Origin of the sequence: Halegenticoccus tardaugens, from assembly GCF_004116405.1 — an archaeon.
In the GTDB taxonomy this organism is placed as follows: Archaea; Halobacteriota; Halobacteria; order Halobacteriales; family Haloferacaceae; genus Halegenticoccus; species Halegenticoccus tardaugens.
This window is the reverse complement of the sequence record NZ_SDIC01000009.1, coordinates 165,077-216,313: the sequence shown is the minus strand read 5'-3', so window position 1 is coordinate 216,313 and position 51,237 is coordinate 165,077. Positions and strand designations below refer to the sequence as shown.

57 protein-coding genes and 1 tRNA gene are annotated in these 51,237 nt (G+C 68.4%); 26 read left to right on the top strand and 32 right to left on the bottom strand.

The genetic code is table 11. The features are described 5' to 3' along the window. Positions 1–136, top strand: a 136-nt coding sequence (locus C3L37_RS25920; protein ID WP_146333956.1) for an AMP-binding enzyme, incomplete at its 5' end; no start/stop codon positions are given. 1 nt (position 137) lies between these two features. Beyond that, positions 138–971: an enoyl-CoA hydratase/isomerase family protein gene (locus C3L37_RS21375; protein WP_129116569.1), complete on the top strand. Its 834-nt coding sequence runs from the start codon at positions 138–140 to the stop codon at positions 969–971. 29 nt (positions 972–1,000) lie between these two features. Here the strand turns inward: C3L37_RS21375 and C3L37_RS21370 are convergent, their stop codons facing one another. Further along, positions 1,001–2,062, bottom strand: a complete 1,062-nt coding sequence (locus C3L37_RS21370) for a zinc-dependent alcohol dehydrogenase family protein (RefSeq protein ID WP_129116568.1) — start codon at positions 2,060–2,062, stop codon at positions 1,001–1,003. Between the two features lie 101 nt (positions 2,063–2,163). On the opposite strand from C3L37_RS21370, the gene C3L37_RS21365 reads away from it, so the two are divergent. Together C3L37_RS21365 and C3L37_RS21360 are read left to right on the top strand one after the other, a co-directional pair. Next, positions 2,164–3,303, top strand: a complete 1,140-nt coding sequence (locus C3L37_RS21365; protein WP_129116567.1) for an acyl-CoA dehydrogenase family protein — start codon at positions 2,164–2,166, stop codon at positions 3,301–3,303. A gap of 94 nt (positions 3,304–3,397) precedes the next feature. Continuing rightward, on the top strand, positions 3,398–3,916 hold the full coding sequence (locus tag C3L37_RS21360; RefSeq protein WP_129116566.1) for a winged helix-turn-helix domain-containing protein: 519 nt from the start codon (positions 3,398–3,400) through the stop codon (positions 3,914–3,916). A gap of 81 nt (positions 3,917–3,997) precedes the next feature. Here the strand turns inward: C3L37_RS21360 and C3L37_RS21355 are convergent, their stop codons facing one another. The 4 genes from C3L37_RS21355 to C3L37_RS21340 all read right to left on the bottom strand — a co-directional run bounded on the left by C3L37_RS21355 (position 3,998) and on the right by C3L37_RS21340 (position 8,091). Beyond that, complete coding sequence (locus C3L37_RS21355) at positions 3,998–4,429, bottom strand: MaoC/PaaZ C-terminal domain-containing protein (protein ID WP_129116565.1); 432 nt, start codon at positions 4,427–4,429, stop codon at positions 3,998–4,000. Further along, entirely contained in the window at positions 4,426–4,875 is a 450-nt protein-coding gene (locus C3L37_RS21350) for a PaaI family thioesterase (protein ID WP_129116564.1), read from the bottom strand. The genes C3L37_RS21355 and C3L37_RS21350 overlap by 4 nt, the downstream gene beginning before the upstream one ends. Beyond that, positions 4,875–6,893, bottom strand: a complete 2,019-nt coding sequence (locus tag C3L37_RS21345; RefSeq protein ID WP_129116563.1) for a 3-hydroxyacyl-CoA dehydrogenase/enoyl-CoA hydratase family protein — start codon at positions 6,891–6,893, stop codon at positions 4,875–4,877. The genes C3L37_RS21350 and C3L37_RS21345 overlap by 1 nt, the downstream gene beginning before the upstream one ends. 124 nt (positions 6,894–7,017) lie before the next feature. After that, a complete protein-coding gene (locus tag C3L37_RS21340) occupies positions 7,018–8,091 on the bottom strand; it encodes a phosphotransferase family protein (RefSeq protein WP_129116562.1) in 1,074 nt (357 codons plus the stop codon). An 87-nt stretch (positions 8,092–8,178) separates the two neighbouring features. On the opposite strand from C3L37_RS21340, the gene C3L37_RS21335 reads away from it, so the two are divergent. Together C3L37_RS21335 and C3L37_RS21330 are read left to right on the top strand one after the other, a co-directional pair. Next, positions 8,179–9,393, top strand: a complete 1,215-nt coding sequence (locus C3L37_RS21335) for an acyl-CoA dehydrogenase family protein (RefSeq protein WP_129116561.1) — start codon at positions 8,179–8,181, stop codon at positions 9,391–9,393. Between the two features lie 160 nt (positions 9,394–9,553). Continuing rightward, entirely contained in the window at positions 9,554–10,375 is an 822-nt protein-coding gene (locus C3L37_RS21330) for an SDR family NAD(P)-dependent oxidoreductase (protein ID WP_129116560.1), read from the top strand. A gap of 11 nt (positions 10,376–10,386) precedes the next feature. On the opposite strand, the gene C3L37_RS21325 is transcribed toward C3L37_RS21330, so the two are convergent. Beyond that, the gene (locus C3L37_RS21325; protein WP_129116559.1) at positions 10,387–10,686 is read right to left on the bottom strand and encodes an Htur_1727 family rSAM-partnered candidate RiPP; all 300 of its coding nucleotides are present in this window, start codon (positions 10,684–10,686) and stop codon (positions 10,387–10,389) included. Between the two features lie 156 nt (positions 10,687–10,842). On the opposite strand from C3L37_RS21325, the gene C3L37_RS25460 reads away from it, so the two are divergent. Beyond that, positions 10,843–10,974: a hypothetical protein gene (locus tag C3L37_RS25460; protein WP_267195352.1), complete on the top strand. Its 132-nt coding sequence runs from the start codon at positions 10,843–10,845 to the stop codon at positions 10,972–10,974. After that, on the top strand, positions 10,971–12,161 hold the full coding sequence (locus tag C3L37_RS21320) for a TIGR04347 family pseudo-SAM/SPASM protein (RefSeq protein ID WP_129116558.1): 1,191 nt from the start codon (positions 10,971–10,973) through the stop codon (positions 12,159–12,161). The genes C3L37_RS25460 and C3L37_RS21320 overlap by 4 nt, the downstream gene beginning before the upstream one ends. Before the next feature lie 25 nt (positions 12,162–12,186). Here C3L37_RS21320 and C3L37_RS21315 read toward each other — a convergent pair whose 3' ends face one another. From C3L37_RS21315 to C3L37_RS21305, 3 genes are all read right to left on the bottom strand, one after another. Further along, on the bottom strand, positions 12,187–12,585 hold the full coding sequence (locus tag C3L37_RS21315) for a MoaD/ThiS family protein (RefSeq protein WP_129116557.1): 399 nt from the start codon (positions 12,583–12,585) through the stop codon (positions 12,187–12,189). A gap of 121 nt (positions 12,586–12,706) precedes the next feature. Continuing rightward, complete coding sequence (locus C3L37_RS21310) at positions 12,707–15,004, bottom strand: nitric-oxide reductase large subunit (RefSeq protein ID WP_129116556.1); 2,298 nt, start codon at positions 15,002–15,004, stop codon at positions 12,707–12,709. 7 nt (positions 15,005–15,011) lie between these two features. Continuing rightward, the gene (locus C3L37_RS21305) at positions 15,012–15,200 is read right to left on the bottom strand and encodes a hypothetical protein (protein WP_129116555.1); all 189 of its coding nucleotides are present in this window, start codon (positions 15,198–15,200) and stop codon (positions 15,012–15,014) included. Between the two features lie 227 nt (positions 15,201–15,427). Here C3L37_RS21305 and C3L37_RS21300 point away from each other — a divergent pair, with 227 nt between their 5' ends. Beyond that, a complete protein-coding gene (locus C3L37_RS21300; protein ID WP_129116554.1) occupies positions 15,428–16,087 on the top strand; it encodes a helix-turn-helix domain-containing protein in 660 nt (219 codons plus the stop codon). A gap of 97 nt (positions 16,088–16,184) precedes the next feature. Here the strand turns inward: C3L37_RS21300 and C3L37_RS21295 are convergent. The 5 genes from C3L37_RS21295 to C3L37_RS21275 form a co-directional block, all read right to left on the bottom strand. After that, positions 16,185–16,259: transfer RNA gene (locus C3L37_RS21295), tRNA-Glu, on the bottom strand. A 142-nt stretch (positions 16,260–16,401) separates the two neighbouring features. Next, a complete protein-coding gene (locus C3L37_RS21290; RefSeq protein WP_228546418.1) occupies positions 16,402–16,779 on the bottom strand; it encodes a hypothetical protein in 378 nt (125 codons plus the stop codon). A 65-nt stretch (positions 16,780–16,844) separates the two neighbouring features. Next, positions 16,845–18,035: a helix-turn-helix transcriptional regulator gene (locus C3L37_RS21285; protein ID WP_129116553.1), complete on the bottom strand. Its 1,191-nt coding sequence runs from the start codon at positions 18,033–18,035 to the stop codon at positions 16,845–16,847. A gap of 183 nt (positions 18,036–18,218) precedes the next feature. Further along, entirely contained in the window at positions 18,219–19,157 is a 939-nt protein-coding gene (locus C3L37_RS21280) for an MOSC domain-containing protein (RefSeq protein ID WP_129116552.1), read from the bottom strand. Beyond that, a complete protein-coding gene (locus C3L37_RS21275) occupies positions 19,154–19,897 on the bottom strand; it encodes an archaeal proteasome endopeptidase complex subunit alpha (RefSeq protein ID WP_129116551.1) in 744 nt (247 codons plus the stop codon). The genes C3L37_RS21280 and C3L37_RS21275 overlap by 4 nt, the downstream gene beginning before the upstream one ends. A gap of 171 nt (positions 19,898–20,068) precedes the next feature. Here C3L37_RS21275 and sufB point away from each other — a divergent pair, with 171 nt between their 5' ends. Both sufB and C3L37_RS21265 read left to right on the top strand, forming a co-directional pair. After that, positions 20,069–21,532: a Fe-S cluster assembly protein SufB gene (gene sufB, locus C3L37_RS21270; RefSeq protein WP_129116550.1), complete on the top strand. Its 1,464-nt coding sequence runs from the start codon at positions 20,069–20,071 to the stop codon at positions 21,530–21,532. 87 nt (positions 21,533–21,619) lie between these two features. Next, the gene (locus C3L37_RS21265) at positions 21,620–22,153 is read left to right on the top strand and encodes a hypothetical protein (RefSeq protein WP_129116549.1); all 534 of its coding nucleotides are present in this window, start codon (positions 21,620–21,622) and stop codon (positions 22,151–22,153) included. 45 nt (positions 22,154–22,198) lie between these two features. Here the strand turns inward: C3L37_RS21265 and C3L37_RS21260 are convergent, their stop codons facing one another. Both C3L37_RS21260 and thyA read right to left on the bottom strand, forming a co-directional pair. Then, positions 22,199–22,720, bottom strand: a complete 522-nt coding sequence (locus C3L37_RS21260) for a dihydrofolate reductase (RefSeq protein ID WP_228546417.1) — start codon at positions 22,718–22,720, stop codon at positions 22,199–22,201. Continuing rightward, positions 22,720–23,715 carry a thymidylate synthase gene (thyA, locus tag C3L37_RS21255; protein ID WP_129116548.1) on the bottom strand — a complete coding sequence of 332 codons (996 nt, stop codon included), beginning with the start codon at positions 23,713–23,715 and terminating at the stop codon, positions 22,720–22,722. The genes C3L37_RS21260 and thyA overlap by 1 nt, the downstream gene beginning before the upstream one ends. Before the next feature lie 182 nt (positions 23,716–23,897). On the opposite strand from thyA, the gene C3L37_RS21250 reads away from it, so the two are divergent. Beyond that, positions 23,898–24,476 carry an MBL fold metallo-hydrolase gene (locus tag C3L37_RS21250; RefSeq protein ID WP_129116547.1) on the top strand — a complete coding sequence of 193 codons (579 nt, stop codon included), beginning with the start codon at positions 23,898–23,900 and terminating at the stop codon, positions 24,474–24,476. 1 nt (position 24,477) lies between these two features. Here C3L37_RS21250 and C3L37_RS21245 read toward each other — a convergent pair whose 3' ends face one another. Then, positions 24,478–24,747, bottom strand: a complete 270-nt coding sequence (locus C3L37_RS21245; protein WP_129116546.1) for a DUF5827 family protein — start codon at positions 24,745–24,747, stop codon at positions 24,478–24,480. 203 nt (positions 24,748–24,950) lie between these two features. Here C3L37_RS21245 and C3L37_RS21240 point away from each other — a divergent pair, with 203 nt between their 5' ends. After that, positions 24,951–25,418 carry a DUF7522 family protein gene (locus tag C3L37_RS21240; RefSeq protein WP_228546416.1) on the top strand — a complete coding sequence of 156 codons (468 nt, stop codon included), beginning with the start codon at positions 24,951–24,953 and terminating at the stop codon, positions 25,416–25,418. A gap of 129 nt (positions 25,419–25,547) precedes the next feature. On the opposite strand, the gene sod is transcribed toward C3L37_RS21240, so the two are convergent. From sod to C3L37_RS21225, 3 genes are all read right to left on the bottom strand, one after another. Beyond that, positions 25,548–26,147 carry a superoxide dismutase gene (gene sod / locus C3L37_RS21235; protein ID WP_129116545.1) on the bottom strand — a complete coding sequence of 200 codons (600 nt, stop codon included), beginning with the start codon at positions 26,145–26,147 and terminating at the stop codon, positions 25,548–25,550. Positions 26,148–26,304: 157 nt separating this feature from the next. After that, positions 26,305–26,913 carry a superoxide dismutase gene (locus C3L37_RS21230; RefSeq protein WP_129116544.1) on the bottom strand — a complete coding sequence of 203 codons (609 nt, stop codon included), beginning with the start codon at positions 26,911–26,913 and terminating at the stop codon, positions 26,305–26,307. A gap of 128 nt (positions 26,914–27,041) precedes the next feature. Beyond that, entirely contained in the window at positions 27,042–27,653 is a 612-nt protein-coding gene (locus C3L37_RS21225) for a DJ-1/PfpI family protein (protein ID WP_129116543.1), read from the bottom strand. A 138-nt stretch (positions 27,654–27,791) separates the two neighbouring features. Here C3L37_RS21225 and C3L37_RS21220 point away from each other — a divergent pair, with 138 nt between their 5' ends. Further along, on the top strand, positions 27,792–28,148 hold the full coding sequence (locus C3L37_RS21220; RefSeq protein WP_129116542.1) for a winged helix-turn-helix domain-containing protein: 357 nt from the start codon (positions 27,792–27,794) through the stop codon (positions 28,146–28,148). After that, positions 28,145–28,408, top strand: a complete 264-nt coding sequence (locus tag C3L37_RS21215; protein ID WP_129116541.1) for a DUF7521 family protein — start codon at positions 28,145–28,147, stop codon at positions 28,406–28,408. The genes C3L37_RS21220 and C3L37_RS21215 overlap by 4 nt, the downstream gene beginning before the upstream one ends. A 51-nt stretch (positions 28,409–28,459) precedes the next feature. On the opposite strand, the gene C3L37_RS21210 is transcribed toward C3L37_RS21215, so the two are convergent. The 3 genes from C3L37_RS21210 to folP all read right to left on the bottom strand — a co-directional run bounded on the left by C3L37_RS21210 (position 28,460) and on the right by folP (position 31,941). Continuing rightward, entirely contained in the window at positions 28,460–29,896 is a 1,437-nt protein-coding gene (locus C3L37_RS21210; protein WP_129116540.1) for a cryptochrome/photolyase family protein, read from the bottom strand. A gap of 83 nt (positions 29,897–29,979) precedes the next feature. Further along, positions 29,980–30,657 carry a 6-hydroxymethylpterin diphosphokinase MptE-like protein gene (locus C3L37_RS21205; protein ID WP_129116539.1) on the bottom strand — a complete coding sequence of 226 codons (678 nt, stop codon included), beginning with the start codon at positions 30,655–30,657 and terminating at the stop codon, positions 29,980–29,982. Positions 30,658–30,795: 138 nt separating this feature from the next. Next, a complete protein-coding gene (folP, locus tag C3L37_RS21200; protein WP_129116538.1) occupies positions 30,796–31,941 on the bottom strand; it encodes a dihydropteroate synthase in 1,146 nt (381 codons plus the stop codon). Positions 31,942–32,113: 172 nt separating this feature from the next. Between folP and C3L37_RS21195 the strand changes: the two genes are divergently transcribed. The 3 genes from C3L37_RS21195 to C3L37_RS21185 are packed head-to-tail and all read left to right on the top strand — an operon-like array spanning position 32,114 to position 34,169. After that, positions 32,114–32,749 (top strand): riboflavin synthase, encoded by a 636-nt coding sequence (locus C3L37_RS21195; protein WP_228546415.1) that lies wholly within the window; start codon positions 32,114–32,116, stop codon positions 32,747–32,749. Between the two features lie 59 nt (positions 32,750–32,808). Beyond that, a complete protein-coding gene (locus C3L37_RS21190; protein WP_129116537.1) occupies positions 32,809–33,402 on the top strand; it encodes a hypothetical protein in 594 nt (197 codons plus the stop codon). Then, a complete protein-coding gene (locus C3L37_RS21185; RefSeq protein ID WP_129116536.1) occupies positions 33,399–34,169 on the top strand; it encodes an RNA methyltransferase in 771 nt (256 codons plus the stop codon). The genes C3L37_RS21190 and C3L37_RS21185 overlap by 4 nt, the downstream gene beginning before the upstream one ends. 15 nt (positions 34,170–34,184) lie before the next feature. Here C3L37_RS21185 and C3L37_RS21180 read toward each other — a convergent pair whose 3' ends face one another. The 4 genes from C3L37_RS21180 to C3L37_RS21165 form a co-directional block, all read right to left on the bottom strand. After that, positions 34,185–34,634 carry a MaoC family dehydratase gene (locus C3L37_RS21180; RefSeq protein WP_129116535.1) on the bottom strand — a complete coding sequence of 150 codons (450 nt, stop codon included), beginning with the start codon at positions 34,632–34,634 and terminating at the stop codon, positions 34,185–34,187. Between the two features lie 236 nt (positions 34,635–34,870). Continuing rightward, positions 34,871–36,736, bottom strand: coding sequence for a Glu-tRNA(Gln) amidotransferase subunit GatE (gene gatE, locus C3L37_RS21175; RefSeq protein ID WP_129116534.1), 1,866 nt, complete (start codon positions 36,734–36,736; stop codon positions 34,871–34,873). Between the two features lie 113 nt (positions 36,737–36,849). After that, positions 36,850–37,044, bottom strand: coding sequence for an HVO_2901 family zinc finger protein (locus C3L37_RS21170; RefSeq protein ID WP_129116533.1), 195 nt, complete (start codon positions 37,042–37,044; stop codon positions 36,850–36,852). Between the two features lie 117 nt (positions 37,045–37,161). Then, positions 37,162–38,568, bottom strand: coding sequence for a class II fumarate hydratase (locus tag C3L37_RS21165; protein WP_129116532.1), 1,407 nt, complete (start codon positions 38,566–38,568; stop codon positions 37,162–37,164). Between the two features lie 199 nt (positions 38,569–38,767). Here C3L37_RS21165 and C3L37_RS21160 point away from each other — a divergent pair, with 199 nt between their 5' ends. From C3L37_RS21160 to C3L37_RS21145, 4 genes are read left to right on the top strand one after another with little or no spacing between them, the layout of a single operon-like run. Next, positions 38,768–40,081 (top strand): ABC transporter substrate-binding protein, encoded by a 1,314-nt coding sequence (locus C3L37_RS21160; protein ID WP_129116531.1) that lies wholly within the window; start codon positions 38,768–38,770, stop codon positions 40,079–40,081. Between the two features lie 10 nt (positions 40,082–40,091). Next, positions 40,092–41,135, top strand: coding sequence for a carbohydrate ABC transporter permease (locus C3L37_RS21155; RefSeq protein ID WP_129116530.1), 1,044 nt, complete (start codon positions 40,092–40,094; stop codon positions 41,133–41,135). Beyond that, the gene (locus tag C3L37_RS21150; RefSeq protein ID WP_129116529.1) at positions 41,132–42,043 is read left to right on the top strand and encodes a carbohydrate ABC transporter permease; all 912 of its coding nucleotides are present in this window, start codon (positions 41,132–41,134) and stop codon (positions 42,041–42,043) included. The genes C3L37_RS21155 and C3L37_RS21150 overlap by 4 nt, the downstream gene beginning before the upstream one ends. Before the next feature lie 2 nt (positions 42,044–42,045). Next, on the top strand, positions 42,046–43,215 hold the full coding sequence (locus C3L37_RS21145) for an ABC transporter ATP-binding protein (protein WP_129116528.1): 1,170 nt from the start codon (positions 42,046–42,048) through the stop codon (positions 43,213–43,215). Between the two features lie 30 nt (positions 43,216–43,245). Here C3L37_RS21145 and C3L37_RS21140 read toward each other — a convergent pair whose 3' ends face one another. Then, positions 43,246–44,448 carry an AGE family epimerase/isomerase gene (locus C3L37_RS21140; RefSeq protein WP_129116527.1) on the bottom strand — a complete coding sequence of 401 codons (1,203 nt, stop codon included), beginning with the start codon at positions 44,446–44,448 and terminating at the stop codon, positions 43,246–43,248. 109 nt (positions 44,449–44,557) lie between these two features. Continuing rightward, a complete protein-coding gene (locus C3L37_RS21135; RefSeq protein WP_129116526.1) occupies positions 44,558–44,824 on the bottom strand; it encodes a BolA family protein in 267 nt (88 codons plus the stop codon). A 110-nt stretch (positions 44,825–44,934) separates the two neighbouring features. Between C3L37_RS21135 and C3L37_RS21130 the strand changes: the two genes are divergently transcribed. The 3 genes from C3L37_RS21130 (at position 44,935) to C3L37_RS21120 (ending at position 47,420) form a co-directional block, all read left to right on the top strand. After that, positions 44,935–46,122, top strand: coding sequence for an AI-2E family transporter (locus tag C3L37_RS21130; protein WP_164974834.1), 1,188 nt, complete (start codon positions 44,935–44,937; stop codon positions 46,120–46,122). A 186-nt stretch (positions 46,123–46,308) separates the two neighbouring features. After that, the gene (locus tag C3L37_RS21125; protein ID WP_228546414.1) at positions 46,309–46,914 is read left to right on the top strand and encodes an HdeD family acid-resistance protein; all 606 of its coding nucleotides are present in this window, start codon (positions 46,309–46,311) and stop codon (positions 46,912–46,914) included. An 86-nt stretch (positions 46,915–47,000) separates the two neighbouring features. Continuing rightward, positions 47,001–47,420 carry a hypothetical protein gene (locus C3L37_RS21120; protein WP_129116524.1) on the top strand — a complete coding sequence of 140 codons (420 nt, stop codon included), beginning with the start codon at positions 47,001–47,003 and terminating at the stop codon, positions 47,418–47,420. Between the two features lie 85 nt (positions 47,421–47,505). On the opposite strand, the gene fen is transcribed toward C3L37_RS21120, so the two are convergent. Then, the gene (gene fen / locus C3L37_RS21115) at positions 47,506–48,486 is read right to left on the bottom strand and encodes a flap endonuclease-1 (protein ID WP_129116523.1); all 981 of its coding nucleotides are present in this window, start codon (positions 48,484–48,486) and stop codon (positions 47,506–47,508) included. A gap of 27 nt (positions 48,487–48,513) precedes the next feature. Further along, positions 48,514–49,203: a GNAT family N-acetyltransferase gene (locus C3L37_RS21110; RefSeq protein WP_129116522.1), complete on the bottom strand. Its 690-nt coding sequence runs from the start codon at positions 49,201–49,203 to the stop codon at positions 48,514–48,516. A 115-nt stretch (positions 49,204–49,318) separates the two neighbouring features. Here C3L37_RS21110 and C3L37_RS21105 point away from each other — a divergent pair, with 115 nt between their 5' ends. Beyond that, entirely contained in the window at positions 49,319–49,738 is a 420-nt protein-coding gene (locus C3L37_RS21105) for a DUF3054 domain-containing protein (protein ID WP_129116521.1), read from the top strand. A 65-nt stretch (positions 49,739–49,803) separates the two neighbouring features. Here C3L37_RS21105 and C3L37_RS21100 read toward each other — a convergent pair whose 3' ends face one another. Next, the gene (locus tag C3L37_RS21100; protein ID WP_228546420.1) at positions 49,804–51,087 is read right to left on the bottom strand and encodes an MFS transporter; all 1,284 of its coding nucleotides are present in this window, start codon (positions 51,085–51,087) and stop codon (positions 49,804–49,806) included. Positions 51,088–51,237 lie beyond the last annotated feature (150 nt).

Here is a 51,237-nt window from a genome sequence, read left to right as displayed (position 1 = left end):
CTGCCTCTCGAACCTCGCCGAGTACAAACACCCCCGCGAGATCGAGTTCGTCGACGAACTCCCGCGCACCACCACCGGCAAAGTCCAGAAGTTCGAACTGCAAGAACGCGAGCCGACGACGGGGGCGGGGGACTGAGATGGCGGGCGGATCGGATGGAGCGGACGACGCGAACGGCGCGAACGACGATCCGGTGCTCCTCGCCGTCGACGGCGGCGTGGCGACGATCACGCTGAACCGCCCGGAGCGTCGCAACGCCCTCTCCCGTGAACTCTCGACGGGGCTTCGCGCGGCCCTCGACGGGGCGGAGGACGCGGACGCCCGGTGCGTCGTGATCGAGGGCGCCGGCGAGGCGTTCTCGGCGGGCGGCGACGTCGACCTGATGCGCGAGGCCCTCGCCGACGACACGGACCTCGACGGGCGCGTCCGCGAACTCGAACGGACGACGAGCGAGACGATGGCGCGGCTCGTCGAGTTCCCGCTGCCGACGGTCGCGAAGATCGACGGCCCGGCGGTCGGCGCGGGCGCGAACCTCGCGATCGCGTGCGACCTCCAGCTCGCGAGCGAGCGGGCGTCGATCGGGTTCGTCTTCAGGCAGGTCGGCCTGAGCGTCGACGCCGGGACCTCCGCGCTCCTGCCCCGACTCGTCGGCGAGAACGTCGCGAAGGAGCTCGTGTTCACCGGCGAGATCGTCGACGCCGAGCGCGCCCGCGAACTCGGCCTCGTGAATCGCGTGTACCCGGCGGACGGGTTCGACGCGCGCGCCGACGAACTCGCAGAGCGCGTCGCCTCGGGACCGACGGTCGCGCTCCGGCACGCGAAGCGGCTCCTCCGGGAGGGAACGGAAAAGTCGGTCCGCGCGGCGATGGTCGACGAGGCGACGGCGCAGGGCGTCGTCTTCGACTCGGCGGACCACGAGGAGGGCGTCCGGGCGTTCTTCGAGGGGCGGGAGCCGGCGTTCGAGGGGCGGTGAGAGGCGACGTTCGAGGGCGATAGAACGGTTCAGAACTCGTCGACGACGGGGATGCCGACGGTCTCGTAGTCGCTCATCGCCGCCAGCCGGTCCGGCACGTCGTCGAGCGCCACCGTCTCGGAGACGACGGCGCTCGGATCGAGCCTGCCGCGGTCGACCATCCGAAAGATCTCGTCGTACCGGGTCGGCTGCATCCCGAACGAGCCGAGGAAGTCGATCTCCTGCATCACCATCGCGTCGGTGGGTAGCTCGACCGTCCCCCGTTCGTCCTGCGTCGTCAGGCCGATCTGGACGTGCTGTCCGCGTCGGCGCAGGCTCGACACGGAGTTGCGGCAGGTCTCCGCGATCCCCAGCGCGTCGACGGAGACGTGGGCGCCGCCGTCCGTGAGCGCGCGCACCGCGCCCGGGACGTCCTCCGCATCGGCGGCGTTCACGGTCTCGTCCGCGCCGAGCGCCCGCGCCACCTCGAGCTTTTCGTCGGTGAGGTCGACGGCGACGACGTTGGCCCCGAGCGCGTCGGCGACGTGGACGGCGGAGAGTCCCACCCCGCCGCACCCGTGGACGGCGACCCAGTCGCCGGGGCGGACGTCGGCGCGGTGGGCCAGCCCGTGGAAAGCGGTCATGAACCGACACCCGAGCCCGGCCATGTCGACGGCCGAGACGCCGGACGGCAGCGCGACCGCGTTCTGGTCGGCCGCGGGGACGTGAAGCTCCTCGGCGAACGCGCCCTGCACCGGTTCGGCGAACCCGAGCGGCAGAACGTTCTCGCAGACGTTCGCGTGGCCGTTCCGGCACTCGTGACACGTTCCGTCGCTCAGGTTGAACGGAACGGCGACGCGGTCGCCCGCCGAGACCGTCGTCACCTCGTCGCCGACCTCGACGATCCGCCCGGCCGGCTCGTGGCCGAGGATCTGACCCAGGGGCGGCTTCGCCCCCATCCAGTCCCAGTCGCCCTGCCAGCCGTGCCAGTCGGACCGGCAGATGCCGCACGCCTCCACCTCGACGACGACCCCGTCGTCGTCGGGTTCGGGCGCGTCAACGGTTTCGATCGACAGCGGTTCGCCGTACGCTTCGAGGACTGCCGCGCGCATGGCGCGACAGTTCTTCCCGCGCCGCCATAGGTGTTTCCTCCGGAATTAACGGTTTTAGAAAGTCGGAAAAGATATTTTACAATGGAAGTTAAGATACGGCCATGACGTTCCAGCTCTCAGACGAGCAGCGAGCGATCCGCGACGTCGTCCGCGATTTCGGCGAGAACGAGATCAGGCCGGTCGCCCGCGAGCACGACGAGGAGAAGCGCTATCCGCACGACCTCGTCGAGACGGCCGCGCGGTACGATCTCGTCGCGCCGACGATCGCAGAGGAGTACGGCGGCGCGGGGATGGATCTCCTTTCGAGCATCGTCGTCACGGAGGAGCTGTGGCGCGCCGATCCCGGCATCGGCAGCGCGATCGGCAGCCGCGGCTTCGGGACGAGCATGATCCAGAAGTTCGGCGACGAGTGGATGAAAGAGGAGTGGCTCCCGAAGGTCGCGAGCGGCGAGATCGCCACCTGCTCGTGCATCTCCGAGCCGGCTCACGGTTCGAACGTCGCCGGCATCGAGACGCGGGCGGAGCGGGAGGGAGACGGGTGGGTCCTCGACGGGACGAAGATGTGGATCACGAACGGCACGGTCGCGGAGCTCGCGGTCGTGATGGCGAAGACGGACCGGGGGGCGGGCCACCGCGGGATCACGGCGTTCCTCGTGCCGACCGACGCCGAGGGGTTCGAGGCGACGAAGATCGACAACAAGCTCGGAATCCGCGCGTCGGACCTCGCGGAGATCGTCCTCGACGGCGTCCGCGTCCCCGAGGAGAACGTCATCGGCGAGGTCGACCGCGGCTTCTACCAGCTGATGAACTTCTTCGCCGACGGTCGGACGAGCGTGGCGGCGCAGGCGGTCGGCGTCGCGCAGGCGGCGCTCGACGAGTCGGTCGACTACGCGAACGAGCGCGAGCAGGGCGGCAAGCTCATCCGCGAGTACCAGGCGATCAGCCACAAGATCGCCGAGATGGCGACGAACGTCGAGGCCGCGCGGTCGCTCACCTACCGGGCGGCCTCGCACGTCGAGTCGGGCGACGCCGAACTCGCGGCGAAGTACGCGAGCATGGCGAAGCTGTTCGCCAGCGAGCACGCGGTCGACGTCGCCGACGAGGCGATCCAGGTCCACGGCGGCGCGGGGTTCGTGACGGACCACCCCGTCGAGCGCTTCTACCGCGACGCGCGCATCACGAAGATCTACGAGGGGACGAGCGAGATTCAAAAGAACATCATCGCCGACCGGGTGCTCTGAGGGGTTCGGTCACCGCTCGTCCCGACCGACGCGACGAGAGGACCCGACCGACGCGACCGAAAGGACCACTACGCGGGATCAGACAGATTCACCGATGACCGAACGCGACAAGCCGGACTGGTCGTTCAAGGAGCGCGACGTGATCATCCTCCAGGAGCTGGCGTCGGACCCGCAGCTTTCCTCCCGGGAGCTCACCGCGATCCTCGATTCGGAGTACGACATCGACGTCTCGCACGTCACGGTAAGCGAGACGATCCGAAAGATGCGGGAGGAGGGCGTGTTCCGCGAGGCGATCATCCCGAACGAGGAGTACTACATCTTCGGCCTCTTCGAGTTCAAGTTCGATCCCGAGCACTTCGCCGAGGAGTGGCGCGCCGCGATGGAGTACATCCGCGACGACGAGCACACGCTGTTTTACTTCCTCTCGGACGGCGAGTACCAGTGGAAGTCGGTGATGATGTTCCGGGACAGAGAGCAGGAGTCGAGGTGGATCCACGAGTTCTACAAACGGCACGGGCGCGTCGTCTCGAACCTCCGAAACTCCGTGGTCCACAACGTGCTCAAGTTCCGGACGGATCCGGAGATCTTCCGCCGCCTCCGCGACGAGACCTGACGCGGAGCCTTCGCCCCGCACGATCCGTCACCTGGGGAACGACAGGAGCGTCCGTCACCTGGGGAACGACAGGAGCGTCCGTCACCTGAGGAGCGACAGGAGCGTACAGGAGAGGACGACGGCGTCGTCGGCCGTCTTCACCTCGGCGCGGTAGCTGACGATCCCGGTCGCCTCCGGGTGTTCCGTCGGCCGCTTGTCCGCGACCTCCAGTTCGACGCGCACGGTGTCGCCGACGGTCGTCGGCGCGCGAAAGCGGAGGTCGTCGACGCCGTAGAACGCCACGACCGCGTCGCCGTCCTCGCGGGCCTGCCAGAGCAGCCCCGTCATGATCGAAAAGACGAGCGCGCCGTGTGCGATCCGCTCGCCGAACGCCGACCCGGTCATCGCAGTCGCGTCCGTGTGCAGGCGGTTGAAATCGCCGCTCACGCCCGCGAAGTTGACGAGGTCCGCCTCCGTGACGGTGCGCCCGGCCGTGACCAGCCGATCCCCGACGGTCGTCTCGTCGTAACTCATCGGTCCCGAAAGAGGCGGTATGTCGCCCGGCCGACGGCGACCTGCGCGCGCTCGCCGTCCGGGGTCTCGCTCTCGACGGTCACGTCGGCGACGCCGACGGACCGACCGGCGCGCACCACCGCCGCCTCGACGGAGAGGTCGGCGGTCGCGGGCCGGAGGTACGAGACGTCGAGGTCCGTCGTCGTCAGCCGGGCAGCCGCGGGGTCCTCGAAGGCCGTCCGGAGCGCGAACCCGCTCGCGGTGTCCACGAGCGTCGCGGCGATCCCGCCGTGGATCGATCGCACCTCGGAGCCGGGGTTGGCGAGCTTTTCGTCGTACGCGACCGACAGCCGGACCCGTCCGCGCTCGATCGACTCCACGGCGAGGTCGAGCCACGAGAGGAAGCCGTGGCGCGCGACGAACGATTCGAGGCCCGCGACGTGTTCGTCGGTCAGCGGCTCGTTCATCACTCCCCCCGGAACGTCGGTTCGCGCTCCTCGCGGAACGCGGCCGTCCCCTCGCGAACGTCGTCGGTCCCCACGAGGAGCCCGAAGCCCTGGCTCTCCATCGCGAGCGCGGCGTCGAGGCTCGCGTTCGCGCCCTCGTTCATCACCGTCTTCGCCACCCTCAGCGCCAGCGGCGGCCCCGAGAGGAGGTCCTCGACGAACTCGGCGACGACCGCGTCGAACTCCGCCGCGGGGACCGCCCTGTTGACGAGTCCCCACGCCGCCGCCCGCTCCGCGTCGACGCGGTTGCCCCGGAAGACGAGTTCCTTCGCGCGCGTCTCGCCGAGGAGCCGGAGGAGACGCTGCGTGCCGCCGCCGCCGGGGATCAACCCGAGGCCGATCTCCGGGGCCCCGAACGTCGAGCCCTCGGTGGCGATCCGGAGGTCGCACGCGAGCGCGAGTTCCAGCCCCGCGCCGAGGCAGTAGCCGTCGATCTTCGCAACCGTCGGCCGCGGGAAGTCGTGAACCGTCTCGAACGCCGGGGTGACGTCCATCGCGTCGGTCGGCTCCAGTCCGTCGAACCCGCCGATGTCCGCTCCGGCGGAAAACGCCCGGTCGCCCGCGCCCTCGAAGGTGACACAGCGCACCGCGTCGGCGTCGACGGATCGGAGGAGGTCGTCGATCTCGCCGAGGAGAGCCGAGGAGAGCGCGTTCAACCGCTCGGGTCGGTCGAGTTCGACCGCCAGCAACCCGTCCCCGTCGAGGTCGTAGTTCAGGAAGCGGTAGGGGCCAGGGGCCTCGGACTCGTCGGTCGACGTGCCGACTTCGGCGGTCGAGCCGTCGCACCCGTTAGCGGCGTTCGACGCCCCGTAGTCGTGAAAGCCGGCGCCGGCGTCCTCGCCCGTCCGGCCCGATTCGACGAGTTCGACGAGGTACCCGGCGGGTTCGTGGCGGTCCGCTTCCGTCTCCTCGTACAGCGATCGGATCCGATCGAGCGCCGCGTCGAGGCCGATCCGGTCGGCCCGCCGGCACGGTCCCTCGGGGAAGCCCGCGCCGAGTCGCATTCCGGTGTCGATCGCCTCCGCGGTGGCGACGCCGTCGCCGACGAGCTTCGCGGCCTCGTTGGCCATCAGCGCCTCGACGCGGAGCGCGTCGAACCCGGCCGCGTCCTCGGGTTCGTAGTCGGGGCCGTTGCCGGACTCGTAGTCGTAGTACCCCGCGCCGGTCTTGCGGCCGAGGTCCCCCGCCTCGACCTTCTCCTCGACGATCGGCGCGATCGGCTCGCCGGCCTCCGCGCGGACGTGGTAGCCGACGTCGATCCCCGTGAGGTCGGAGAGTTCGAACGGTCCCATCGGGTAGCCGCGCTCGTGGACCATCGCGGCGTCCGCTTGCCTGATCGTCGCCTCGCCGTTCGACACCATCCACGCCGGCTCGCTCACGAACGGGCCGAGGACGCTGTTGACGACGAATCCCCGAACGTCCTTGCGGACGTAGATCGGCGTCTTACCGAGCGATTCGACGAACCCGCGGGCCCGCTCCGCCGTTCCCTCGGCCGTCCGCTCGCCGTAGATGACCTCGACGAGGTCCATCTTCACCGGCGGGTTGAAAAAGTGCATCCCGACGACTCGATCGGGGCGCGAGGTCGCCGCGGCGATCTCCGTGATGCTGAGGCTCGACGTGTTCGACGCCAGGATCGCATCCCGCGGCGCGATCTCGTCGAGTTCCGCGAATATTTCCCTCTTGAGCGCCAGCCGCTCGGGGGCGGCCTCGACGACGAGATCCGCCCCCTCGACGGCCGCTTCGAGGTCGACGGTCGCGTCGACGCGGTCGAGCACCGCGGACGCCGGCTCGTCGAGCGCGCCCGTCGCTTCGAGCTTCTCCAGGCTCCACCGGACGTTCTCGTACCCCTCGTCGACGCGCTCTCGATCGACGTCGCGCATCGCGACCCCGTAGCCGGCCATCGCCGCCACCTCCGCGATGCCGTGGCCCATGTTTCCGGACCCGAGCACCGCGACGCGGTCGATGTCAACGTGCGTCATGGCCGGTGGTGCGGCGACGATCGGCTTAACTCCACCGGAGAGACCTTACCACCGTAAACCAATTCGGCCCGTTTCGAACCAATGATTCAAAAATGGGAGAAAACAGAAACTTCGTTAACCCCGCTCAGAGCGGTTCGTCCCCGTCGACGATCCGCCGCGCGCGTTCGGCGAGCGCGGGGACGCGCTCTCTCATCTTCGGGTAGGTCGGGTCGTCGCTGTTGCCTTCGAGGTAGCGCCGGTAGAACATCTCCCCGAGCGCGGCGAGCTTGTACACGGCGAGCGCCCGGTAGAACCGCTCGCGCTCGAATGTGATTCCGGTGCGCTCCTCGTAGCGGGCGACGAGTTCCCGGCGCGTCGGGTACGCGTCCGCCTCCATGAACGTCGCCGTCAGCTCCGGCACCGCCGGCTCCGGGTCCTTCGGGTCGCGCCAGTACGAGAGCATCCAGCCAAGGTCCGCCCGCGGGTCGCCGAGCGTGCTCATCTCCCAGTCGAGGACGGCGACGATCTCGGGGGCGTCGGGGGCGAACATCACGTTGTCGAGCTTGTAGTCGCCGTGGACGAGCGCGTGCGGGTGCGACGACGGCACGTCGTCTGCGAGCCACTCGCCGACGGTCTCGAGTTCGGGCACCGCCCGCTCATCGCGCGTCCGCTCGAACGCCCACGCGAGCTGCTTCCGCCAGCGGTCGACCTGTCTTTCGGTGTAGCCGGCCGGCCGCCCGAAGTCGCCGAGGCCGACCGCCCCGTAGTCGATCCCGTGGATCGCCGCCAGCGCGTCGACGAGTTCCTCGCCGATCCGACGCCGTCGCTCCGGGGTCCCGAGCCGCGCCGGCTCCGCGTCGCGCAGCACGTCGCCGTCGACGCGCTCCATGAGGTAGAAGTCGCACCCGAGCACGTCGTGATCGTCGCACCCGAGCACCGTCCGCGGGAGCGGGACGGCCGTCCCCTGCAGCGCGTCCATCACCCGGTACTCGCGGAGCACGTCGTGGGCCGTCTCGGCGACCGCCCCCGGCGGCGGCCGCCGGAGCACCAGTTCGCGCTCACCCCACGTCACGAACAGCGTCTCGTTCGAGTGGCCCGCCTCGTGACGCTCGATCTCGTACGCCGCCGCGTCGCCGAGTTCCGCCGCGAGGTACCCCCGCAGCGCGTCCTCGTCGACGAGTCGGCGGAAGTACTCCCCGTCGGTGGTGTCTTCGCCCATCGGATCCTCCTCCCTCCGACCGTCGGGCTAACGACACTAATTTATATCGGATATCAGTTTTACATTGTTCGAGAGTGTGTGCGGCGTATGAACTACGACGACTCCGAAACCGCGCGGGAGCTCGCGGCGCGGGCGCGCGAATTCGTGGACGACGCGGTGATTCCGGCGGAGCGCGAGGTTCTCGGGGACGGCCCGGTCGACGAGGAGACGGTCGCGTCGCTGCGGGCCGAGGCGCGCGAGCGCGACCTCTACGCGCCGCAGATCGCGACGGAGTACGGCGGGATAGGCGTCGACTTCCGCGACGCGCTGCCGCTCTTCGAGGAGGCGGGCCGGAGCCTGCTCGGGCCGACCGCGATGCGCGTGAACGCGCCCGACGAGGGGAACATGCACACCCTCGAACTGTTCGGCACCGACGGACAGAAGGAGGCGTGGCTCCGTCCGCTCGTCGCGGGCGAGATCACATCCGGATTTTCGATGACGGAACCCATGCAGGGTGGCGGCTCGGACCCGAAGATGCTCCGCACCGAGGCCAGGCGGGAGGGGGACGAGTGGATCATCGACGGCCACAAGTGGTGGACGACGCAGGGGAGCGAGGCCGACGTGCTCATCGTGATGGCGCGGACGGACCCCGACGCGCACCCCTACGCCGGCTGCTCGCTGTTTCTCGTGCCCGCGGACGCGCCGGGGGTCGAGGTCGTCCGCGACATCCCGCACGTCGGCGGCGGCGTCACGGGAACGGGGCACGCCGAGATCAGGTACGAGGGCGTCCGCGTTCCGGCGGAAAACGTGCTCGGCGAGGAGAACGAGGGGTTCGCGCACGCCCAGCGGCGCCTCGGCCCCGCCCGGCTGACCCACTGCATGCGCTACTCCGGGATGGCCGAACGCGCGCTGGAGATCGCCACCGCGTACGTCGCGGAGCGCGAGGCGTTCGGCGGACCGCTCGCCGAGAAGCAGTCGCTCCGCTACGCGGTCGCGGACGCGGAGACGCGCCTGCACGCGGCGCGGACGATGGTGCGCGACGCCGCGGCGCGCGTCGCCGCCGGCGAGGAGGCGCGCGTGCCCGTCTCGATGTGCAAGGTGTTCACCGCGAACGTCGCACAGGAGGCGATCGACGACGCGCTCCAGATGTGCGGCGGCAACGGCATCGGCAAGGACCTCCCGCTCGCCGACTTCTACGAGAACGTCAGAGCGTTCCGCATCGTCGACGGCGCGGACGAGGTCCACAAACGCGTCATCGCGCGCGACGCCTTCGAGCGGGCGGACGAGTCGACGATCGAGGGGATCACGCGGTACGACGGGTGAGCGTCGCCGCGCGGAGGCGCAGCCGTCTGTCGCCCGTGCGGCCCGCGCGCTCTCGGCGCGAGGACCCGGCGGTGGATTGATTAACGATGGACGCGCACGGAGCGAACGAGTTACCGATGGAAACAAAAAACGGCACGTCAGTTGACGGGGAGGGTGATCGATGACGACGACGCAGTTCGGCGTCGGGGGACTGACGGCGATCGTGACGGGCGCGTCGAGCGGGATCGGCGAGGTGATCGCGGAGCGGTTCGCCGCCGACGGCGCGGACGTGGTCGTCTGCTCGCGGGAGCAGGAGAACGTCGATCCGGTCGCCGAGGCGATAAACGCCGCCGACGGCGAGGGGGGAGACGACGGCGACGGGGGGCGAGACGGGAGCGAGGGGGGACGCGCCCTCGCGGTCGAGTGCGACGTGCGCGAGCGCGACGCGGTCGAGGCGCTGGTCGAGGCGACCGTCGAGGAGTTCGGCGGCGTCGACTGCCTCGTCAACAACGCCGGCGCGTCGTTCATGGCCTCCTTCGAGGACATCTCGCCCAACGGCTGGGAGACGATCGTCGACAGCAACCTCACCGGCACGTACCACTGCACGCAGGTCGCCGGCGGGGTGATGCGCGACGACGGCGGGGGCGCGGTGATCAACGTCGCGAGCGTCGCCGGCCAGCGCGGATCGCCGTACATGAGCCACTACGGCGCGGCCAAGGCCGGTATCATCAACCTCACGGCGACGCTCGCCTACGAGTGGGCGAAAGAGGGGATTCGGGTCAACTGCATCGCACCGGGGTTCGTCGCGACGCCGGGCGTCGAATCGCAGATGGGCGTCTCCGCCGACAACGTCGACCGCGACGAGGTGGAACGGCGGATCGGAACGAGCGAGGAGATCGCGGACGTCGCGCAGTTCCTCGCCAGCCCCGCCTCCTCGTACGTCGTCGGCGAGACGATCACCGCGCAGGGCGTCCCGCGCATCGAGGAGTCCCCGGAGGCGTAGCGCCCTCGTCGTCACCCCTCGTACGTCCGCGCTTCGTCGCCGCTCGACAAGGGGACGGGCTCGGCGTTCTCGTCGAGGTCGTGCGTCGAGTACCGGCGCGTCTCGTCCGCCGGACAGATCCACACGTCGGCGGCGTACCAGGCGAACAGCCTCGTCGCGTGCTCGTAGGCCTCGTCCGGAACCGACGCGGTGACGCTTCCGACGTGTCGGAGCGGCTCCTCCGCGGTCTGCCGCACGAACACCTCCCACTCGCGCCCGACGGCCGCGCGCGGCTCGTCGCCGACGCGCGATCGCGTTGGTAGTTCGACCATGCGGTGGGTTCCGAGCGGAGCGAGAAGTGACCTTCTCCGATGATGTTCGGCCCGAGCGGTCGGCGCGAAATTGTTCCCTCGACCCACGCCGGACGGCGATTCCCGCGATCCGGGAATCGTCGGGGGGCGTTTTTCTCCGTCGTTCGAACGTCGGGCATGGATACCGAGCCAGACCGACCGACGCTTTCGGATCGGCCGCGCGGCGCGACCGACCGCGGGCGGGACGCGTTCGTCGGAACGTTCGGCGGAGGGGTGCGACCGGATCGCCGGGAGGGCGACGCCGCGTGATATCCGTCAGCAAACTCCTCTGCGACCTCGACAGCGAGAGCGATGGCCTCCGCTACGACGCGGGCGCGGAGTCGTCGCGCGAGCAGATCACGGAGCGAAAGCAACGCCGCCCGGTCGTCGTCTGGAACCTGACGAAGCAGTGCAACCTCCACTGTTCGCACTGCTACGCGGCGGCGGACACCGAGACGGCACCGGGCGAGCTGACGACGGGAGAGGGGAAGGCGCTGCTCGACGACCTCGCCGCGTACGGCGTCCCGGTCGTCCTCTTTTCCGGCGGCGAGCCGCTCGTCCGCGACGACCTCGCCGACCTCGTCGCGCACGCGGCCGACCGGGGGCTCCGGCCCGTGCTCTCGACGAACGGGACGCTCATCACGCCCGAGCGCGCGGCCCGACTCCGCGACGCCGGCCTCCGGTACGTCGGCGTCTCGGTCGACGGCCTGCCGGAGCGAAACGACGCGTTCCGGGGGAAGGAGGGCGCGTTCGAGGCGGCGGTCCGCGGCATCGAGGCGAGCATGGACGCGGGGCTGAAGACCGGACTCCGGTACACGATCACCCGGGCGAACGCGCCCGACCTCGAGGGGGTGGTCGACCTCCTGTCGGACCTCGGCGTCGACCGGTTCTGTTTTTACCACCTCGATTACGGGGGTCGCGGGGCCGACATCCGCGACGTCGACCTGTCGCCGGCGGAGACCCGCGAGGCGATCCGGCGCGTCTGCGACGTGACCCGCGAGTACCACGCCCGCGGCGAGGAGATCGAAACGCTGCTCGTCGGAAACTACGCCGACGCGGGGTACCTCGTGGAGTACGCCCGCGAGGAACTCGGCGAGAAGGCGGCGGACCGGATCTACCGGGCGCTCGAAGTCAACGGCGGCGACCCCGCGGGCGAACGCATCGCCGACGTCGACTACCAGGGGAACGTCCATCCCACGCAGTTCTGGCAGGGCTACAGCCTCGGCAACGTCCGCGATCGCCCGTTCGGCGCGATCTGGGAGGACGAGACGAATCCGATCTTGCGTGCGCTCCGGGACCGTCCCGACGGCCTCTCCGGCCGGTGCGCGTCGTGTCGCTACCGCTCGATCTGCCGCGGCGGCTCGCGGCTCCGGGCGCTCAGCGTCTGCGGCGACGTGTTCGCGCCCGACCCGAAGTGCTACCTGACCGAAGACGAGATCGGCACGGCAGCGCCGTAGCCGGCGCGGTTCCGTTTCGACGCGCCTAACAACAGAACATGAACGGGTACAGGAGCGCGACGCGATCCCCGTCGGAGAGCCGCGTGTCGAATCCTCCGAGGTGCTCGTTGAAGCGACCGTTCACGCAGACCCGGGCATAGGCGCGCGTCTGCTCGCCCTCGGGATTCTTCGCCCACGTGCCGGGGAGTTCAGCCGGCGGTTTCGCCCATCCGTGGGCCGTCGCGTCGGCCTCGGTCTCCGCGATGAGGAGGTCTCGGACGTCGTACTCCGCGAAGAACGCCTCCAGAAACTCCCGGAGCGTGTCACCCACGAAGGAAAAGGAGAGCCGCGGCGCGCCGACGGCCGACCTGACGTGTCCGGTGCATCGCACGTTCACGGTCGTCCGCCTCTCCGCCCGTCGGTCCGATTCGACGATTTCGCTCATGGCGGAGAGACGGTGCCGAGAGTCGAGAACGCCGCCCCGAACACGTTCGGTAGCGGTGGCGAACGGGAAAACGGCGAGCGGCGAGAAAGCGGATGGAATCGCGAACCGCCCGCGATCCGAATCAGTCGTCGTCCTCCGCGAGCACGCGACTCGCGACCGGCTGCTCCTCGGGGGAGCGAGCCGGCGTCGTCGCCCCCCGCTGGCGGAGGAGTTTGAGCGCGACGTCGTAGCCGAAGACGACCGTCCCGAGGATGAGCATGGTGTCGCCGGGGAAGCGCGCCCAGAACAGCAGCTGGATCAGCTCGCTGTTGTAGAACGCGAGGCTCCGGGCGGCGGCGTAGCTCTCGGTGAACGCCACCTCCAGCTGGAGAAACCCGACCGGGAGCACGGAGACGAACACCATCGTCGCGAGCCCGACGTTCCAGAGCCAAAAGGCCCAGCGCAGGCGTTTTTCGGTCCACGCGGACTGCTCGGTCGAGATGCGGAGCATGTAGGTCGCCATCCCGAGCGCGAGGAAGCCGAACGCGCCGAACATGGCGGCGTGGGCGTGACCGACCGTGAGGTACGTCCCGTGTTCGTAGTAGTTGACGAGCGGGAGGTTGATGAAGAAGCCGAGCACGCCCGCCCCGACGAAGTTCCAGAAGCCGCTGGCGATGATGAACATGAAGGGCAGCGTGTACGGGAACGTCTCGTCGCTCGTCGCGAGCGCGCGGTACTCGTTGAGCGCCTCGAAGAGGATGAACACGAGCGGGATGAGTTCGAGCGTCGAGAAGACGCTCCCGAGCGGAACCCACACGTCCGGCTGGCCGATCCACCAGTAGTGGTGCGAGACGCCGATGACGCCGGAGCCCATCACGAAAAGCGCCTGGAACATGACGGCCTTCTCCGCCGAGCGCTTCCGCAGGAGGTTCATCGAGACGAGCGTCAGGCCGACGATGGCGACGATGAAGAACTCGAACGCGCCCTCGACCCACATGTGGACGACCCACCAGCGCCAAAACTCCGTCATGACGATGTTCGTCTCGGGCGTGTAAAACATCCCCGCCGTGAACAGCAGCGCGATCGAACCCCCGGCGTAGAGGATCATGTGCGCGAGCCCGTACGGCTCCTCGCGGTCGAGAAGCGGCTTGAAGCCGCGCGCGACGAGCGCCGCCCAGCCGACGAAGCCGGCGAGCAGTCCGACCTGCCAGACGCGGCCGACCTCGAGGTATTCGAGTCCCTCGTTGCCGAGGAGCCACCAGAGGTCGCCGTCGAAGTAGCCGTTCGCGCCGAGCCAGATCCCGCCGAGACCGCCGACGGTGACGACGACGAGCGCACAGAGCAGGAGGTTCACGAACGTCTTCTGTCGCCGCGGTTCGCGGCCGGTCAACAGCGCGGGGAGGAACAGCCCCGTCCCCAGCCAGAGCGTGGCGATCCAGAGGATCCCGAGGTCGAGGTGCCACGTCTTCGCGATCGCGAACGGGAACAGTCCGACGAAGTCGATGCCGAGCAGCTCGCCGACGCCGAAGAAACCGTCGCGCTCGACGTAGTAGTGCGCGAGCAGCGCGCCGAGGAACACCTGCGCGATGAACAGGCCCGCGGCGACGGGAATGAACCACACGGCGGCGCGCTGGCTCGGCGTGATGTCTATCCCCTCCGGCTTCGGAACCGTGATCCCCTCGGTGTCCGGCTCGGGGAGTTCGATCGACTTGTACAGCCAGACGGCGATCCCCGCCCCCGCGATGAGCAACACCATCGCGATGACGCTCCACGTCATCGACGAGGCGGGCGGGACGTTCCCGGCGTCGGGCTGGTACGGCCAGTCGTTCGTGTACGTGTGGTCGGTGCCGGGCCGCTCCGTGTGGGAGATCCAGGCGGTCCAGAGCGCGAAGTCGGCGAAAGCGCGCGCGTCGGACTCCGAGTCGATCATGCCCGCCGGGACGCCGCGTTCGAGGTCCCCCTCGTGGTACCGGTCGACGTACTCCTCGCGAACCTGTTCGTGGGCGTACACCTCGGCCGCGGAGTACTCGACGCGGTCGTCCGCCCGCCCTTCTTCGAGGTCACGTTGGGTGGTCGCCTCCACGACGGCCCGTTGGTCCTCGTCGAGCGCGGCGTACTCCCGGTCGTACCGCTCCTGGGCGTAGTGGTCGCGCATGTGCTCGACCTTCAGATCGAGGGCGTCGGCGGTGTAGTCGACGCCGAAGTACGCCCCGTTACCCAGGATCGACCCGTGGTTCATCAGGCCGTTCACCTGAAACGCCGCCTTCCCGTCCCGAACCTGCTCGGCCGTGACGACGGTGTCGCCGTCGGGGCCGACGACCGTCTGCGGAATCGCCGGCGACTGCTGGTACGAGTACCACGCGCCGGCTCCCATCACGACGAGGTTGAAGACGAACACCGTGAGGAGGAGCTTCGCCAGCGTTTTGCGCGTTACTTCCATGTCGAGATCACCTCCCGTGCCGCGTCGGGGCGTCGCCGCGCGTTACCGAGGACGGCGGCTCCTCGGGATCGGGGCGGTGATGTGGCGCGATTCGTTCCGCCTCCGGGAGAGCGGATCGAATCGAAGGCGATTCGGCGTCGCGAAGGGTCGCGTGTGAAGTGCCGTCGGGGTCGGTGAGCTGTGTTGCTGTCGTCATGGTTCCAGTGTGTCGTCGGGGCGTCGTGCGTCGACGCCCCGGCTGCCGGGGCCGCTCTGCGGGATCCGAACGGTCGAGTCGCCCCCGCACGGACGGGGCCGTCGTTCCCGCGGAGTTTAGGATGGCCTAACTGCACACGGTGAACACCACCCGTGGGCCGCCGATCAGCCTTCCCCCGAACACGTTCGGGGATACTGACTGGGTGGAGTCCCGAATATGTTCACCCGATGCCACGGGCACGACTCACGCTCACGATCCCCGACGGGGTCTGGATCGGCGACGTTTCGCGCGCCTACCCGGACGCTCGCTTTCGAGTCCTCGCCGCGCTCGCCGACGAGCGGGCGGGCGTCGGTCTCGCGGAGATCACCGAGACCGACATCGGGTCGCTCCTGGCGGACGTGTACTCGAACGAGGCCGTCACCGAACTCGAACCGCTCCAGCGGCGGGGCGACACGGTCCTCGTCCAGTTCGAAACGACGACGCCCCTGCTGTTGTCGCCCGTCCAGAGCTCCGGCATCCCGCTGGAGATGCCCTTCGCCATCCAAGCGGGCGAGGCGGTCTGGGAGATCACCGCGCCGCGCGATCGGCTCTCGGCGCTCGCGGAACAGCTCGACGCGTTCGGCATCCCGTTCACCGTCGACTGGGTCCAACAGCGGATCGAATCCGATCGGCTTCTCACGGACAGACAGCTCCGGCTCGTTCGGGAGGCGACGGAGCGCGGGTACTACGACACGCCGCGAACGTGTTCTCTGACCGAGCTGGCGACGGCCGTCGGAATCGCGAAGTCGACGTGCAGCGAGACGCTGCACCGCGCCGAAGAGCGGATCGTGAAACGGTTCCTGGAGGAGTACGACGACGCCGTCGAGTCGACCGAGCGCGACGAGTGAGGGCGACGCCGTTTCGGTGTTCGCCGGCGAGCCGTTCCGACGCGGGCGGCGACGAGACTCGCGGCCCGCTCGCTGCTCGCAGATTAGGTGTGAAAAATGCTCCGGCAGGGATTTGAACCCTGGTCATTGCCGTGAGAGGGCAATATGATTGGCCGGACTACACCACCGGAGCGCCTGCTGCGTTTCGAGGTATCGCCGAGATACGTAAAACAGTTCCGTTTTCGATCGTGAGCCGGGAGAACGTTGCACGTAGCGGGGGCGAGAGCGTCGGTAGAGCGGGGCGCGTTTGTCTCCCGTTCGCCCGCGACGACGGCTCACGTGTCGTCCGCTTCGACGCGAGTCGTCTCGTCGCCGGTCGCGTGACGGATCTCCAGCGCGTGTCGCGTGTGCCGCGCGTGCGTCTTCGCCCACCGGGAGACGGCGCGTTCGGAGAGTCGCTCGATCTCCTCCGGGCAGTGCAGACAGATCGCCCGCCACGTCGCGATTCCGTCGGGGTAGTGGCCCGTGTGCCGTTTGTGGTCCAGCGCGAACTGTTCCAGCGCCTGATTTCCGACCCCGAGTTCGTCGAGTTCGTAGGAGACGTCCCACTCACGCCCGCACGTCGAACACGACACGGTCGGCGTGTCGTCGATCGCGCCGTTCGCGGGCGAAAGGGGATCGGAACCGTCCTCGTCGTCGTTGTGCTCGGACACGCGTTTCGCTAATCCCTCCACGCGTTTCAACGTGACCCCGCCGGGACGATCGGCGGAAAAAGCGCTCATTCGTCGTCGAACGGCGATCCGGCCGCCTCGGGCTCGTGTCCCCGAAGGCTGATCACGTTCTCGCGGCCGACGCGGAGCTTCGAGATGAGCCCCTCTTCTTCCATGTCGGACAGCAGCATGCTCACCTTGGACTTCGACCAGCCCGTTTCTTCGACGATCTTCACCTGCTTCATCCGGCCGCCGCGCTCGCGGAGCATCGAGATCACGCGATCCTCGTCGGAGAGCAGTTCGGAGTCCGACACCGCCGGTTGGGCGGGCGGCGTCGGCTCCGATCGCCGTTCGGACGGTCCCGCGACCGTCGGCGCGGTCCCCTCGCCGTTCGAGCTGCGGCCGTACCAGAAGGCCGCGGCGACGCCCCCGAGAACTACCACGAGCGCGCCGAGGAGCCACATACCGGCGTCGCCGCCCGGCATCGACCTACCCTGATCCGGCCCGAGCCCGTCGGTCCTCGTCTCGTTGGGTGCGGGTTCCGAGCCGACCCCCGACTCGTTGGGCGCGAACACGACCTGCGGACGGTTGTCGGTGAACTCCCGCTCGCCCTGCCACGTCACCGAGTCGCTCTCGCCGAGCGACGTGGTGTTCGACTGCGTCCCGTTCGGGTTGACCGACTCGAACACCAGATTCGGCCCGGGCTCGACGACGAGCGACTGGTTCGGGCTGATGTACAGCCCGCCTTCGAACACGTCGCCGACGACGATCCGATCGTCGTCCGTCTCGGCGAAGTTCGTCCACGTGAACGACATCTCGACGACGCCGATGTCGTTTCCGAGGCTGCTCGTCACGTAGGCCTGTCGGGAGAAGTCGGTCGCCTCCATCTCTCGCCCGGTGACGTTGCTCCCGTCGCGCACGAGCGTCTGCGAGTCGTTCTGGAATCCGGTGTACAGTTCCGTCTCCTGGTTGTTGAACTCCCTGGCGAACGCCCGGAAGTCCCGCTCGTCGCTGTCGTTTTCGAGCGTCCGTTCGTACTGGAACGTCCATCGCGCCGACTGGTTGTCGTGAACGACGAGGATGACGCGGTCGCGATCGAAGGAGTCCTGTACGTCCGTCGCCTCCGCGTCCCCCTGGGTCGTATTCGTGGTTTGATGGATGCGGCTGTCTGCGGGGTCGCCGTCCGCCGCGATGACGGGCGAAGCGACGCACAGCACCGCGAGGAGCAAAACCACAGCGAACGCACCCGGTTTTTCCATCGCCCTGATAGACTTCGGGCGGAGCAAAAGAGTTTTTGACACGGCACGGAATGTGAAACGTTAACTTTCACCGCTGTCAGAGTGGTCGGGACGGTTCCGACGGCCGACGTATCACGCCGACTCGGAATCGGCGGTTCGCACCGACGCGATCCCGAACCGGACGCCCCTTCGTCCGGCTGCGGGCTACGAATCGTCCGCCGAGCGAGGGCCGACGATCCGAACCTCGTCGCCGACGGACACCGACTTCCCCCGCTCGGAGTCGGGAACGACGGTGTTGACCATCAGCCGGTAGTAGTGATCGAACCACTCCCCTCCGCTCCACTCGGGGAGCGTCTCGCGCCGCCGCGCGACGAACGTCTCGGTGAACTCCTCGTACACCTCGCCCGTCTCCGGGTCGCGCGAGGGAACCACGCACCGCTGGCACGGGTTGACGCCCTCGAACCGGACGCCCGAGCCGTCTCGTTCGGATTCGTCGGCTCCGGATTCGTCGACTTCGGATTCGGAGCGGCTCGTACTCCCTACCTCGCCGGTGTTCGACCGGCTCGTACTTCCTACCTCGAAGGTGACGCGTTCGGATCGACCGGCGAACAGCCGATCCTCCCAGAACGCGGGCACGCCGCCGATTTCGAGGTTCGCACGGAGCCGTCGACGCATCCCGCCCTCGTCGATTCCGGGGAACCACGACGCGACCTCGCGGATCGTCGCCGTGCTGACGACCGTCGGACCGGACGCGTCGGTGTCGTCCGGAAACCCACCCGCTCGATTTCGACGCAGTTCGACCGGCTCGCCGAAGTACGCCGACAGCCACTCCGTCAGCGCCTCCCGATCCCCTTCGAGCGAAAACGTCCGCTTCGTGCGTCCGGGCGCGTCGACCGTCACCGTCCCCGCGCCCGGATCGAACGCGGAGCGAAGTCGGTGGACGTCCGCATTGCGCTTGCCGTTGACGTAGTTCCCCGCTCCGTCGAACAGCGCGTACTCGCGATCCCCCGCGAGTCCGCCGTTCTCGACGATCCGCGCGGAATCCCTCTCGTGCGGGTCGAGCGATTTCACCGGAAACGTGGTGATCCGTCGGAGCGTCGGCGTCGGTTCCGATCCGTCCGACACCTCGTCCCCTCGACTCATTCCCCGGCGTCGCCGGCGTCGTCTTCAGCGGCCCCCTCGTCGGCGAGCAGGTCGGCGATCGCGTCGGCGTCGATCGTCCGATATCCGTCGTCGGAGATCGCGCTGGCCGTCAGCCCGTCGGCGCTGCGCTCGTCGTCGTCGACCGTGATCGCCCCCAGCGCGAGACGCAAGCCGGCGTCGAGATCGAGGTCCGTCGAGTACCCCGATTCGAGGGCCTCCTGGATCGACTCGCGCCCGCCGCCGATGGCGACCGCCTTCCACTCGCTCCCGGTCCCCGACGGGTCGACCGAAAACAGCCGCGGGCCGCTCGCGTCGACGCCGCCGAGGAGGAGCGCCGCGCCGTACGGGCGGGTACCGCCCCGCTGGGTGTTCTCCTGAACCCGGTCGGTCACGGTCGTCGTCAGCGCCTCGACGCCGATCGGCTCGCCGTACCGGAGGCGTTCGACCTGCGACTCGCGGCGGGCCGCGTCGACGAGCTTTCGCGCGTCGGCGACGTGACCCGCGCTCGCGGCACCGACGTGGTCGTCGATCTTGTACAGCTTCTCGACGCTCTCTCCGACCATCAGCGACGATCGCGTGCGGCGCTTGGCGGCGAACGCGACGCCGTCGGTCGTCCGGACGCCGACGACTGGCGCGCCGCGCTCGACCGCCTCGCGCGCGTACTCGACCTGGTAGATGCGCCCGTCGGGCGAGTACAGCGACGTCCCGCGGTCGTACGCCTGCTGGTTGCTTCGGTTCATCGTCCGCCGACCCCCTCGCGATCCGTCACCGCGGCGACGCTGTCGGTCATCGCCTCCGCGTACGACGCCCCGCCGGAAAAAGCCTGCCTAAGCGGTCGACCTGATGTGATCCGGAAGGAACACGCGGGGCCAGACAGCGTGATATAGCTGCGACACCCCTAGTCTACCGTCATGAGTACGAAGGAGGAACCGGCCGACAAAGAACTCACGGCGGACGAGGAGCACTTCCGAACGGCGGACGCGCAGTCCCGCTTCGACTTCAAGAAGGTCCAGAAGGCCGCGTTCAAGGCCGACAAGGGTCTCACCGAGGAGACGATTCGAGTCATCTCGGAGGACAAGGGCGAACCGGAGTGGATGCTGAAGCGCCGCCTCCGCGCGCTTCGGATGTTCGACGCGATGCCGATGCCGACCGGGTGGCCGGGGCAGCCCGACCTCTCGGAGGTCGACGTGAACCAGATCGTCCCGTACATCCGCCCGGACATCGAGACGCGCGGCGGCGCGGAGTCGTGGGACGACCTGCCGGAGGAGATCCGCGACACGTTCGACAAGCTGGGCATCCCCGAAGCCGAGCGCAACGCGCTCTCGGGCGTCGGCGCCCAGTACGAGTCCGAGATCGTCTACCAGAACATGCAAGAACAGTGGCAGGAAAAGGGCGTGATCTTCTGTAACATGGACGAAGCCGTGCGGAAGTACCCCGAACTGGTCGAGGAGTACTTCATGACGAAGTGCGTGCCGCCGTCGGACAACAAGTTCGCGGCGCTGCACGGCGCGATCTGGTCCGGCGGTTCCTTCGTCTACGTGCCGGAGGGGATCACGGTCGAGATGCCGGTCCAGGCGTACTTCCGGATGAACTCCGAGGGCATGGGCCAGTTCGAACACACCCTCATCGTCGCCGAGAAAGGATCGGAGGTCCACTACATCGAGGGCTGCTCCGCACCCAAGTACGGCGTGTTCAACCTGCACTCGGGTGCCGTCGAGGTGTTCGTCGGCGAGGACGCGCACGTGCAGTACTCGACGGTGCAAAACTGGTCGAAGAACACGTACAACCTCAACACGAAGCGCGCGATCGTCGAGAAGGGCGGCCGCATGGAGTGGATCTCCGGCTCCATGGGCTCGAAATCGACCATGCTGTATCCCGCGACGATCCTCAACGGTCGCGGCGCGTCGGACAACCACATCACCATCGCCTTCGCCACCGCCGGGCAGAACATCGACACGGGCGCGAAGGTGTACCACAACGCCCCCGAGACCAAGTCGACGATCGTCTCGAAGTCGATCTCGAAGGGCGGCGGCCGCACCAACTACCGCGGGCTGGTCCGCATCGCCCGCGGCGCGAAGGACGCCGCCTGCTCCGTCGAGTGCGACGCGCTCATGTTCGACAACGAGAGCCAGAGCGACACGATGCCGCACATCGAGATCCACGAGAGCGACGTCGACGTGGCGCACGAGGCGACGGTGGGGAAGATCGGCGACGAGGACGTGTTCTACCTGCAGTCGCGCGGCCTCGACGACGACGACGCAAAGCAACTCATCGTCTCCGGGTTCATCGAGCCGATCACGAACGAGCTGCCGATCGAGTACGCGGTCGAACTCAACCGCCTCGTCGAACTCGAAATGGAGGGAAGCCTCGGGTAAGTCCGACGGGTCAGCGGTCCGTTTCATCTCCTCTTCCGCCGGGGCCGACGCCCCTATCCGCGCTCGATTCCTCCCTTCTCACGCCCAATGGTCAACGCCTTCTGGCTCGATCGGGATCTTCGGCGGGCGGTCGAGTGGCTCGTCGACCGGCACGTCCTGAGCAGCGTCTTCGAGGGGTCGATGGTGCTGACGACCGCCGCGCGGCTGAACGGGTACCCCGACCCGGCGGACGACCGCTACTTCACCCACTCGGGCCATCCGCTCACCCGGTGGGCCGCCTCCTCGCGCGAGAACTGGGAGCGCACGCACGACTACGTCGACCGCGCCCACGACGAGTGGCGCTACCGCTGGGATCACGACGACGAGCGGGTTCACGGGTCGTGGGCCACGGTGGGAACGCTGGACGACGCTCTCCTCTCCGATCTCGCGTGGCCGGAGACGGGGCGGACGGACCCGCCGCAGGTGACCGGCGGCTGGACGGCCGAAGACTACGTCGACGCCTACCGGCTCTACTACGCGAACGAGAAGCGCCACCTGTTCGAGTGGGCAAAGGACCGAACCGAGCCGCCGTGGATCGACGAGTACACGGTCCCGGAGGGTCCCGACGCTCGCCGGTTCTGAGAACCCGAGAATCCCGCCGACTGACGACGGCGGCACAGCGCCCCGTCAGCCGTCCGCGCGGCGCCGGTACTCGACGAACGCGAACGCCTCGCGCTCGTCGCGGCTCACCTCCTCCCACTCGCTCTCGTCCCACTCGGGGAATCGCGTGTCCCCGTCGAACGCCGCGTCGATCTCGGTGAGGACGAGACGATCGGCCCGCGGGAGGAACTGCTCGTACACGGTCGCCCCGCCGATCACGAAGACGGTGCCGCCCTCGCCGGCGATTTCCCGGGCGACGGCGATCGCTTCGTCGATCGATCCCGCGAGAACCGCGCCCTCCGGCAAGTCCGGGTCGCGCGTGCTCAGGACGACGTTCGTCCGGCCGGGGAGCGGCCCGCCGATCCGAGCCGCGATGCTCTCGTACGTCCGCCTGCCCGCGATCACCGGGTGGCCGGTCGTCGTCTCCTTGAAGTGCCGGAGGTCCTCGGGGTAGTGCCACGGCATGTCGCCGTCGGCGCCGATGACGCCATTCGACGCGACGGCGGCGACGAGCGCGATCTCCATCTCGGGCTCCGTCTCGGGCGCCATCACTCGGCGACCGAGAAGCGGATTCCCTCGGCGGCGTCGTAGTCGCGCAGCCGAACGTCCTCGAACGCGAGTTCGTCGAGCGGTTTGTCCGCGATCTCCAGTCGCGGCCGCGGACGCGGCTCGCGCGACAGTTGCAACAGGAGCCCGGGAACGTGGTCGTATCCCTCCGTCTCCTCCGCAGGGGCGCTCTCCTCGACCCACTCGCGCACGCCGAGGAAGTCAGCCCGCTCCTCGACGGCGGCCAGCCGCCCCTGCAGCGCCGGGAGGTTCTCCGCGTACCACTCCCCACGGGAGTCCTCGCCGCAGTAAACGTGCGCGTCGACGACGGTGTGTGCGAACGAGCCGAGTTCGAACCCGGTCCGTCCCGCGACGGCCTGCGCCAGGAGCGAGTAGGCGGCGACGTTGAACGGAACGCCGAGGGCGACGTCGCCGGAACGCTGCGTCAGGTGCAGGTTCAGCCGGTCGCCCTGGACGTTGAAGACGAACGTGTAGTGACACGGCGGAAGGGTGCTGACGGCGGCGTTCGCGGGGTGCCAGGCGTTGACGACGAGCCGGCGAGATTGCGGATTCTCGCGAAGCTGGTCGAGCACGTAGGCGATCTGGTCGAACGTCCGCTCGTCGTCGTTGACCCACCGGTGGCCCTCCTCGGGCCACGCTTCCCCCGACAGCCCCGAGTCGGGGATCGGATACCGCCGCCAGAATCGGCCGTAGGCGGTGTCGAGGCGTCCCTGATCGTCCGCCCAGGCGTTCCAGATCTTCGTCTGTTCGCGAAGGTTTCGGACGTGCTCCTCGCCCGAGAGGTACCACAGGAGCTCGTGAATCAGCGAGTTCCAGCGATACCCGGACAGATCCTTCGTCGTGAGCAGCGGAAATCCCTCTGAGAGGTCCACCTCGTAGTGTCGACTGAACGCCGAAATGGTGTCGACGCCCGTCCGGTTCGGCTTGTACGCGCCCTCGCGGAGGACTCCCTCGACCAGGTCGAGATACTGCTTCACGGGTCCGCCTCCTCCGCGTCGATGCCGTCGGGGTGTCTGTCGGTTCGCGCCACGGTGTCTCACCGACCATCGGGCGTGGCGGGTACTAAACCCACTGAAAACGCGGCAGGTGCTGCATCCACCGAACCCGATCGTCCGACGCGAGAGGAACACCGAAGTCGACCCGTGTCGTAGCCGGGGTCATGATCCACAACGTCGCGCAGGGCGTCCGCGCGTTCACGAGCAACGCCTTCCTCGTCGAGGGCGAGCGCGGGGTCCTCGTCGACGCGGGCGCGAACTTCGACGCGGTCGAGCGGGTACGCGAGCGCACGGACTCCCTCGACGCGATCGTGCTGACGCACACCCACCCGGACCACGTCGGCAACGTGGACGCCGTCCGCGACGCGTTCGGCGTCGAGGTCTGGGGGTTCGATCCCGGAAACCCCCTCGTCGACCGCCGAATCGACGACGGGGAGACGGTTCGGCTCGGCGATCACGACTACGTCGCCCTCCACACGCCCGGGCACAAGGACGACCACCTCTGCTTCTACTCGCCGGACGCGAGCGTCCTCTTCGCGGGGGACCTCGTCTTCCAGAACGGGAGCTTCGGACGGACCGACCTCGAAGAGGGCGACCGCGAGACGCTGATCGCGAGCATCGACCGGATGCGCGAGACGGTCGACGAGTCGCTCGGGGAGATGCACGTCGGCCACGGTCCGAGCGTCGTCACGAACCCGTACCACGACGTCGAACTCGCGAGCAGAGCCGCCCGACTGGGGTAGCTCACTCGGTTTTCAGCCCGTAGTACCCCGGCTCCTCCTCGCTCGGCGGCTCGGCGACCACGAGGTCGTCGGCGTTCCGCATGATCCACGGGATGGCCCAGTCGAGCAGGATCTCCTCCGTCTCCACGTCGATCTCGGCGTCGGCGTCCAGCCCCTGGAGGAGGCGCGCGATCTCGTAGACCGTGTACATCTGATCCGCTTCGAGGAGGTCCTCGGGCGTGTAGAAGTCGCACGGGTACAGCGCCTCGAACTCGTCTTTCGGTTTCGGCATGCGAAGCGGTACGACCGGTCGGCGGTAAATCCTGGCGGTCTCTCGTTTCGCGGGGTGAAGCGAGGACGGCCGGAGCGAAAAGGGGGCGAGAGGGCGGCCGGAGCGAGCCGTCGGCGGTCGGTTCGGGCGGGGCGGGTTCACCTTCATCTGACCTCTCAACCGAGCACAAAAATGGTTATCTGCCGGCGGCATCTGGCGGACGTATGAGCGATGCGACGGACCGCCTCGTGGCACTCTTCGAAGAGCTCGGCGGCGAGTCACTGCGCGACGTCTGGCTGTTCGATCAGTGGACCCACGAGCGGCTGTACGTCAGACCGGACGTCGAGCGCCGGATCGAAGACCTCGACGTGGCGGCCTTCGTCGACAACGAACGGTACGGCTACGTGACGCGCGACACGTACGAGAAGCTGTACTACGCCGATTACCAGTACACGGTCCGCGGCTTCTCCTCGTTCGAACTGTTCCGCACGTTCCTCGAAAGCGGGGACGCGCGGATCGGCGTGTTCGCGAGCTTCGACCGGCGCGACGAGTACTACGACTTCTCGAAGCTCGACGCGAAGATCGGCGATCTGGTGGGCGAGTACTCGACCGACGAGTTCAGGCCGTCCGGCGGTTCGGACGGGTCGAGGTCCGCCGAACCGGGGTCGCGGGGCGGATGCGACTCCGACTGAGGGACACCGATTGACGGTTTCGACGCGCCGCTCGCCCGGCTCGAACGCGTCGCTCGGGGCGCAGGTTCGAACGTTTCACTCTACGGTGCGGTTCGGCGAAAAAATCGGGATTGACGGATTCTGCGCGACCTACTCGAACAGCTCGACCGCCTGCTCGTAGCGGCGGTTCGGCTCGTCCCAGTCGACGACCTCGAAGAACGCGTCGATGAAGTCGCCGCGCGCCGGACCGTAGTCGTAGTAGTACGAGTGTTCCCACACGTCGAGCGCGAGGATCGGGTGGGAGCCCCACAGCGCGCCCTGGTCGTGCTTGTCGACGACTACGTTGCGAAGCTGGTTCGAGAAGCTGTCGTAGACGAGGAGCGCCCAGCCGCTCGCGTTCTTCGCGGCGGCTTCGAACTCGCCCTTCCACGCCTCGTAGGAGCCGAAGTCCTGCTCGATCCGGTCCGCGAGCGCGCCGGTGGCGTCGTCGCCACCCTCCGGCGACATGTTCTGCCAGAACAGGTCGTGGAGGATGTGCCCGCAGCCGTTGTGGGTCACGTTCCGGAGCGCGCTCCCGGAGGAGCCGAAGTCGCCGCTCTCGCGGTTCTCCGCCAGCGTCTCCTCGGCCGAGTTCCAGCCGTTGACGTAGCCCTGGTGGTGCGTGTCGTGGTGCCACGTCAGCACCTGCTCGGAGATGTGCGGTTCGAGTGCGTCGTAGTCGTACGGAAGCGGCGGGAGTTCGTGACTCATGGTGATTCCTCCGCCGGTTGGTTATTCAGGAACGCTGTTAAAGTTTGAGGAGAGGTACGATAGCACGCGTCACGATTCGTGAGCGCGACCGGGACCCGTTCGCAGCGACGACGACAAAAACGGGGCGCGAGGGAGTCGGAACCGGCGGACGGTCGGTCTACTGGATCGTCCGACCCTGACAGTCGTCGTAGCGCTGCGCGACGTCGTCCCAGTCGACGACGTCCCAGAAGTTGTCGATGTACTCGCCGCGGTTGTTCTCGTACTGGAGGTAGTACGCGTGCTCCCACACGTCGAGCACGAGCAGCGGCGTCGTCCCCTGCGGCGTCTGATTCTGGTGGTTCTCGGCCGCCGCGACGATCATCCCGTCGCCGACGTGGTCGTAGAGCAACATCCCCCAGCCGGAGCCCTCGGCGTTCATCGCGGCCGCGGAGAAGTGCGATTTGAACCCGTCGAACGAGCCGAAGTCCGCCTCGATCGCGTCGGCGAACTCGCCGCCGGGTTCGCCGCCGCCGTCGGGGCTCATGTTCCGCCAGAACACGGTGTGGTTTACGTGTCCCGAGAGGTTGAACGCGAGGTTGCGTTCGACGCCCTTCACGTCGCCGAAGTCGCCGCTCTCGCGCATGGATTCGAGCTGCTCCAGCGCGCTGTTCGCGCCGTCGACGTAGCTCTGGTGGTGCTTGTCGTGGTGCAGTTCCATGATGCGCGCGTCGATGGACGGTTCGAGCGCGTCGTAATCGTACGGAAGGTCGGGGAGTTCGTAAGTCATCTCTGTCTCCACTCTCCGTATCGACCGAGAGCGGATTAAATGTAAGCCAAGTTATCTTTCCCGGGGAGTTTCCGCTTCGAGTGACGCTTCAATCCGCGACCCGCCCTTCCCCGATCGGCGACGGCGGGCTACGAGGCGACGACGCCGCGGCGCTCGTATTCGAGCGCGGTCGCGACGTCCTCCGCGATCCGCGCGCCCGCCTCGCGTTCGACGAGGTGGAGCGCGAGATCGATCCCCGAGGTGACGCCGCCGGCGGAGAGGAGGTCGCCGTCGTCCACGACGCGCGCGTCGACCACCTCGGCCCCCGACGCCCGGAGGTCGGAGAGCGCGCTCGCGTGCGTCACCGCCGGACGATCGTCCGTCAGCCCCGCCGTCGCGAGCAGCATCCCGCCGGTGCAGACCGACGCGACGGTCGCGCCGACTGCGTGGTGGGCGGCGACGGCCTCCGGAACTTCGCCCTTCTCCGCTTCGGTCCACGCGCCCGCCTCGCTCCGATCGCTCCAGCCCCCGCCGGGAACGACGACGACGTCCGGGCGGTCGGGAGCGTCGGGACCCGGGAGCGTCCCGTCCGCTTCGACGCGGAGGCCGTGGCTCGCCGTCACCCGGTCGCGTCCGTCGACGGTTACGAGGCGCGGTTCGAGGTCCGCCCCGCGCTTCGCCGCGTTCGAAAACACCTCGTAGGGGCCGACGGCGTCGAGTTCGTCGAAGCCCTCGTACAGGACGATGTCGATTCGAGTCATGGTCTCTCTGGACGGGGCGTCGACAAAGCGGTTTCTCCCGGTTCGGCGCGATCGGGTTTCTCGTGCGCGCCGGTGGCGGATTTTCCGAGCCGGAACACGCTCGATAGAGTTTACATTCATGCGCGAATCGATGAGGACGTGAATGAGGTCCCGGATCCGGCGGACGTCTTCCGGCTCTTGGACGACGAGTACGCCCGTTCGATCCTCGTCGAGACGCACGGGGAACCGTTGTCCGCGAAGGCGCTCAGCGAGGCGTGCGACGCGTCGCTGCCGACGATCTACCGCCGGGTCGACGACCTCAAACGACTGGATCTGCTGGTCGAACACACGCAGCTCGATCCGTCGGGCAACCACTACACGCTGTACGAATCGACGGTCGAACACATCGACATCGACATCACAAACGGGGAGATAGACGTGACGCTCACACACCACGAAGACGCCGCAGACCGGTTCACCCGCGTCTGGGAGGACATACGGGGGACCGATCGATGAGCTTCTGGATCATCGCGGGGAACCTCCTGGCCATCGCGCTCGGGTTCCTCATCGCCTATCAAGCGTACCGCGGCTACCGCCGCAACCGGAGCGAGCCGATGCTCTTCATCTCGATCGGCTTCGTGCTCATCAGCGTCGGCGGCGTCCTCGACTGCTCGCTCTTCGACGTCGTCCACGTCGCGCTCCCGTTCTCCGCCCTCGTCCGAACCGCGTTCGTTCTCACGGGGATGGGATTCATCTCCTACTCGCTGTACATGTGATCGTCCGTCGGTCCCGGTCGTCTCCGCCCGCTTCCCGCCGCCGACCGGGATTCAGTCCTCGCCGCCGCGCGCCCGTTCGAAGGTTTCGAGCGCCCGCTCGCGCCGCTCGCCGTGGTCGACGATCGGGGCCGGGTAGTCGGGGCCGGCGGCCGCGCGCTCCTCGTCGGAGCGTTCGTGCCACGAGTGGATGACGTCGGCGTCGACGCCAGCCAGTTCGGGCACGTACTCGCGGACGTACTCCCCGTCGGGATCGTACCGTTCGCCCTGCGTCATCGGGTTGAAGATGCGAAAGTACGGCTGCGCGTCCGTGCCGGTCGACGCGGCCCACTGCCACCCGCCGTTGTCGTTGGCGGTGTCGTGGTCCGCGAGGTACTCGCGGAAGTGCGCGTACCCCTCGCGCCAGTCGACGAGCAGGTCCTTCGTGAGAAAGGAGGCGACGATCATCCTGACGCGGTTGTGCATGTACGCCTCCCGCGTCAACTGCCGCATCCCGGCGTCGACGATGGGATACCCCGTCTTTCCCTCCTTCCACGCCCGCAGCTCCTCGGCCCCGTCGCTCCCCCCGTCGACCGCGCGCCAGTCGATTTCGTGTTCGTACTCCTTGTAGTTCTCGTCGACAACGCCCGGATTGAAAAAGAGGACGTGGGCGTAGAACTCCCGCCACGCCAGCTGCGACTGGAACTCCTCGACCGAGTCGTACTCGTCGCCGGCGGCGTCGGCCTTCGCGTCCGCCGTGGCCGCGTAAACCTCCCGGATCCCGACGGTCCCCCACTTGAGATCGGCCGACAGGCGGGAGGTCGCGCCTCGCGCCGGGTAGTCTCGATCCGCGTCGTACCGGTACACCGCGTCCGAACAGAACCGTTCGAGCCGGTCGCGGGCGGCCGCAGCACCGGCGGACTGTACGTCCGTCTCCGGCTCCTCGAAACCAAGATCGTCGATCGTCGGCAGGGCGTCGCCCGACACGTCGGCCAGTCGGTCGGCGTCGGGGGCGTCGCGCGACTCCGCCTTCTCGCGGTCCCGCCACTTCTTCCAGAAGTAGCTGAACACGGAATACGGCTCGCCCTGATTGGTCGTGATCGACCCCGATTCGTGGAGGATCGCGTCGTGGTACGACTCGCGCTCGATCCCGACCCCGTCGAGCGCGCGGCGCACGGCGGCGTCCCGTTCGCGCGCCAGCCCGGAGTAGTCCCCGTTCCAGACGACTCGATCCGCGCCGTGCGCCTCCGCGAGCGCCGGAATCTCCTCGCGAGGATCGCCGCGGGCGACGACGAGGTCGCTCCCCCGGTCGCGGTACCACGCACGAAGCGAATCGAGCGCGTCGAGCATGAACCGAACCCGCGGCGGGCCGGCGTGCGCGAGCACGTCGGGATCGAAGACGAACGCGGGGACGACCCCGTCGTCGGCGTCGGGATCGAGCGCGCCGGCCGCCGCGCTGAGCGCGGTGTTGTCCGCGGCTCGCAGGTCGCGTCGGTGCCAGTGGAGCTGCATATTCGGGTGTGCGACCGACGCGGCGTCAACCTATCGCCCGCGACGTTCTCGTCGCACCGCGTCTCTCTCGTCGATCGCGCCGCCTACGGCGGCTCGACCGCGTCGCGCCGACCGTCGAGGATCGAGAACCGCTCTCCCCGCCGCACTTCGAGCCAGCGGAGCAGCCGCTCCGCCCACCGGAGTTTCTTCGCCTTCGTCGCCCCGACGGTCGGATCGTCGAGGTCCCAGCCGACGAACGCGAGCGTCGCCGCGCCGAACTCGTCGGCGAGGAAGGCGGCCCGGTCGCCGTCCGTGAACCCGCCGTAGTTGACGACCGGCCCGGCCGGCTCGGCTTGCGTCGTCGCGAGCGTGAAATCGAGGTCGAACCGAGGAACCCACTCGCGGATCGCCGGGCGGTTGTCGCCGTGAGCGTGCGCCGCGACCGGCACGCCGGCGCGCGTCAACTCGCGCGCGGTCTCGACGTTCTTGTCGAGGTCGGTCACCATCAGATCGACGTCGATCCCCGCCGCGAGCAGCGCGTCCGCCGCGGTGGATGCGGCGAAGACGTACTCGGCGTCGACAGCGCGGTCGATCTCGTCGGAGAGCGACGGTCCCGCGCCGACGACGGCGACGATCGACCCGTCGATTCCCGCGAACCGGTCGCGATCGAATCGCCTCGCGAGCGCGGCGAGTTCGTCCCGCGCCGTCTCGTCGGCCGCGCGGCTGTATCCGAAGTCAGCGAGGATCGACTCGTAGACGGGCTCCCACTCGGCGAACTTCATGCGCGACGCTCGGCGGATATGATACCGCATGGGCCGGTGTGGCACCAAGTACCCCTACCCGCGTGCCGTCCCGGCTTCCACACTCCGAGTTCTGACCGATCTGTCATAAGTTTTCTCGTAGGTGAACGACCGTCTTCGTCAGTGATCTGTTTCGGCGATTCGTTCGAGCGCGTCGTCGAGCGCGGCAGAAACGCCGGATGCGGCTGCAGCGAGGTTCGAGAGCGAGCGGGGCGTTCCCGCGAGGAGCGCGCCGCTCCTGTCGGCCGAGTCGACTAAAACCGCGCCGGCTTCGGCCGCGCCCGCGCGGAGCGCGCCCCGCTCCGCGGCGTCGAGGCCGGAGAGTTCGTACACGCGCGTGACGCACTCGGCGGCGGTCGCCTCGTCGCCGCCGAGTCGGTCGAGGTGTCGAGCGGCCTCCCGCGCGGTCGTCACGTCGAGTTCCTCGACGCGAACCGCCTCTCCGCCGCGGATCCGATCGCGGGCGAACGCCGCGCCGACGAGCGCCGCGTCGCGCGTCTCGGCCACGTCGTGCGTTCGGATCACGTGCGCGCCCCGCTCGACCGCCATCGACGTCGCCGCGAGGCTGACGGGCAGCGCCTCCTCGGTCGAGCGGCCGGCGATCTCGCGGAGGAAGTTCTTCCGGTTGATCGAGACGAGGATCGGCCGATCGAGCCCCCTGAACTCCCGGAGGCGACGGAACGTCTCGCGGTCGTCCTCCAGGGTCTTCTCCTCGCTCCAGCCCCCGAACGCCGGGTCGACGATGGTCTTGTCGGTGAAGCCGTTCCGCCGCAGCGCCTCGTAGATGTCGTCGACCTCCTCGACCGCGCCCGGCCGCGAGAGGTCCGGCGGGCTCGCCATCTTCACGACGGCGGCGTCGTGCTCCTCGCAGACGCGCGGCATCTCCGGGTCGGCGAAGCCGCACACGTCGTTGACCAGGTCGAACCCCGCCGACAGCGCCGCGTCGGCCACCTCGTGATAGCGCGTCTCGATGGAGTAGGCCGCGTCGCCGGAGACGCTCTCCATCGTCTCGACGGCGCGGTCCAACCGCTCCAGCTCCTCCTCGGCCGAGAGGACCTCGAACCGCTTGTTCGCCGATTCGAGCCCCACGTCTACGATGTCTGCACCCTCCCCGATCAGTTCCGCGTCGACGTACTCGGCCGCCTCCCCCGCGTCGTCGAACACGCTCGGCTCGTACGGCGACTCCTCGCTCACGTTCAGCACCCCCATGATACGCGGCGGATAGTCGTCGCCGATGCCGAGCCCGCCCGCGTCCACGTTTCGCATGGTCCGAGAGTGGGACCGGATCGACATAGGCGGTCCGATACGACGCGCGGCGAGATTTCGTCGTCCGCCCCGACACGGACGACCGCCAGAGAAAATTAATACCGGGGATCGAGCAAGGCGCTCTCTCCGCGATCGTGGGTCCCTCTATCACAAATATGTTACGCATAACGAAATGGGAACAAACTTGTACGTCCCGCCGGTGGACCGATCCGTGTACACTGGAATCATCACGAAAACCGGAACGGTGCGCAGGTGTACTGCCGTCGGCAGCGGGGTGCGGCTGCAAATCGACGCTCCGGGCGTCGGGAACCTCTCCCGCGGCGACAGCGTCGCGGTCAGCGGCGTCTGTCTCACCGCGACCCGAGTGGACGATCGCGCCGATAGGTTCGAGGCGTTCGCCTCCCCGGAAACGCTCTCGCGGACGTACCTCGGCGAGTTGGACGCCGGCGATCGAGTGAATCTCGAACATCCCCTGAGCGTCGGCGACGGCATCCACGGCCACTTCGTGAGAGGAACCGTCGACGCGACGACGAGAGTGACCGCGATTCGGCGAGACGGCGACGGTCGGACGTTCGAGTTCGCACTCCCCGAAGCGTGTGAGTCGCACTTCGCCGAAAAGGGGGCGGTGGGGCTCGACGGCATCAGCCTGACGGTCGCTGCCTTGGGGGACGAAACGTTCTCCGTCGCGGTCATCCCCGCGACGTACGAGATCACGACCCTATCCGGAACGTCTGTCGGTGACCCGGTGCACATCGAGACGGACCCGCTGGCGAAGTACGTCGAGCGACACATGGCCACAGCGGGATAGTCGCCGAGCGCGGCCGGGAGTCACGCTCTTTTTATCGGCGCGCCCGTTAGTCTCGACGCATGGCGAAGGTCAGCATCGGACTTCGCGGGTGGCGGTTCGACGAGTCCGAAATCTTCACCGACGAGGGCGAGTTCAAGCCGCTCGCGGAGATCCCCGACGATCCGAAGCGGCGGCTCCTCCGGCTGAGCTACCTCATCGGGAAGCCCTGCGACGCTTGCTATCTGATCCACGGCGAGGCGGAGATCCGCCGGTGCAACGAGTCGGCGGTCGTCTACGGCGAACCCTTCGAGGAGATCCTGCTCTGCGAGCGCCACGAACCGGACTTCGACTACTGGTTCCGCGAGGCCGGCGGCCGCGACCTCGTCGGCGAGAACGACTTCCGCGACGCGTTCCACGAGTGGTTCGCCGACGGCGGCCGCGCGCCCGAGGGCTACGCCGGCATCGAGCACGTCGACACCGACCCCGACGGCCTCCCGAACCCGCCGGATCCGCAGGAACTGCACGACCGACTGACCGAGGGATTCGAGGGCCGGCGGATCGAACTCAGGGACGAATCGGGCGCGGACGAATCGGACGCGGACGGAGAGGACGAGGCGGACGACGATCTCTCCTTCGAGGACGTCGACTTCGGCGTTCGCTACCCGAAGAAATGAGCCGCGAGAAGCCCGTCGTCGTCGTCGTCGAGCCCGAGACGCCAGGCAACGTCGGGACGATCGCCCGGGCGATGAAGAACTTCGGCCTCTCGGAGCTGAAACTCGTGAATCCGCCGGAGATCACCCGCAACAGCGAGGCGTACGGCTTCGCCGGCCACGCCCGCGAGGACGTGCTCCCGAGCGCCGAGACCGTCACGCTGGAGTCGGTGATCGAGAACTACCACACCGTCGGCTGTACGGCCATCACGAACGAGGACAGCCGCCGGCACACCCGGTACCCGTTCACGACGCCGCGCCGACTGGCCGAGAGCCTGAAAACCGTCGAAACGCGGACCGCGATCGTTTTCGGTCGCGAAGGTACCGGGCTGAACAACGAGGAACTCGAACGGCTCGACGAGGTGTGTTCGATCCCCGCGAGCGAATCGTACCCGGTGCTCAACCTCGGGCAGGCCGCGACGGTCGTCCTCTACGAACTGCGCGGTCTCACCGTCGACGAGACGCAACTCCCCGACGTCGAACGGACCCGAGCCGAGGAGCGCGAGATCGAACGCCTCTACGACTTTTTCGACGCCTTCCTCGACGCGTCGGGGTACAACGAGCGAAAGCGGGCGAAGACGAACCGCCTGATCCGTCGCCTCGTCGGCCGGGCGCACCCCACGGATCGCGAAGTAAACACGTTACTGGGCGTCTTCCGCCGCGCGAACGAACGGTTGCGCGACGGACGAGAATCCGCCGACGAGGTCGCGAACGACGGCGGCCGTCGGTGAAGCCGAACCGCCAGCTCAGTCCTCGTCGCTCCGTCTCGCGTACATCACGAGCGACACCATCGACAGCACGACCTCGCCGTCGTCCCTGCGCGTCTCCGTCCGATTTCTGACGAGACCCCGATCGGGCCGTTCGGGTTCTTTGTCGAGGACCTCCGCTCGAACCGAGAGGACGTCCCCCGGGCGGACGGGTCGCCGCCAGCGGATCTCTTCGATCCCCTTCGCGCCGAGCGAGGCGGCCTCGGCGAAGTGGTGGTCGACGAGCATCCGCATCGTCATGGCCGTCGTGTGCCACCCGCTGGCGATGAGCCCGCCGTACATCGACTCCTCGGCGGCCCGCTCCGGATCGACGTGGAACCACTGCGGGTCGTACCGCTCCGCGAAGTCGACGATCTCCGCCTCCGTCACCTCGTACTCGCCGAACTCGGCGACGTCGCCGGGTTCGATGTCCTCGTAAAAGATCGACATTGGCGGATGGTTGACGGCGGACCGTAAGTACGTTCGGCCGCAGGCAACGCGTATCCTGGTTTTGACGGGGGCGCTCGTCCCCGAACCCGGACCCCGCCGTCGGACGAACGTTGAAATACGAAAACGGGACCATCGCGACCGTGGCATGACTGTCGCCGCGGGACGGCTCGCGATCGTACGGCACTCCGTCCCGCGGGCTTCGCGTCCGTGCCGTCTGACAGCCCCCGGTCGACGAGCTACGCCCGCTTTTGGATCTCCTCTCGGAGCGCGTCGCTCACGACCTCGCCGTCGGCCTTCCCGCGCAGCGCGCCCATCGCCTCGCCCATGAGCGCCGAGAACGCGCCCATCCCCTGCGCTTCGACCTGCGCCTCGTTGCGCTCGACCACCTCGGCGACGGCGTCGCGAACCGCATCGTCGTCGACGCCGGCGAGTCCCGCCTCCTCGACGGCTTCCGTGGCCGAGAGCGTCGGTTCCTCCGCCAGCACCGCGAGCACCTCGTCGACGCCTTCCTTCGCGAGGTCGCCGTCGTCGACGAGCGTCAGCACGTCGAGGAAGTGCTCGTTGGTGAGGCGCTCGACCGGCACGTCGTCGCGGCGAAGCTCCGTCACTGTGCTTTCGAGGGTTCCGGCCGCGAGCGTCGCGTCGACGCCGCGCTCGACCGCCCGCTCGAAGGCGGGCATCCGACGGCCGTAGGCGACCTGTTCCGCGAGGCCGGCGTCGAGACCGTACTCCCGTCGGTACCGTTCGACCTTCTCGGTGAGTAGTTCGGGAACCTCTACCTCGCTCGGGTCGGGTTCGACGGGCGGGACGTCCGTCTCGGGGTACATCCGCGCCGCGCCCGGGAGCGGACGGAGGTACCGGGAGGTGCCGTCGTCGTTCGCTCCACGGGTCTCCTCGGGGATTTCCTCGATCGCGACCCGCGCCCGCTCCGCGACCGCGTCGATGGCGAGGTCCGCCGTCTCCGAGTCGGCGGCGACGATGACGACCGCGTCGTCCTCGCCGGCGTCGACGGCTTCGCGGAGCGCGTCGACCTCCTCCTGCTCGACGCCGTAAGCGGGCAGTTCGTCGGTGTGGAAAACGCCACCCGCGCCGTGGCGCTTGGCGTGGTCGGAGAACTCGGTGCCGAGCCGCCGATCCGGCTGGATCTCGCGGCCGACGAGTCCGTCGAAGCCGAAAAGCGGCACCGCGGCGACTTTCCCCCCGTCGAGGACGCTCGCGATGACGCCGCTTTCGGTATCTTCGAAGACGCGCGTCACGTCGCGCGTCTCGCCGACGTTCGCGCCCCGTTCCCGCAGCTCGTCGCGGATGGCGAGCAGTTCGACCTGCCGACCGACCTCCCGACGGACGAGTTCGTCGATGTCGTCGAGGCTCTGGACGCCCTTCATCTCGACGCGCGCGCCATCCGCTATGGAGACGTTCACGTCCTGCCGGATGGTTCCGAGCCCTCGCTTCACCGCGCCCGTCGATCGAAGGAGCATCCCGATGGTTTCGGCCGCCTCGCGGGCTTGCTGCGGAGAGCGGATGTCCGGCCCCGTTCCGATCTCCACGAGCGGGATGCCGAGCCGATCGAGGCTGTAGCGGACGCCGTGATCGGTCTCTTCGACCCGACCGGCGCTCTCCTCTTCGAGGAGGAGGTCCTCGATGCCGACCGGTCCGTCGCTGGTTTCGATCTCGCCGTCCTGCCCGACGAGCGTCGTCCGCTGGAAGCCGGAGGTGTTCGAGCCGTCGACCACGATCTTTCGCATCACGTGCGCCTCGTCGACGACGCTCATGTCGAGAAGCACCGCGATCTGCATCGCCACGTCGAGCGCCTCCTCGTCGAGGAGCCCCGGCGGTTCGTCGTCCTCTTCGACGAGACAGGTCGTGTCGTACGCGAGGTACTCGAACTCCCTGTCGACGCGGCTCTCTTCGAGCGCGGCCTCGTCGAGTTCGCCGAGTTCGCTCTTCGTCGGGTGAAGAAACCGCGCGAACGTCCGAGTCGCCTCGTCGGGTTCGCGGCGCTCCGTCGGACAGCCGCAAAAGAGCTTCGTCGCGGTGTCGAGCTGCTGGTGGATCTCCAGGCCCGCGACGAGGCTGAGGTCCTCGTAGTCGTACTCGCTCATTAGCGGGTTGTGGGGTCGGGGGAGGTAAAAAGGATTCAGTCTCCGCCGCCGTCCGCTATCCGTTCCGGGGCGACCGCAGGAGCGTTCGAGGGGACGGCGTCAGCGCGTTCGGTTCAACTGCTCCGTTCGCGTCGGCGGTTGATTCGACGGAGTCCCTCGCCGAGTCCCTGCGAGTCGCAGCCGTCCTCGGGGCACTGATAGTACCACCCGTCTCGGGTGGCGCGTCCCTCCGGAAACTCAGAACCGCACTTTCGGCATACGAGCACGTCCCGCCCCTCGATCTCCCGATGTAAGTTCACCCCAGGCATGCCTAAAAGATCACCGGGGTTCGTCTTGAAAATGTCGTTTTTTCCCGGGCGCGCCACTGGGAGACGAAAATCGGCGTCGTCTCCCGATTCGCGGAGAGTGACTATCTCCTGTGACGGTCACTCGCTGCCGAGAATCCCGCGGTGAGTCATCCGCTCGGGGTCGAGCACCTCGTCGGCCTCCGCTTCGGTGAGGTAGCCCTTCTCGACGACGACCTCACGGACGGATTTGTCGCGCTTGAGCGCCTCCTTCGCGACTTCGGCCGCCTTGTCGTAGCCGATCGTCGGGTTGAGCGCCGTCGCCAGCGCCATGCTTCGCTCGACCTGCTCCGCGCAGTGCTCCTCGTTCGCTTCGAGCTTCGCGACGAACCGCTCCGCGAACACCTCCGAGGCGTTCGTCAGGAGTTCCGCCGACTGGAGGAAGTTGTGGGCGAGCACCGGCTTGTAGAGGTTGAGATCGAGCTGCCCCTCGGCCGCCCCGGCGGCGACCGCGGCGTCGTTGCCGACGACCTGCTTGTGGACCTGATTGACGGCCTCGGCGACGACCGGGTTGATCTTCCCGGGCATGATCGAACTGCCGGGCTGGTTCTCGGGCTGTTCGATCTCGCCGAGGCCGTTTCGCGGTCCGGACGCGAGGAGGCGGAGGTCGTTCGCGATCTTGTTGAGCGACCCGGCGACGGTCCGAAGCGCGCCGTGCGCCTCCGCCATCGCGTCGTGGGCCGCCTGCGCCTCGAAGTGGTCGTCTGCCTCGCGGAACTCGACGCCGGTGTCCTCGCTGATGTACGTCGCCGCCAGCTCGGGGAAGTCCGGGTGGGTGTTCAGCCCGGTGCCGACGGCGGTGCCGCCGAGGGCGAGTTCGCCGAGGCGACCCCGCACGGCGTCGACCCGTTCGATCCCTTTCTCGATCTGCGATCGATACCCGCCGAACTCCTGACCGAGCCGCACCGGCGTCGCGTCCTGCAGGTGCGTCCGTCCCGTCTTGACGACGTGGTCGAACGCTCGCTCCTTGTCGGCGAGGGCCTCGCGGAGCGTCTCCAGCGCCGGAACGAGGTCCTTTTCGACGGCCTCCGAGGCGGAGACGTGCATCGCGGTGGGGATCACGTCGTTCGAGGACTGGCCGAAGTTGACGTGGTCGTTGGGGTGGACGATCCGCGAGCCGATCTCCTCGCCCATGAGTTCCGCCGCGCGGTTGGCGATGACCTCGTTGGCGTTCATGTTCGAGGAGGTGCCGGAACCTGTCTGGAACACGTCGACCGGGAACTGGTCGTCGTGTTCGCCGGCCATGACCTCGTCGGCCGCCTCGACGATCGCGTCCGCGACGTCCTCGGGGATCATGCCGAGGTCCCGGTTCGCCTGGGCGGCGGCCTTCTTCACCGCACCGAGCGCGCGGACGAACCGTCGACCGAAGGTGACGTCGCTTATGGGGAAGTTCTCCACGGCGCGCTGGGTCTGCGCGCCCCAGTACGCGTCCGCCGGCACCCGCATCTCCCCGAGGCTGTCCCGCTCCGTTCGGTAGTCCTCGCTCATGCGTGCGTGGACGCGTACCGCGGTGGTAAAACCCACCGATACGGTCGAAGGGCCACGATCGTCGGACGGGATCGACCGCGGGACGGCGGGGACACGGCCGCCAGGACGCTGAATCATTCACTCACAATCGTGAGAAAATAGGAAACACTTAACTTCGGGGATGGCGGAGTCGCTCACGACCTTTCGTGGTGGATTTCGAATGACAGGACGCACATCGAACGGCCTCTCGCGTCGATCGTACATGAAGCTCGCCGGGCTCGCGAGCGCCGGCATGGCCGGACTCGCGGGGTGCACCGGCGGCGATGGGAACGGCGGCGGGGGCGACGGCGGAAACGGCGGCGGCAGCAACCAGCTCGAAATCGTCCACTGGTGGACCGCCGGCGGCGAAAAGGAGGCGCTCGACGCGCTGCTCGAAGGGTTCCAGCAGCGACACGGCGACGTCGAAATAAACAACAATCCCGCGCCGGGCGGCGCGGGAAGCGCGCTCGACACGGTGATCAAAAACCGCGTGCTCAACGAGAATCCGCCGAGCACGTTCCAGATCTGGCCGGGGAAGGCGCTCGCGCCGTACACGAGCAGCGACGTACTGGAGGACGTGAGCGACGTCTGGAACGACGACATGCGCAACGCGTACCGCGAGAGCGTCCAGAACGCCGCACAACCGGCCGGAACGCTCGTCTCGGTGCCGATCAACATCCACCGGCTCAACAACGTCTTCTACAACGTCTCGGTGCTCGAACAGGCGGGTGTTGATCCCTCCGGGTTGAACGACCCGCAGGCGATGGCCGACGCCCTCGACGCCGTCGCGACCGAGACGGACGCGGCCCCGCTGGCGCACTCGACGCAGGACCCGTGGCCGACGCTCCAGCTCTGGGAGACCGAGTTCATCGCCCGCAACGGCGTCGGCGCGTTCGACGACTTCGCCGCCGGGAACGTCCAGCAGCACGAGGGCGCGATCAGGGAGTCGCTCCAGGCGGTCGCCGGATACAGGGAGTACTTCAACGGCGACGCCGGATCGATCTCGTGGGATCAGGCGAACACGAAGATCGTCGAGGGCGACGCCGCGTTCATCCACCAGGGCGACTGGGCCGCCGGCCAGTACGAGGCGTCGGAGGGGTTCGAGTTCGAAAGCGACTGGAACTACGCCCCGTACCCCGGAACCGACGGCGTGTACTCGATGGTGATGGACTCGTTCGTCTTCCCGAAGAACAACCCGTCGCCGGACGCGACCCGGAAGTTCCTCAGCTACTGTGGGACGGCGGACGCGCAGCGGCGATTCAACCCCGTCAAAGGGTCGATCCCGCCGCGAACCGACGTCTCGGGCGAGGAGTTCGGGCCGTTCCTCACCCGACAGATCGAGCAGTTCAAGGCGTCGGACAGCCAGCCGCTGACGATCGCCCACGGGAGCGCCGTGACGCCCGAAGTGAAGAGCAACATGGAGGAGGCGTTCGCCGGCTTCAACGAGAACTGGAACGTCGACCGGGCGTACGAGGGCATCAACAGCGCCTTCTGAGGCGTCGACCATGCGAGGATCCATCGCGCGGCGGCTCCGTCGTCGAACGACGGCGGGGGGCGATTCCGAGTCGGCGAGCACCGACTCGACGACCGACGAGCCCGGACGCCCGATCGCGGACGGCGGGACCGCGAGCGAAGCGGCCGACGTCGGCCGGTCGAGGGGACGCGGCGTGCTCTCGGGCGAGTTCGTTCGATCGCTGCCGTTCTGGTTGCCGCCGGCGCTCTTCATGGGCCTCTTCGTCTACGGCGCGATCGGCTGGAACGCGCTCATCTCGCTGACCGACTGGGGCGGCCTCCAGCCGAACCCCGACTACGGATCGCTCAGCTTCGAGATGTACGCCCAGATGCTCGGCGATCCGACGTTCGTCGCGGCGGCGCGCAACACGCTCGTGCTGCTCGTCGCCTTCACCGTCGTCTCGCTGCTTCTCGGGCTGGGGCTCGCGATCCTCGTGGATCAAAACATCAGGTTCGAGAACACCTTCCGGACGATCTACCTGCTCCCGATGAGCCTCTCGTTCGTCGTGACGGCCATCTTCTGGTCGTGGATGTACAACCCCGAGATCGGGATGGTGAACGAACTGCTCCGGCTCGTCGGACTGGGCGCGCTCACGCGGGCGTGGATCAGCGACCCGAACTTCAAGCTCGGCGCGGTCATCTTCGCGCTGATGTGGCAGTTCAGCGGCTACTGCATGGTCGTCTACCTCGCGGGGTTGCGGGCGATACCGACCGCGCAGTACGAGGCCGCGAAGGCCGACGGCGCGAGCACGCTCCGGATGTACCGGCGCGTCATCGTCCCCCAGCTTCGGGCGTCGACCACGAGCGCGGCGGTCGTGCTCATGGTGTTCGCGCTGAAGGCGTTCGACTTCCTGTTCGTCATGTTCGGCGCGACGCCCGGCCCCTCCGCGGACATCCTCTCCGTGATGATGTTCCGCGAGGCGTTCCGCTCGACCAACTGGGCCTACGGCGCCGCCATCGCGACCGTGCTGTTCCTGCTCGCGCTCGGCGTCATCGGGCCGTACCTCTACGTGCAGTACAAGCGAGGCGATCTATGAGCTCCGAAACCGACACCGCACGAACCGAACCGCGCGGCGCGACCGCCGACGAGCGCTCGCTCGACCTCCGGCGGATCGGCCTGTACGCCGCGCTCGCGGCGATGGTCGCGTTCTACCTCGCGCCGCTCGAAACCGGCCTCACGACGGCGTTCAAGACGCAGGACGCGTTCTCCGGAACCACGCCGTTCGTCCCGCCGCCGCCGTCGGGGTTCACCGTCGAACCGTGGGTCGACGCGTTCTCGCGGCTCCGAGTCGGGCTGTTCAACAGCCTCCTCTTCGCCCTGCCGGCGACGATCCTCTCGGCCGCGCTCGGGTCGATCGCCGCCTACGGGCTGACGAACGTCAGCTGGCGCGGGCAGGTCGGGGTGGTGGTCCTGTTCGTCGCCGGCATCTTCGTCCCGTACCAGTCGGTGCTGGTGCCGCTGACGCAGTTCTGGACGATGGTCGACCTCCCCGGCCTGCTCTCGGCGGTGCCGCCGCTCGCGAACCGGGCGAGCCTGATCGAACTCGCGCTCACCCACACGGCGTACGGGATCCCAATCTGTACGATCCTGTTCCGCTCGTACTACGCCACCATCGACCCGGAGATGCTGGAGGCGGCGCGGCTCGACGGGGCGACCGTCGGGCGGATCTACCGGAAGATCATCCTCCCGCTGTCGGTTCCGATCTTCGCGGTCACGCTCATCTACCAGTTCACGCAGATCTGGAACGACCTGCTGTTCGCGCTGGTGCTCGTCTCGGAGCCGAGCAATCAGGTCGTGACGCTCTCGTTGAACGAGCTGCAGGGCTCTCTGGTCCAGCAGTACAACCTCCAGATGGCCGGCGCGTTCATCGCCGCGCTGCCGACCCTGCTCGTCTACGTGCTCTTCGGCGAGCAGTTCGCGAAAGGCGTCGCAGGAGAATCCTGATCATGGCACGACTCACCCTCGATCACGTCACGAAAATCTTCGACGACAACGGCTCGGAGATCGTCGCCGTCGACGACGTCTCCGTCGACATCGACGACGGCGAGTTCCTCGTCCTCGTCGGACCCTCCGGCTGCGGCAAATCGACGACGCTCCGGATGATCGCCGGGCTGGAGACGGTCTCGCGCGGCGAGATCCGACTCGACGACGAACCGATCGACGGAAAGCAGCCGAAGGACCGCGACATCGCGATGGTGTTCCAGTCGTACGCGCTGTACCCCCACATGACCGTCCGGGGGAACATGCGCTTCGGGCTGGAGGAGTCGACGGACCTCCCGGACGGCGAGATCGAAGAGAAGGTCCGGGCGACGGCGGAGATGCTCGACATCGCGAACCTGCTCGACAGAAAGCCCGCCGAGCTCTCGGGCGGGCAGCGCCAGCGGGTGGCGCTCGGCCGGGCCATCGTCCGCGATCCGGCGGCTTTTTTGATGGACGAACCGCTGTCGAACCTCGACGCGAAGCTCCGCTCGGAGATGCGAACCGAGCTCCAGCGCCTCCAGGAGGACCTGGGGGTGACGACGGTGTACGTCACGCACGACCAGACCGAGGCGATGACGATGGGCGATCGAATCGCCATCCTCAACGCCGGGAAGCTGATGCAGGTTGCGACGCCGCTCGAAGCGTACCACCGCCCGGCCAACCGGTTCGTCGCCGGCTTCATCGGCGATCCCTCGATGAACTTCTTCGAGATGGAGGTGCGCGGCGACCGGCTGGTGGGCTCCGAGTTCGCGTATCCCATCTCGGAGGAGGTTCGCGACGCGATCGGCGGTGCCGAGGCGGTGAGCGCCGACGAGGTGAACGCCGAAACCGTCACCCTCGGCGTGCGCCCCGAGGACGTGGAGATCGTCGCCGAGGCGACGGGGCCGCACGACTTCGAGACGGTCGTTGACGTGGTCGAGCCGAAGGGAAGCGAGAACAACGTCTACCTCTCCTTCTCCGCGGACGGCGACTCGTCGTTCGTGGCGACGATCGGCGGCATGCGGACCGTCGAGGCCGGTCAGCCGGCGATCGCGCGCATCCCCGAGGCCGCGATCCACGTCTTCGACGGCGAGACCGGCGAGGCGCTGCGAAACCGCTCGATCGACGAGCAAGCGGAGACGGAGCCGCAGCTCTAAGTCGTCATCCACCAGCGCCGCTGCAGCCGCTCACCAGCCCTCGGCGGCTCGGATCCCTTCGAGGCACGCGCCGATCGGGTGGTACCCCGGTTCGACCGCCGGCCCGTCGCCCGGCTCGATCCGCTCGTTCTCGCGCGTGAGCTTCCCGTACCAGTTCGCGCGGGGCCGGTTGATCAGGTTCACCTCGGCGTACGCCCAGAGCCGGTCGTACCAGTCGCGGTAGCGATCCTCGCCCGTCAGCTCGGCGAGGATCGCCGACGCGCCGATCGCCTCCGCGACCGGCCAGCCGTGCTTGTCGGTCACGATCGGCTCGCCGTCCCGACCGAACGTGTAGTAGAAGCCGCCGAACTCGTCGTCCCAGCCGTTCTCGACGGCGGCGTCGAACAGTTCGACCGCGCGGTCGACGAGCCAGTCGTCGTCGCGGTGGCGCGCGAGCCCCCCGAGCAGCTTCGCCCACTCGGCGTGGTGGCCTGGCTGGTAGCCCCACGGACGGAACAGGTGGTCCGGCTCGTCGCGGTTGTACGCGAAGTCGTGTTCCCAGTCGGCGGTGTAGTGCTCCCAGAGCAGGCCGTCGGTCGCCGCCGCGAGATCGACGGTCAGGCGGCGGGCGATGGCGACCGCGCGGTCGAGGTGCTCCCCGTCGTCGGTCGCCTCGTAGGCGGCGAGCATGGCTTCGCACGCGTGCATGTTCTCGTTCTGGCCGCGGTAGTCCGACTCGTCCTCCCAGCCGGGCCCGAACTCGCTCGCGCAGAGGCGGTGCAGCGGCTCCCAGAACCGATCGACGAGCAGATCGGCCGCGTCGTCCACGGCGCCCTCCGATCCGGGCACCGAGGCCGCCTCCGCGCAGGCGGCGGCGAGCAGAACGAACGCGTGGCCGTAACACGACAGGGTGCGATCCGCCGGTTCCCGCCCGTCGAGGAGCCAGCGGTAGCCGCCGCTCTCGGGATCGCGGTGGCCCCCGTCGAGAAACGCGAGGCCGTGCGCGGCCGCGTCGAGCCACCGGTCGTCGTTTTCGCCGACTCCGAGCGTCGCGGCGACGCCGAAGTTGGCGACGAACCGGCACGTCGCCACGAGGTGTTTCGGATCGGGGTCGTAGATCGAGCCGTCCACCTCGTCCAGTTGCGCGACGTACCCGCCGCGCTCCTGGTCGATGCAGGTCGGGTAGTAAAAGGACAGTATCCCCGCGATTTCGTCGCGGAGTCGAGACGGGTCGCGGTGCGGGTCGGAACGCATATGGCGGACGTTCGCACGGCGCGGCACAAAAGGGTGCGGACGGTGGAGCGTGCCGTCGCGTTCGTATCGCCGGCGTGCTCCGGCGCGCGCGTCGGCCGGCGGTGCCGCCTCACGCCGCGCCGCGCTCCTCGTACTCCTCCGGCGTGTAGGTCTTGATCTCCATCGCGTGGATGTCGGTCGTCATGCGCTCGCCGAGGGCGTCGTACACCATCTGGTGTTGTTGAACGAGCGTCTTCCCCTCGAACGCGGGGGCGACGACGACCGCCGCGAAGTGGGCGTCCTCGTGGTTCTCGTCGGGGCTGCGCGGCCGCGAGACGGTCGCCTCGGCCCCGTCGATCTCCGCCTCGATGAGCGCTTCGATCTCTGCGAGGTCCATGTCGGGACCACCGTCTCGACGGATAAAAACCGCGAGGGTCCGTCCGCGGGGAACGTCGTACAGGGCGGCATCCGGCTCAGTTTATGCCCGCTCCCGGCGTATCTCGACGGATGAGCGAAAACCCGAGTCTGACCGACAGAATCGGCCGCGGCGTCGACGGACCGACGGTCGGGTGGTGGGCGTTCGCGTTCCTTCTCGCCGGCGTCGTCGGGTTCGTCCTGTACTCGTTCGTCGGGACGGCGGTGTTCGGGCTGTTCGTCTACTACGTGGCGCGTCCGGTCGCCCGCCGGATCGAACGCTACGTCGGCTCCTCGGGGGTGGCGGCGCTGATCACGATCCTCGTGATCGTCCTCCCGTTCGTCGTCGTCCTGATCGCGGTTCTCGCGGTCGGGCTGGGGCAGCTCGGATCGGTCCGGATCGCCGACCTCGAGCGGTACGTCGACCCGTTCCTGCCGAACGTCGACGTGACCGCCCTGCCGAGCGATCCGCGCGAGCTGTTCGCGTCGTTCCAGGCGCTCTCCGGCGAACCGACCGTCCAACTGGGGATACAGAAGGCGCTGGAAGCCGGCGGGACGTTCGCCAACGGCCTCTTCCACGGCTTTCTCGTGCTGACGTTCGTCTTCTTCGCGCTCCGAGACGACGGGCGGCTCGCCGACTGGTTCCGCGGGACGATCGCCGACGAGGGGACGACCCTCCACGGGTACCTCGCCGCGGTCGATCGCCAGCTTTCGACCGTCTACTTCGGCAACATGCTCACGGTGTTCGTGGTCATGATCGTCGCCGCGCTCCTGTACAACGGGCTGAACCTCGTCGCGCCGCCGGGCGTCTCGATTCCGATCGCGACGCTGCTCGCGGTGATCACCGGCCTCGCGACGTTCGTCCCGCTCGTCGGCAGATCCGCGGTGTACGCCGTCGTCGGCATCTACCTCGTCTTCGTCGCGATCCGGACCGATCCGACGACGCTCTGGTTCCCCGCGGTCTTTCTCGCGGTCACGATCGGCGGGCTCGACACCCTGATCAGGTACTTCGTCCGACCGTACCTCTCCGGGCGGTCGCTCCACACGGGGCTCGTGTTATTCGCGTACCTACTCGGGGCCGCGCTCTTCGGCTGGTACGGCGTGTTTCTGGGCCCCCTGATTTTGGTCGTCGTCGTCGAGTTCCTCCGCTCCGTGTTTCCGCGGCTGCTCCGCGGTGAACTCCGCGACGAACCCGCCCGAACCGCCCCGCCCGCAACGACGAACGACCGAGACGCGTCGACCGATCCGGGCGCGGGCTTCGACGGGGCTTCCGAAACGTGACGCCTTCCCCGACCGCCAGCGTCGCGCATCGTCGCGCATCGTCGCGCACCGTCGCGACGCGGGATCTCTGCCGGCGGGATTCGGATTACGGTATCGGAGGTTTCAGGGCCGCAAAAACGAATATAATGATAAATTTGATAGATATTTATCCTCCCCGGGCGCGTACACCGATTCGGTGAAGATCAAATGAGTACAGAAACCCGGAGCGACGCGACGGCGGAGCGGACGAACGCGGTACCCGACAGCTGGCGGACGCTCATGATCGGCGGCGCGGTCATCGCCGCCCTCGGCGTGCTCGCAATCGCGTTCCCGTTCGTGACCGGCATCTCGCTGTCGCTCCTGCTCGGTGCGGTTCTGATCGTCGGCGGCGCGGTCCACGTCGCGCACGCCTTCGCCGCGAAGGGGTGGAAAGGCGTCGCCGTGCAGGTGCTCCTCGCGGTGGTCTACCTCGTCGCCGGCATCGGACTCATGGCGAACCCACTCCTCGGCCTCACGACCCTGACGATCCTCCTCATCGGCTACTTCCTCGCCGACGGGGTCGTCGAGATCGTCATGGGCCTGCAGCTCCGACCGGAGGCGAAGTGGGGCTGGGTCGTCGCCAGCGGCGCCCTCTCGTTCGTCGTCGCCGGGCTGCTCCTCGCGAGTTTCCCGAGCGCGGCGCAGTGGGCGGTCGGCCTCCTCTTCGGGGTGAACCTGCTCGTCAGCGGGCTCTCGATGATCATGGTCGCGATGAACGGACGTGACGTGGCGCGGAGCGGCACCGCCCCCATGGCCGGCGCGCGGGGTGCGTAGCACCGAAACGCGCCTGTTTTCGAACGCACGCCCCGACGAACCGCGGCCGCGGTACGCTTTTCTCCCCGAACGGCGACGCTCTCCTCATGACGGACGTTTCGGAGGTCGTCGCCTCCCACCTGCTCGACGAACGATCGGCGACGATCCGCGCCGTCGTCGCGTGCGCGGACACCGTCGCCGACGACTGGGACGGGGGCGCGACGACCGACCGCGACCTCGTCGTCCCGCCGTTCGAGACGACCCTCCGGGAGGCGGGACTCCCGTCCGCGCTCGCCGACGCCCTCGCCGGCGCGGTCGACGCGTCGGGCGCGGAGTTGCGGGCCCCGCCGGTCCCCGCGTCGCCGTACGTCGTCGTCGCCAGCACCGGCCCCGTGCTGCGCGCGACGCTACCGGAGGGACGTCTCGTCGTCCGGTTGGACGTGTTCGCCGTCGAGCGCGACGGGGGCGTTCGATACGTCCGAACCGGTTCCGAGCCGAGGGACGTCCTCGACGCGACGCTCCGGTAAGTTCGACGCGACACTTCGATGATCTCGACGCGACGCTCCGATGTGCGTCTCGCTCTGCGGCCGAATCGACGGGTGCCGACGCCCCCTACGTCCAGCGATCCAGACCGGTCTGCACGAGCGACTCCTCGATCCGGTCGAAGCCGCGCTCGACCTCGTCGAGGTCGACCTCCCAGGTCTCCGTCACGTACCGGCGCGCCGCGTCGACGTCGGGGTCGATGTCGGCGTCGTAGTCGTAGTCGTCCGTGACGGGCGGGTCGAGAAAGAGGTCGCGGATGCGATCCGCGAAGTCGACGTGGAGGCCGCGGGCGTCGAGCACCCCCCAGAGGTCGCCGTGCTCTTTGACCGCCTCGAGCGCCGTCTTCGGTCCGATTCCCGAGACCCCCGGGTTGAAATCCGTGCCGCAGAGGATGGCGACGTCGACGAGCTGTTCCCACGTGATGTCGTGCGCGGCGAGCGTCGCGTCGAGGTCCATGAGCTCCGGGTCCCCCTTACTCGTGAGGCCCCGAAGCGTCAGGGGCGCGCCGAAGAGCAGCGCGTCGTAGTCCTCGCTGCCGACGTAGTCGGCGTCGCCCGTGCGAGCCATGTAGGACGCCTGCGCCTCGCCCTCCGCGGGGGCTTCGATGTACGGCACGTCGAGGAGGTCGAGGAGCCCGCGGCTCGTCTCGTGGATCGTCGACGTGAGGCGCTGGGTCTGCGATTCGAGCCGCGCGGCCTCGATCTTGTCGCCGCGTTCGAGCGCCTCCTCCAGTTTCTCCTTCGCCTTCCGCTTTCGTTCCCGGCGGGACTCGATCTCGTCGTCCTTTAGCTCCGTGACGCCGCCGTCGAAGACGAAGACGGGCGCGATGTCGTGTTCGAAAAACCGCGGGAGGCCCTGCACCAGCCCGACGAGGTTCGCCACCTCCTCGCCGTCGGCCGTCGTGTACACCTCCTCTCTGGTCCACTTGACCGTCGTCGTCAGGTAGCGGTAGAGCCAGTTGTGCGCGTCGACGGCGACGACGCTCCCGCGGACGTCGCCGAGGGAGACCTCCGACAGCGCCGCGAGTTCGCGCAGGTCTGCGTTTCCCATCGTGATCGTCTTCGCGCGCGAGGGGTTTCAAGCTCCCGAGTCGGGGCGGCGAGCCGCGTTCGCGTTCCCTCCGTCGGGCACCTCAACGAGATCCGGCGGGTCCGCGCCCTCCTTCGCGTCGAGAAAGTCCCGTTCGACCCCGCCGAGGTCGCGGTCGCGGAACACGTCGAAGCCGCACTGGTAGGTCGGCCGATCGCGCTCGCCGGGGCGTTCGAGCACGAGTTCGGCGAGACCGGTCCGCCTGCCGGTGTAAGCGAACCCCGCCTTGTACAGCGCCTGGTAGGAGAACGGGTTGTTGACGGCGATTCGGAGCCGCCTGTAGCCGCGCTCGGCCGCACGATCGGCGACGAACGCGGCGAGCCTCGCGCCGAGGCCCTCGCCGCGGCGATCCGCGCGAACGGTGACGTACCGGAGCCACAGGACGCCGGGATCCGTCCGGTCCTCGTTGAACGCGGCGGCGGCGAGGACGCCGTCGTCGAATTCGGCCGGATCCGGCACCGCGGACGCGCGCGACGCATCGACCGCTCCGTCGCAGGATATCGGCGCGTCGCCCGCGGGGTCGTCGTCCGCCGAATCACCGCCCGATCGATCGTCGGAGCGGCGGATCACGGCCTTCCCGGTGGTCGACATCACGAACTTCCCGGCGTAGCTGAACCGGCGGTAATCGAGTTTGAGCGTGGGTTCGTCCTCCTGCCAGCCGACCAGGGCGAACTCCATGCTCCCGCTATGCGGCGGAGCCCTAAGAGCCCAAGGCTTCGTTCCCGCCGGTCGAACCCGGCGCGTCGTCGCCGCAAAACCGGATAGTAATTAGGCCCCCGAGAAAACGTCCGGTATGGCGAACCCAGTCGCGTCAGCGTTGGAAAAGCGCGTGGATCGCGGGACGCTCCCGTTCGCGGTGGGCGACGTGCTCGTGATTTCGGGGCTTTTGACGTTCGGAACGATCAACCACAGCAGCGTCGAGTTCGTCGCCGACAACCCCCTGTACCTGCTCGGGGTGCTCGCGCCCTTTCTCATCGCGTGGGTGCTCGTCGCCCCGCTCGTCGGGGCGTACTCCGCCGGCGCCGGCGAGTCGGCGAAGGCGTCGGTTCCGCTCGTGGTCCGGTCGTGGATTCCGGCGGACATCCTCGGCGTCGGTCTGCGCGCGACGCCGTTCTTCGAGGGGGGCGCGGCGCTCACCTTCGTCGCGGTCACCCTCGTCACCGGCGTCGTCGGCCTGGCCGCGTGGCGATACCTGATCTTCCTCTTCCGGTGAGGCTCGGTTTCGTTCGGTTTCGTTCCGTTCCGTCTCGTTTTTCGGCCGTCCGATCGCTCGTCGAATCAGGCGCGCGTCCGAGCCAACAACGTTCCGAGCGCCGACGCCGTCGCCGCGAAGCCGGCGAGCGTGGCGAACAGGACGGCCGGCGTCGCGTACGTGAGGATCGCGCCCGCGACGACGCCGCCGAGCGCGCCGATGCCGAAGACGCCGAGGTAGGTGTACCCGTACGACAGCCCGCGCGTGCCCGACGGCGTGTACTCCGCGACGGCCGCCTGGTACATCGGCTGGACGAGAAAGAGGGAGAAGCCGAGGAGCGCACCGATCGCCAAGAGGGGCGCGGTGCCGAGGTTCGCCACGGGGAGGAACGCGAGCGCGAGGACGGCGAGGCAGGCGAACGCGGCCGTGATCCCCCGCTCGACCGGGATTCGGTCCGTGAGCTTCCCGCCGACGTACTGCCCCGCGACGCCGACCATCAGCAGGCCGGAGTAGAAGTACCGCTCGGGGTTGATCTGCCGCCCTCCAGTCGCCTCGACGCCGAGCGCGTCGAGCGCCCCGCCCGGGAGGACGGCCGCGATCGACACCGGTTCGAAGCCGGGGAGGTCGGACAGGACGACCGGCATGAACGTCAACACGCCGCGATAGAACAGCCCGGAGCACAGCACGATCGCGAACACGACGACGAAGCTCCCGACGAACAGCGCCCGCGACTCCGCGAGGAACTCGGGGAGCGTGTCCACGCCCGTCGAAGCCTTCGATCCGGACGCCGTTCCCGTCTCGCCCCCGTCGGCCGCGACGGCGGCGGTCTCGTCGAACCGCGCGCGCGCCGCATACACCGCGGCACCGAGCGCCGGAACGGCGAGCACCCCGGCGACGACGTGCCAATCGAGAAAGAGGAGCAGGATCGCCGTCAGGAGCGGACCCAGACCGATGCCGACGTTGCCCGCCATCCCGTGGTACGCGAAGCCCGTGCCGCGCTCCTCGACGCCCTTGCTGATGAGCGACAGGCCGGCGGGGTGGTAGACGCTCGCCGCCGCGCCCCAGACGAGCAGCGCGAGCGTGATCACCACGAGGTTCGGCGCGAGACCGAGCAGGAGGAACGACGCCGACATCCCGAGGAGACAGAGGGCGATCAGTCGGCGGGAGCCGACGCGGTCGACGAGCACCCCGCCGGGGAGCGCCCCGACGCCGAAGAGGCCGTACCCGACCGTGACGACCACGCTGAGGGTCGCCGCCGTCACGTCGAACTGCGCCACGCCGAGATCGATGATCTCGTACTGCGAGAGCCAGATCGTGACGAAGATCGGGATGGCCAGCTCGTAGGTGTGGACCATCCCGTGGGCGAGCATCACGAGGGCGACGATGGCGCGATCGTTCCGGTTCACCGTGCCCCACTCCGAGGAGCCGGAGGTTTAAGCCTCCGATCCGGGCAAGGTGACTCGCACGCTTGGCGCCGTGGGGGATTCGCCCGCGAACTACCGAGTTAGCGCCTCTCTAGC

What these genes read in the sequence shown, in the direction of transcription:
- C3L37_RS21375 (WP_129116569.1), top strand. Translation starts at nt 138, where the DNA reads ATGGCGGGCGGATCGGATGGAGCGGACGACGCGAACGGCGCGAACGAC.
- C3L37_RS21370 (WP_129116568.1), bottom strand. Translation starts at nt 2,062, where the DNA reads ATGCGCGCGGCAGTCCTCGAAGCGTACGGCGAACCGCTGTCGATCGAA.
- C3L37_RS21365 (WP_129116567.1), top strand. Translation starts at nt 2,164, where the DNA reads ATGACGTTCCAGCTCTCAGACGAGCAGCGAGCGATCCGCGACGTCGTC.
- C3L37_RS21360 (WP_129116566.1), top strand. Translation starts at nt 3,398, where the DNA reads ATGACCGAACGCGACAAGCCGGACTGGTCGTTCAAGGAGCGCGACGTG.
- C3L37_RS21355 (WP_129116565.1), bottom strand. Translation starts at nt 4,429, where the DNA reads ATGAGTTACGACGAGACGACCGTCGGGGATCGGCTGGTCACGGCCGGG.
- C3L37_RS21350 (WP_129116564.1), bottom strand. Translation starts at nt 4,875, where the DNA reads ATGAACGAGCCGCTGACCGACGAACACGTCGCGGGCCTCGAATCGTTC.
- C3L37_RS21345 (WP_129116563.1), bottom strand. Translation starts at nt 6,893, where the DNA reads ATGACGCACGTTGACATCGACCGCGTCGCGGTGCTCGGGTCCGGAAAC.
- C3L37_RS21340 (WP_129116562.1), bottom strand. Translation starts at nt 8,091, where the DNA reads ATGGGCGAAGACACCACCGACGGGGAGTACTTCCGCCGACTCGTCGAC.
- C3L37_RS21335 (WP_129116561.1), top strand. Translation starts at nt 8,179, where the DNA reads ATGAACTACGACGACTCCGAAACCGCGCGGGAGCTCGCGGCGCGGGCG.
- C3L37_RS21330 (WP_129116560.1), top strand. Translation starts at nt 9,554, where the DNA reads ATGACGACGACGCAGTTCGGCGTCGGGGGACTGACGGCGATCGTGACG.
- C3L37_RS21325 (WP_129116559.1), bottom strand. Translation starts at nt 10,686, where the DNA reads ATGGTCGAACTACCAACGCGATCGCGCGTCGGCGACGAGCCGCGCGCG.
- C3L37_RS25460 (WP_267195352.1), top strand. Translation starts at nt 10,843, where the DNA reads ATGGATACCGAGCCAGACCGACCGACGCTTTCGGATCGGCCGCGCGGC.
- C3L37_RS21315 (WP_129116557.1), bottom strand. Translation starts at nt 12,585, where the DNA reads ATGAGCGAAATCGTCGAATCGGACCGACGGGCGGAGAGGCGGACGACC.
- C3L37_RS21310 (WP_129116556.1), bottom strand. Translation starts at nt 15,004, where the DNA reads ATGGAAGTAACGCGCAAAACGCTGGCGAAGCTCCTCCTCACGGTGTTC.
- C3L37_RS21305 (WP_129116555.1), bottom strand. Translation starts at nt 15,200, where the DNA reads ATGACGACAGCAACACAGCTCACCGACCCCGACGGCACTTCACACGCG.
- C3L37_RS21300 (WP_129116554.1), top strand. Translation starts at nt 15,428, where the DNA reads ATGCCACGGGCACGACTCACGCTCACGATCCCCGACGGGGTCTGGATC.
- C3L37_RS21285 (WP_129116553.1), bottom strand. Translation starts at nt 18,035, where the DNA reads ATGGAAAAACCGGGTGCGTTCGCTGTGGTTTTGCTCCTCGCGGTGCTG.
- C3L37_RS21280 (WP_129116552.1), bottom strand. Translation starts at nt 19,157, where the DNA reads ATGAGTCGAGGGGACGAGGTGTCGGACGGATCGGAACCGACGCCGACG.
- C3L37_RS21275 (WP_129116551.1), bottom strand. Translation starts at nt 19,897, where the DNA reads ATGAACCGAAGCAACCAGCAGGCGTACGACCGCGGGACGTCGCTGTAC.
- sufB (WP_129116550.1), top strand. Translation starts at nt 20,069, where the DNA reads ATGAGTACGAAGGAGGAACCGGCCGACAAAGAACTCACGGCGGACGAG.
- C3L37_RS21265 (WP_129116549.1), top strand. Translation starts at nt 21,620, where the DNA reads ATGGTCAACGCCTTCTGGCTCGATCGGGATCTTCGGCGGGCGGTCGAG.
- C3L37_RS21260 (WP_228546417.1), bottom strand. Translation starts at nt 22,720, where the DNA reads ATGGCGCCCGAGACGGAGCCCGAGATGGAGATCGCGCTCGTCGCCGCC.
- C3L37_RS21250 (WP_129116547.1), top strand. Translation starts at nt 23,898, where the DNA reads ATGATCCACAACGTCGCGCAGGGCGTCCGCGCGTTCACGAGCAACGCC.
- C3L37_RS21245 (WP_129116546.1), bottom strand. Translation starts at nt 24,747, where the DNA reads ATGCCGAAACCGAAAGACGAGTTCGAGGCGCTGTACCCGTGCGACTTC.
- C3L37_RS21240 (WP_228546416.1), top strand. Translation starts at nt 24,951, where the DNA reads ATGAGCGATGCGACGGACCGCCTCGTGGCACTCTTCGAAGAGCTCGGC.
- sod (WP_129116545.1), bottom strand. Translation starts at nt 26,147, where the DNA reads ATGAGTCACGAACTCCCGCCGCTTCCGTACGACTACGACGCACTCGAA.
- C3L37_RS21230 (WP_129116544.1), bottom strand. Translation starts at nt 26,913, where the DNA reads ATGACTTACGAACTCCCCGACCTTCCGTACGATTACGACGCGCTCGAA.
- C3L37_RS21225 (WP_129116543.1), bottom strand. Translation starts at nt 27,653, where the DNA reads ATGACTCGAATCGACATCGTCCTGTACGAGGGCTTCGACGAACTCGAC.
- C3L37_RS21215 (WP_129116541.1), top strand. Translation starts at nt 28,145, where the DNA reads ATGAGCTTCTGGATCATCGCGGGGAACCTCCTGGCCATCGCGCTCGGG.
- C3L37_RS21210 (WP_129116540.1), bottom strand. Translation starts at nt 29,896, where the DNA reads ATGCAGCTCCACTGGCACCGACGCGACCTGCGAGCCGCGGACAACACC.
- C3L37_RS21205 (WP_129116539.1), bottom strand. Translation starts at nt 30,657, where the DNA reads ATGAAGTTCGCCGAGTGGGAGCCCGTCTACGAGTCGATCCTCGCTGAC.
- folP (WP_129116538.1), bottom strand. Translation starts at nt 31,941, where the DNA reads ATGCGAAACGTGGACGCGGGCGGGCTCGGCATCGGCGACGACTATCCG.
- C3L37_RS21195 (WP_228546415.1), top strand. Translation starts at nt 32,114, where the DNA reads ATGGGAACAAACTTGTACGTCCCGCCGGTGGACCGATCCGTGTACACT.
- C3L37_RS21190 (WP_129116537.1), top strand. Translation starts at nt 32,809, where the DNA reads ATGGCGAAGGTCAGCATCGGACTTCGCGGGTGGCGGTTCGACGAGTCC.
- C3L37_RS21185 (WP_129116536.1), top strand. Translation starts at nt 33,399, where the DNA reads ATGAGCCGCGAGAAGCCCGTCGTCGTCGTCGTCGAGCCCGAGACGCCA.
- C3L37_RS21180 (WP_129116535.1), bottom strand. Translation starts at nt 34,634, where the DNA reads ATGTCGATCTTTTACGAGGACATCGAACCCGGCGACGTCGCCGAGTTC.
- gatE (WP_129116534.1), bottom strand. Translation starts at nt 36,736, where the DNA reads ATGAGCGAGTACGACTACGAGGACCTCAGCCTCGTCGCGGGCCTGGAG.
- C3L37_RS21170 (WP_129116533.1), bottom strand. Translation starts at nt 37,044, where the DNA reads ATGCCTGGGGTGAACTTACATCGGGAGATCGAGGGGCGGGACGTGCTC.
- C3L37_RS21165 (WP_129116532.1), bottom strand. Translation starts at nt 38,568, where the DNA reads ATGAGCGAGGACTACCGAACGGAGCGGGACAGCCTCGGGGAGATGCGG.
- C3L37_RS21160 (WP_129116531.1), top strand. Translation starts at nt 38,768, where the DNA reads ATGACAGGACGCACATCGAACGGCCTCTCGCGTCGATCGTACATGAAG.
- C3L37_RS21155 (WP_129116530.1), top strand. Translation starts at nt 40,092, where the DNA reads ATGCGAGGATCCATCGCGCGGCGGCTCCGTCGTCGAACGACGGCGGGG.
- C3L37_RS21150 (WP_129116529.1), top strand. Translation starts at nt 41,132, where the DNA reads ATGAGCTCCGAAACCGACACCGCACGAACCGAACCGCGCGGCGCGACC.
- C3L37_RS21145 (WP_129116528.1), top strand. Translation starts at nt 42,046, where the DNA reads ATGGCACGACTCACCCTCGATCACGTCACGAAAATCTTCGACGACAAC.
- C3L37_RS21140 (WP_129116527.1), bottom strand. Translation starts at nt 44,448, where the DNA reads ATGCGTTCCGACCCGCACCGCGACCCGTCTCGACTCCGCGACGAAATC.
- C3L37_RS21135 (WP_129116526.1), bottom strand. Translation starts at nt 44,824, where the DNA reads ATGGACCTCGCAGAGATCGAAGCGCTCATCGAGGCGGAGATCGACGGG.
- C3L37_RS21130 (WP_164974834.1), top strand. Translation starts at nt 44,935, where the DNA reads ATGAGCGAAAACCCGAGTCTGACCGACAGAATCGGCCGCGGCGTCGAC.
- C3L37_RS21125 (WP_228546414.1), top strand. Translation starts at nt 46,309, where the DNA reads ATGAGTACAGAAACCCGGAGCGACGCGACGGCGGAGCGGACGAACGCG.
- C3L37_RS21120 (WP_129116524.1), top strand. Translation starts at nt 47,001, where the DNA reads ATGACGGACGTTTCGGAGGTCGTCGCCTCCCACCTGCTCGACGAACGA.
- fen (WP_129116523.1), bottom strand. Translation starts at nt 48,486, where the DNA reads ATGGGAAACGCAGACCTGCGCGAACTCGCGGCGCTGTCGGAGGTCTCC.
- C3L37_RS21110 (WP_129116522.1), bottom strand. Translation starts at nt 49,203, where the DNA reads ATGGAGTTCGCCCTGGTCGGCTGGCAGGAGGACGAACCCACGCTCAAA.
- C3L37_RS21105 (WP_129116521.1), top strand. Translation starts at nt 49,319, where the DNA reads ATGGCGAACCCAGTCGCGTCAGCGTTGGAAAAGCGCGTGGATCGCGGG.
- C3L37_RS21100 (WP_228546420.1), bottom strand. Translation starts at nt 51,087, where the DNA reads ATGCTCGCCCACGGGATGGTCCACACCTACGAGCTGGCCATCCCGATC.